Origin of the sequence: Flavobacterium sp. DG2-3 (genome assembly GCF_030730925.1) — a bacterium.
Lineage (GTDB): Bacteria > Bacteroidota > Bacteroidia > Flavobacteriales > Flavobacteriaceae > Flavobacterium.
The window spans coordinates 115,343-172,821 of the sequence record NZ_JAVAMB010000009.1 but is presented as its reverse complement, the minus strand read 5'-3'; the positions used below and the strand labels follow the sequence as shown (position 1 = coordinate 172,821).

The window sequence follows — 57,479 nt, the reverse complement described above, 5'->3', positions numbered from 1 at the left end:
ATTTCTACTGCTAAAAGTCCAACGTGATTGAATTTTTCTGAAACATTCAGCGCAATTGCTCTTGCTTTTTCTGCTACTTTTTCGTCGATTCTTGCTGGGCAGATTACGTATTCTACCTGATTGGCTTCTGGATGGAATTCCATTTCTACAACAGGATACGTTTTAATTTCTCCAGATGGATTTCTGCACACAATCACAGCCAATTCATTTTTGAACGGAACCATAGTTTCGGCAATACATTCTACATTTGGAAGATTATCCAAATCAGAAGTTTGTCGAATTACTTTGACACCATTTCCGTCGTAACCAAATTCGGTGCATTTCCATACAAACGGAATTGTGATTTCGTTATTTCCAACCGATTTTATCAATTGTTCCGGACTGTCGAATCTCAAGAAAGATGCTGTTGGAATATCATTTTCAGCATAAAATTGTTTTTGAACACCTTTATTCTGAATTCCTTTTAAAGTTTTTGGAGATGGATATACTTTTACGCCTTCATTTTCTAATTGGGTTAAAGCTTCAAGATTAACCAATTCGATTTCGAAAGTCAAAACATCAACCTGTTTTCCGAAATTATAAACCGTTTCATAATCCATTAAATCGCCTTTGAAGAATTTGTTGCAGGCGATTTTGCTTGGCGCTTCGTCACTTGGATCGAGAACGTATGTCTGTATGTCAAATTTGCGGGTGTCGAACAAAAGCATTTTGCCCAATTGTCCGCCGCCTAATATTCCTAATTTAAAATCAGAAGAAAAGTAATTCATTGTGTGTTGTTTGAATTTGTGAAATTCACTTAGTTAATTGTTGTTTATTTTGGTTAAAAATTCATCTGGTGTGAATACATTAATTTCAGAAAATTTAAAGTCTTTCAAATCTCTCGTTACAATGCAATCCATATTATGGATTGATTGAGCTGAAATAATCTGAATAGCATCTTCAAAATCTTTATGATTAGATTTTAAACTTTTCTTTATAATCGTCGCGTCAACCGGAATTATTTCTATGTTTTGTATAATCTCGTCTAATGCCATTCTTATCTTTTCTTCAGGAATTAGCCTTTTCAAAAGATAATGCAATGTAATAATAGTGTTTGAAGTTGAAAAAAGCTGAATTTTTTTGTCAACTCCTAAAGTGTAAATTTTTAAAGAATTATGGACAAAAGGTTGTCTGTTTGCAAAAATATCCATTAAAATATTTGTATCTATAAATACGTTTTTCATAGACCATATTTTTCTCTATAATGCTCCTCTTTTACTTTTTCTTCATCAAAATCATCTGGCAAAGTAACAATTCCAATAAGTTTTTTTACTTTAGGATGAATGTCATCGTATGTTTGTTCTTTTTCAGTTAGATTCTTAAAATAACTTTCGACAAGTTCAGATAAACTTCTGCCAGTTTTTTTTGCATACGATTTTGCCTGTTCGATAACTTCTTTTTCTAGCGATAATGTGAGTTTAGTATTCATGATACGTAAAGTTTTTACAAATGTACGTAATATTTTTTTTTCTGCCACGAATTACACGAATTGCTCGAATTTTTTTCAGCCAAGGATTAAAAAGATTTTTAGGATTTTTTCTACCAGAATAAATTAGTGTACTTGGTGAAATTGCTTCGCCTGTTCGCTATCGCTCGGGTCGTGGCAAACTAAAAAAATCATTTTAATTCATTTAATCTGTGGCTAAAAACTTATTTCATTTTCTTCAAAACTTCTTTGGCAACGGCTTTATAGGCGGCTGAATGATCTCCAAAATCTTTATCAATAATAACTTTTAGTTCGGGATGAATCCAATCGTAATGATTGCCTAAAATATATAGAGTTCGAATAGAGTATGCTTTTGTAGCCACTTTAACATCTGTAATTAACCAGTCAAAAGAAGCTTCAATACAATCCTGCAGGTTTTCTTCTGAAAGTTTAATGCAGTTTTCACCTTTTTTATAGTGTGATTTTACCAGAAGCTGAACGACTTTTGCAACTGGACGTAGTGAACTTTCGTCTTTTAAAACTTTCAAATTGGAACAGAAAAAATCAAGATGTGGTTGTAGCCAAAGCAATTCTTCATAAGAGACAAATTCTAGAATCCAGCATGCTTTATGATTGTTTTTGTCTTCTGGTGAAAAACATATTGAAATGAGTTCGCTAAAAAGCAGAGGATTTTCTAAAATATCCTGCGCTACTTTTAGACGGTTTTCTCTGTAAGCATTGACATAATCTAGTTTTTTTTGTAATTCAGAAAGCATTCTTATGATGTTTAATACACTGCTAAAATAAGTAATTTAATGAGATAATTCCGTAATAATTTATAGGTAGTCCAGGATAATAAAATCTAGGCTGTGCATTTCCAACTGCTGTTGCATTGGTAAGAATCATAGAAGCATATTTTTCGTTTGTGACATTATTTATTCCTGCGTCAAAATGAGCTTTTAGTCCAGACAAAATTTCAAATTGATAGCCAGTTTTTAAATTCAATAAAGAATAAGAATCTGAAAAATTAGCGTTTGAGTCATTCATCGGAATTTTGTCTGTGAATTGAAAATCGGCAGCCAAATAAAATCCTGAATTGGTATTCAAATTAAAACCTGCACTTGCGGTATTGGCAGGAACTCCAGTCAATTTATTTCCCGAATAATTATTTCCGTTGTCATCAAATTCTTTAAATTCATAATTTCCGACGGAAGCGCCAACATAAGAGTTCAAATTAAAAGTTCTACTAATTGTCCAATTGTGTTTTAATGAAACTTCAATTCCTTCATGAAAAGTTTTTCCAGCATTTACACCTTCATATTGATCATCTCCAATTCTTTTGGCAACCAATAAATCTTTTATTTCCATTCTGAAAACAGCAATTTCGGTGTATAGTTTTTTATTAAAAAAATGAAGCTTGCCGCCCAATTCAAAATTATAACCGGTTTCTGGTTTTATGTCCTGATTAATATTTCCTGTGCTGGTTAAAGTTTCTTCAGTCGCGGGAAGAGAAAAACCTCGGCTTACAGAAATGTATAAAGTTCGGACTTCGCTAGGTTTGTATAGAAAAGAAAGCTGTGGCGAAAAAATGCCGTCATAACTATAAGTTTCCTTTGGATCATTCGCGGAAGCGGGAAAATCATTCTGCAATTCAAATTTGGTTTTGTTGTAATTTAATCCTGCTTGAATTTCAAATTGATCAGAAAGTAAAGTTCTAATCTGAGAAAAAATATTGTAAAAATGCCTTTTCTGATCGGTTGCTGAAAGTTGATCGCCTTGTAAACTTCCATTTCCATTATTTTGCTGATAGAGATTTTCGAAAGTGTTGCCGCTGTAATTATCCCTGAAATATTCTAATCCGGCAATAAATTGATTTTTAATTTTTCCGATTTCAAAATCACCCGAAAACTGTGTTCGCACACCCGATGCAAAAGTGTATTGACGCAATACATCGAAAGGACGTGGTTCGTTGCTATCTTTATAATTGATAAAAATAGAAGTCGAATTATTCAAATGATCGTTAATTTCAAAATCATAAGCCAAGCCTGCCAAAGTCGATTTGTATTCTTTAAATCCTTGTGAAGCGACCCAAGTCGGTGCGCCAGCCTGCGGATTATTTTCGAAAGTTGTTTTGTTGATCGAACTCGGAATGTTAGCTTTTAAATAAGTGTAGTTAGAAAAGTAAGTCAGTTTGCTTTTTTCTTTTCGAAACAATTCTCCCGAAAGCGTAATTCCTTCGCGATTGTAAGCACTGTTCTCGCGCCAGCCGTCGGTTTTTAAATTGTGATAGCTTAGGTTTAAGGAGGAATTTTTTTCATTGAAATCAAAACTCACTCTGTTTTTCAATAATCCGAAAGAGCCAAAAACAGAACTGATTTCCGTTTGATAATTTCCTTTCTTTAAAGATTGAGGCGAAATTAAAATTGCACCGCCCAATCCAGCGCCGTAAACACTCGAAAGCGGTCCTTTTATAATTTCAATTTGATTGATGTTTTGAAGATCAATATCGTCAATGACGGTTTCACTGTTTCCAGAAGTTAGCGGAATACTGCCGTAAAAAGCTCTGATTTTATTGGTTCCGTACGGAGTTCTCGCACCAATGCCTCGAATCGAAATTCGAGTTGTCGTAATGTTGGATGACTGCATAAAAACACCAGGAATGGTATTGATAACATTACTAATGTCAGTCGTATTATTTTGAAGTAATTCTTTTTGGGATAAAATTCCAATCGAAGCTGGACTATTTTGCAAATCCCGATTGATATGAAGCGGACTGATTAAAACTTCTTGGAGTTTTTGCGTTTTGGTGGAGTCAATATTTTGGGTTTCTTTTTCTTGTGCAAAAATGTTTAGAGAGACAATGATTGCAAAAAGAGGCAGGTAATTTTTTTTTAAAATCATAAAAAGGTTTGTGTTTAAACACAACTATTGATATAGAATTTAAACATAGCCCACGGTTTCAACCGTGGGAACTCGGTTTGTGATATGCGTTGCGCTCCCACGGTTGAAACCGTGGGCTATGTTGTGAAAATCTATGTGTTTAAATTTTTATCTCAATTCTTGGAATTTGGAATTTTATCTAGGCGAATGAAAATTGAAATTTATTTTTTAACAAATAGAGACACAGCATTTCATTGAGGCAAAAAAGGCGTTTTACTTATAAAAGTCACATAGCAATCTATGTGTGAAAACAGAGTTTTCTTTTATCAACTTCTTTTTAAATAAAATCTATGTCTCTATGTGTTTAAAATATTTAATTTGAAAGTTTTTTAACCGCAAATTACACAAATTCACACAAATTAATTTTGCGAAAATTTGTGTAATTTGTGGTTAAACCAAATTTGATTATTTATTCGCAGTAACTTTCCAAATCGTATTACTGCTATCATCATTTACCAAAAGCGATCCGTCATTCATAACAGTTACAGCAACAGGGCGTCCGTAAACTTCGGCTTTATTTTGATCGGAGATAAAGCCAGTTAAAAAATCTTCTGGTTTTCCTGAAGGTTTTCCATCTTTAAAAGGGACGAAAAGCACTTTATAGCCAGAAATTTTAGAACGGTTCCAAGATCCATGCTGACCTACGAAAGCACCGTTTTTATATTTCGCCGGAAACTTATCTTTCGTATAAAAAGCCAATCCCAAAGAAGCGGTGTGAGCGCCAACTGGAACATCGGGAACAATTGCTTTTTCTACCAAATCTTTTCTTTCGCCTTTCATTCTTGGGTCAGGAATGCTTCCAAAATAAGAATACGGCCAACCGTAGAAACCATCTCTTTTTACGCTCGTAATATAGTCGGGAACCAAATCGTCTCCCAAATCATCACGTTCATTAACAGCAGTCCATAATTCTTTGTTTACAGGATTCCAGTCCATTCCCACAGGGTTTCTAAGTCCCGAAGCATAGGTTTTTTCACCCGTTCCGTCAGGATTAATTTCTAAAATTGCAGCGCGACGAACTTCTTTGTCAATTCCGTGTTCTGCATTATTGCTTCCAGAACCAACAGAAACATAAATTTTGCTTCCGTCTTGGCTAGCCAATAAATTTCTTGTCCAGTGATTGTTGTAACCGCCCGCAGGAAGTTCAAGAATTTTTTCTCCTTTAGTTTCCAATTTCAAAGGATTGTTTTTATAAGGATAACGGTATAATCCGTCGGTGTTGGCAATGTAGAAAAAGTCTTTTAAAACCAGCATTCCAAAAGGTTTGTTTAAGCCAGAAATAAAAACTTCGCGTGTTTCAAATTTTCCGTCTTTGTCTTTATCTCGTAAAACTGTAATCTGGTTTTTACTAGTTCTTGTGCCACTTTCTACAACAAAAATATCTTGGTTTGGTGCAATATACGTCCAGCGCGGATTTTCGAATCCATCTGCAAATTTGGTAACCGTAAAACCTTCAGGCGCTTTTGGAGTTTTGCCTGCAGGCCATCCAATAACTTTGCTATTATTGGTTTTCGATTCTGTCGCATAAGGCGGAGGCAGTGTAATGTCTCCTATTGCTGTCTTTACTACGTTGTCTGGCTGTTTGGCTAGAGCTTCTTTCTCTTCTTTTTTTACCTGTCCGTTGCAGGCTGTCATTAAGGCTAGTAAGGGTATTGAAAGTAGGGTTAAGGATTTTTTCATCGGTTTTTTGGAGTTAAATATTTACATAACAACAATTTACTCAAAAATCAAATAGCGTCAAAAAATAATTTGTAAACATTAACTGATATTTAACATTCAGAAAAAATATCTCGATACAGTTTATTTTGATAGAAGCTGTTAAGTTCTAATTCTTTATCTTTGTCCATTATTTTAAAAAGAAAAATAATGATACAACTTCACGATAAACAATTTGTTCCGTTTATTTCGGCTAAAGAAATTGATTTTGCTTTGACCAAAATGGTTGCTCAAGTAGAAGATGATTTTGGAGATGAAACACCAATTTTTATTGGAGTTTTGAATGGTGCTTTTATGGTGGTGTCGGATTTTTTGAAAAAATATAAAAAACCATGCGAGGTTTCGTTTATCAAAATGGCATCGTATGAAGGAACAGAATCGACAGAATCGGTAAAACAATTAATCGGAATCAATCAAGATTTGACCGATAGAACGGTTGTAATTATTGAAGATATTATTGACACCGGAAATACAATTGAAGAATTGAAGCACTTGTTTAAAGCACAAAATGTAAAGCATTTTAAAATTGCAACTTTGTTCTTTAAGCCAGAAGCATATAAAAAAGACATTAAAATAGACTATGTCGGAATTCGTATTCCGAACAAATTTATTGTAGGTTATGGTTTGGACTACGATGGTTTAGGAAGAAACTTAACTGAAGTGTATAAATTAGCAGAATAACAAAACACAACTAAATATTCATTTAAAGACTTCTGAAAGACAGAAGTAACAACACTCATTTCAATTATGATTAACATCGTTTTATTTGGAAAGCCTGGTGCAGGAAAAGGAACTCAGGCAGAATTTTTAAAAGAGAAATACAATTTAACACACCTTTCAACAGGAGATATTTTTCGTTTCAATTTAAAAAATGATACTGAACTAGGAAAAAAAGCAAGAGTTTTTATGGACAATGGAGAATTGGTTCCTTGCGAAGTAACGACTGCAATGTTAATTGATGAGGTAAAAAAACATCCAGATACTGCAGGATTCTTGTTCGACGGTTACCCAAGAACAATAAATCAGGCTGAGGCTTTAGATCAGTTTTTACCAACAATCGGCTCAAGTGTAACAGCAACAATTGCTTTAGAAGCTGATGATGAGATTTTGGTAAAACGTTTATTGGAAAGAGGAAAAACAAGCGGAAGAGCTGATGATCAAGACGAAGAAAAAATTCGCGTGAGATACCAAGAATACAACGAGAAAACAGCTCCTCTTATTGGATATTATAAAGAACAAAACAAGTTTCACGCCGTAGATGGTATCGGAACTATTGAACAAATTACAGAGCGATTAACGTCAGTTATAGATAATTTGTAGAAGCTTATTCCAGCTGCCGTTTTAAGGTCCTGACTAAAAAAACTATTTTTTGTGCGAAGCAGTCGTAACATTGATTGTTTCATGAAAATTAGTTTTTTTGGTTGTGGACTTTTTACTTCCATCAGGAATATTTAAATTTAGAATGCAAATTATAATAACGAGACTATTTTATAACGAATCCCCTATCAATTGGAAATACTAATTATATTTTTTCTAATTCTATTAAACGGAGTTTTCTCCATGTCTGAAATCGCCCTGATTTCGGCCCGTAAAAACAGGCTAGAAACAGCTGCGAAAAAAGGCAATAAAAGCGCTAAAACGGCACTCGATTTAGCCAACTCGCCAAATAAGTTTTTATCTACAGTGCAAATCGGAATTACCTTAATCGGAATTTTGACGGGTATATATTCTGGAGATAAAATTACGGCCGATGTTGAGCTTTTTGTAGCTGGATTTACAGCTTTAAAACCTTACGCACATTCTATTGCAGTAGGAATTGTAGTGGTGGTTTTAACTTTTTTCTCATTGGTTTTAGGAGAATTGCTTCCAAAACGAATTGGATTAAATTATCCAGAAGCAATTGCAAAAATGGTAGCGATGCCAATGAAAGTAATTTCGATTATTACGGCTCCATTTATTTGGTTACTGACTTCTTCAACAGATTTTTTATTGAATGTTCTTCAAATAAAACCAACTGCTGACGGAAAAGTGACTGAGGAAGAAATTAAAGCGATTATCAAAGAAGGAACAGAAGTAGGCGAAGTTCAAGAAATTGAGCAAGATATCGTGGAGCGTGTTTTCCATATTGGAGACCGAAAAGTAAATTCTTTAATGACGCACCGCAAGTCGGTTGACATGTTGCCATTAAAAGAAGATAAAGAAAAAATTAAAGAATTGGTTGTTCAGGATCTTCATGCCGTTTATCCTGTTTATAATGATAATTACGATGATATTGTTGGGGTGGTAACACTAAAAAATATCTTCGCCAATATCGAAAAAGATAATTTCGATTTATCGTCAATATTGTCAGACGCGCCTTATTTAATGGAACAAACTACAGCTTACAAAGCTTTAGAAAATTTCAAAAAAACAGGTGTTCACTATGCTTTAGTTTCAGATGAATATGGTGTTTTTCAGGGTATGATTACGTTGAATGATATTTTAGAAGCTTTAGTAGGTGATGCCGCAGAATTCTATAAAGACGAATTTCAATTAATCGAAAGAGAAGATGGTTCGTGGCTAGTTGATGGACATTATTCGTTACACGACTTTTTAACTTATTTCGAATTGGACGAATTGACAAACGATTACGAAGTAAACACCGTAAGCGGAATGATCATGACGGAGCTTTCGCATATTCCTAAAGAAGGCGAAAAACTGATCTGGCAGAAATTTGTTCTAGAAGTAGTTGACATGGACGGAGTTAAAATTGACAAAGTGCTTGTAAAAGCATTAAAAGAGTAGAGAGAATTTTGTTTCATGTTTGATGTTTCAAATTTCAAGTTCGCAGGACTTAAACTAACGAGAAACTTTAAACGTGAAACTATACATAAACAAAAACAATGACAGAAGGAAATTTTGTAGATTACGTTAAGATATATGTTTCTTCCGGAAAAGGAGGAAAAGGATCTACGCATTTACATAGAGAGAAATTTATTGAAAAAGGAGGTCCAGACGGTGGAGACGGTGGCCGTGGAGGACATGTGTATTTAGTTGGAAATAAAGGACTCTGGACATTATTTCATTTAAAGTTTGCGCGTCACATTAAAGCTGGTCACGGTGGAGATGGAGGTTCTGACAGAAGTACCGGAGCAGACGGTGAAGATAAAATCATTGAAGTGCCACTAGGGACTGTTGTAAAAGACAAAGAAACTGGAGAGACACTTTTTGAAGTTACGGAACACGGAGAAAAAAGAATTCTGGCAAAAGGAGGAAAGGGAGGTTTAGGAAACTGGCATTTTAGAAGTTCGACAAACCAAACGCCTCGTTACGCACAGCCAGGTTTGCCAGGTTTAGAAATGGATGTAATTTTGGAACTTAAAGTTTTGGCAGACGTTGGTTTGGTAGGTTTTCCCAATGCAGGAAAATCCACTTTGCTTTCTGTTTTAACTTCGGCAAAACCAAAAATTGCAGATTATCCGTTTACGACTTTAAAGCCAAATTTAGGAATCGTGGCATACAGAGATTTTCAGTCTTTCGTAATTGCCGATATTCCTGGAATTATTGAAGGTGCTGCAGAAGGAAAAGGTTTAGGACATTATTTCTTGCGCCATATTGAGCGTAACTCAACATTATTGTTTTTGATTCCTGTTGATACAGCAGATATTAAAGCAGAATATGATATTTTAGTTAACGAGCTGACTAAATATAATCCTGAAATGCTAGACAAAGAACGTCTTGTTGTTATTTCAAAATGCGATATGCTGGATGATGAATTGAAGGCAGAATTGAAAGCAGAATTAGATGTTTCTTTTAAAGGTGTTCCTTATATGTTTATTTCGTCTGTTGCCCAGCAAGGTCTGACAGATTTGAAAGACAGGCTTTGGAAAATGCTTAATGAGTAAATTATTTAAATAAGATAAAAACCCGACAATGTATAATTGCCGGGTTTTTCCTTTTGTAACAAAAAAATAAGGGCCCTTTATAAAATTTTAAGTAAGAATTACAAACCAAAGTTTTTAGAAACACCAATTTTGAAGGTTTTTCCAAAATCGAAACCAAGGCGTTCTTGTCTCGGATCATTTTTTCCATCTAGGTTATCATAATTAATTCCTCCAATAGAAAAATTCAATCCAAATCCGTTTTTCATATTAATGAATAAAGCTGGAGTTAAATTGGCGTACATTCCTTTGGCGTCGTTTAAAGAGGTGCTTTGGTAGCCAGCTCCTAAATCTGCATAGATAGAAAACAAGTCCGAAAGTGGCGTAGAATAACGTAAAAAGCCACCAATTTTGTATTTTTCTGTAGAGTCTTCTCCAGGCTTTTTAACATTCATAACAGAACCTTCAACTCCCAACGTCCATTTTTCTGCAAATTGATATCCGACTTTCGGAGAGAATTCAAAATTCTCTAATTTAGAATCCCCAATCTTTTCTGAAGAAAAACCAACATTCCCACCTAATAAAATGGAGCCTTTTTGTGCACTTGCAATTGTTGTAGCAAAAAGTAATGCAAATAATAATTTTTTCATTTTCATTTATGTTTAAATACAATTACAAATTTAGAAGAATAATATTTGTAAGAAATATTTTAAATTATTATTTTTACTTTGAAGCTTAATTTTTACAAATAATGATTGCGTTTAATGAATCTTTTATAATTTATGCTGATTTTTAATCTTTAATTTACACTTTTACTCTAAAAATTAAGTTAAATTGTTGACTTGCAAAAATTGTGAATTTCGTAAAATTGGAAACAAATAGCCTTAATAAATTTTGTTTTGAACCTTTAAATTTATTTTTATTGTGAAAATGGCTTATATTCGCATCACTTAAACAAAATAACATGAAAAAAGTAATTTTATTCTTGACCATGTGCCTTATGGCTTTCCCAATGAGAGCTGATGAAGGAATGTGGTTTTTGATGTTTATCGAAAGATTGAACCATAGAGATATGGAGAAAATGGGCTTGCAGTTGACAGCCGAAGAAATTTACAGTATTAATCATCACAGTTTGAAAGATGCAATTGTACAATTCAACGGTGGCTGTACTGCAGAAATCGTTTCTAACAGCGGTTTGGTTTTAACAAATCACCACTGTGGTTATAATGCAATTGCTGAACTTTCGTCTGCAGAACAAAACTATTTAAAAGATGGTTTTTGGGCAAAAGATAAAAGTGCCGAAATGAAACCAAAATCTTTATACGTTCGTTTCTTTGTGCGTATGGATGATGTTTCGAAAAGAATCTTGTCTAAAGTAAACGATACTATGACTGAAACTGAAAGAAACAAAATCATTCAGCAAGAAATCGCTTTGATTGAAAAAGAAAATAGCGAAAACGGAAAATATACAGTTTCTGTTCGTCCTTTCTTTCAAGGAAATGAATATTACTATTTTGTTTACCAAGATTACACAGATGTTCGTTTAGTTGGAACACCGCCAGAAAGTGTTGGTAAATTTGGTGGAGATACAGACAACTGGGAGTGGCCTCGTCAAACAGGAGATTTCTCTATGTTTAGAGTTTATGCTGACAAAGACGGAAATCCTGCAACTTATTCTAAAGACAACGTGCCTTTAAAACCAAAACACTATTTACCTGTAAGTTTAAAAGGAGTTAAAGAAAATGATTTTGCTATGATCTTAGGTTATCCAGGAAGAACAAACCGTTGGATGCCAGCTGGAGGAATTGAGCAAAATATTAAATATGCTTATCCTGCATGGGTTGAAGGTGCAAAAACAGGAATGGATGTAATGAAAAAGTATATGGATAAAGATGCAACTGTTCGTTTACAGTACGCTTCTAAATATGCTTCGACTGCAAACTACTGGAAAAACCGTCAAGGAATGATCGATGCTTTAACAAAAGCAGGAACTGTTGATACTAAAGCAGAACAAGAAGATAAATTCTACGAGTGGGCAAGCAAACCTGCAAACAAAGAGAAATATGAAAATGTAATTCCGACAATTAACGATTATTATAGAGAAACAAACTTAAAAGCACGCCACGATAATTATTTGATGCAGCTTTTACGTACTTCTAGTTATGCAACTGGACCGGCTAATTTAGGAAATGCATTAATTGCTTACTACAAAGAAAATGATGCTAAGAAAGCAGAAATGCTTCCTAAAATCAATGCGATGGTTGAAAGCATTTATGGTGAATTTTATGCTCCATTAGAAAAAGATATTTTAGCGGCGCAATTAAATTTATACGCTTCTAAAGGTGCTGAGTACGGACTTGCTCCAGAAATCGCAAAAATGAAAACAGCTAATAATGGTGATTTTACTGCAGATGTAGCAAAAGCAACGGAGATTAGTTATTTTACAAATAAAGAAAAAGTATTAGCATTCTTAGCAGATCCAAAACCATTGGCAATTGTACACGATCCGTTGTATATTATTTCTAATGATTTATTGACAAAATACCGCGCTAAAACAGATGACCAAGCAAAAGCTGATGATGGTTTTGCAACTGCTTACCGCAAATTGGTTGAAGGCTTAAGAGAATCGAAACTAAACGCAATTAAATATCCAGATGCAAACTCTACGTTGAGGTTGACTTACGGAAAAGTTCGCGCTTTACCTGCAGATCCTCGTAACGATGCAAAAATCAACAACTATACTACAATGGAGAGTATGGTGAAAAAATACAAAGCAGGTGATGCTGAGTTTGATTTACCATCTCGTTTGTTAGAATTGAACAAGAAAAAAGATTACGGTCAGTATGCTGACAAAGCAGGCTATATGCCAGTAAACTTCTTGACTGATAATGATATTACAGGAGGAAACTCTGGTTCACCAGTTTTGAACGGAAAAGGAGAATTAATCGGTATTGCTTTTGACGGAAACATCGAAGCAATGGCCGGAGACGTAATTTTCGATTCTAATTTACAAAGAACAATCAACGTAGATATTCGTTATGTACTTTGGATTATCGACAAATACGCTGGTGCTAAAAACATTATCGACGAATTGACGATTACAAAATAATATCTACCGCCGAAGCATTCCTACGGAATGAATAACGGTCGTTAGCTTTTATATACAAACCCGACAGGTTTTAAACCTGTCGGGTTTTTTGCGTTTTAAAACGTATCACAGTGTGAGCGATTTTATATTCCGTAGGAATATCTCATCGGTAGAAAAAGAATATTATTGGATGTTTTGTGCCTGTAGGGACACCTGTTTTACGGAAATGAAATGCAATTAATCAAACGTTCCTACGGAACGTAAAATCACAATTCAAATTTTGTTCAACCGATGAGACATTCCTACGGAATGAATAATGGTCGTTAGCTTATATATACAAGCCCGACAGGTTTTTAAAGCCTGTCGGGCTTTTTACGTTTTAAAGCGTATGTCAGGCTGAGCGGAGTCGAAGCCCATTACGCTGAGGCTTCGACTCCGCTCAGCCTGACAAAAAAACAGATCTATTCCTATTTGGAATTTGGAGTTTTTGGTTTGGAATTTATTATCAATTTACCTTCACTCGAATTCCTTTTGTGTGACTTGTAAATTCAGGCGCATACATACTTTCAATTGTTGTAACTCCGTTAGAAAATTCGCCACTGTTATTTACTCTTATATCATATTCTAAAACATAAGTCCCTTTGTTAATTTGATCAAAGAAGAAATGTGTCGCGGCATCTTTTGTGCTTATATAATATCCTAAACGATCTTTGTATTGATATTCAGAAAGTACATTTACAGGTTCAAAACAAGAAGCTCGCATATCTTTTAAATGAATATATTCTACATCTTCTTTAGAAGAAATAACCAATCTCACGGTTACTAAATCTCCAGTTTTTAATGGGTTTTTAGATGTTATTCTTTCTAATTCATTTCCTTTTAAAGAGTTTTTCTTCAGATACAATTCTTTCGAAACAGATAAAACAGCTCCTTTGTTCGTTTTAATTTTATCTAAATCTTCAAAATACTGCCAATAAATGCCTCCAAAGCCTGGAACTTTCGATTTGTTTTGAACGCTTATTGAAGCCATTTCTTTTTTTACTTCATCAGCTTTCCAGTTAAGTTTGATGTAACCTGTTTCGGCTTCTTTTTCGTTTTCGGCTAGTTTTTTGGTGATGATTTTTTCGTCCCCCAATTTTATAACCGTATTGTCTTTTACCGAAAGCCAATCAGTTCCTTGCATCAATAAAGCATAAATAGCTTCGGTTGTAGATTTGGTTGTTGGCCAATTTTTGGTTTGTTTGTTTTTTAATAGCCAGACTTTCATTGCGTCAACAGATTTTTTGTCATTGCTTATTTCGGCGAAAGCCTCAATTAATAAAGCCTGAGTTTCTATCGGCGCCTGATACCAATACCAACCCGATTTGTTGGCAATCCAATACATTCCCCAATCTTCATTATTGGATGAAGTTTCTTTTAAACTTTCGATGATTTTTTTAGCGCTTTCTTTTTCTCCAAAACGATTCAAGGTCAAAGCCGCTAGACCTTTTTCATAAATCGAATAATTCAGCCAATCTTTTTTAGCGATTTCCAAATATACTTTTGTAGCTTTTTTCAAAGTATCAGACAACGGATATTTATTTAAATAAAAACTTCTGGTATACAAATAATGCAAATCAGAATACGGATTAATCCAAATTAATTTATCGGCTGTTTTTAAGTTTTTTGTTCTTGTTTTATGATATTCTAAAAATTTGTCATCTAAGAACGGAATTCCAGTTTTGGCAATTTCGTCGATTTTTGCCGTGTTGGTTTTACTTAGTTTTTCTAAATGACCTAAACCTGCTAAAATATGTCTTGTGATATACTCACTTTCATAATCTCCGCCAAACCACGTAAATCCGCCAGAGGCTTTTTGCTTTTGTTTTAATTTTTCGAAAGCTGCTTCCTGAGAAGTTTTCATTTTATCTAAATCAAATAATAGTTCTAGATTCTTTTTCTTTTCGTCTTCGCTTTGAGCATCTTTTAACCAAGGCGTTTCGGCAAGAATCAATGATTTTAATTCTTCATTTTCTTCCAGTTTAGAAATTGGTTTTCCATTTTTTCTCCAATTTTCAAAAACAGTTGCAATCTTCGGATTACTTGAAATGATTTCAGAAGCCACCGCATTGGCGTAATAACGAGCAAAAGTTTGTTCGGCACATTCGTGTTCGTATTCCATTAAATACGGCAACGACTGAATCGTAATCCAAGTTGGATTTGAAGTATATTCTAATGTAAACTGATGGGTTCTTAAAGTTGTCGAATTATTGTTTTTTAAATTCTCAAACGTATATTCTTTCGTTGAATTCTCACGAACCCAAATCGGAATGCTTTCAGTAACTAGCATATTATTGGTTAAAACTGGAAGAATGCTTTCTTCTCCATCTGAGAAATTACCAGCTTTGGCGACTATTTTATATTGAATGCCTTGCAATCCTTCCGGAATTGCAATTTTCCAATTTGCAGTTGTATTCCCGTAAGCTGAGATCGTAAAGTTTTTAATGTTTTTTGCGTTAAGCATTTTCGCATCAATTGGTTGCATTGTTACAGCATCAAAAAACTGTAGACTTGCAATTCCGGTTTTCGCTTCAGCGGTTACATTTGAGATTTTAGCACTAATTACAATCGTATCTTTTTCTCTAAAGAAACGAGGGAGATTTGGCAAAACCATCAATTCTTTTTGAGTCACAACCCTTTTCTCCAAATAACCCGAAACAGCATCTTTGTTATGCGCCAACAAACGAAGTTTCCAAGCCGTTAAAGCTTCTGGAGAAGTAAAATTGAAACTTATTTTTCCTTTAGAATCTGTTTTTAAATTTGGATAAAAGAAAGCTGTTTCAGAAAGGTTTTTTCTAGCTTTTACTTGTGTTAAAGCTTCAAGAGATTTTTTTGTGGTAATAATAATTACTCCGTTTGAAGCTTTTGCTCCGTAAAGAGCAGTTGCTTTAGCATCTTTTAAAACATCAACCGAAAGAATATCTGCTGGATTTATAGCGTTTACTGCACTTTCTGATGAAATTTCTCCATCGACGACATACAACAACATAGATGTCCCGCCAACGGTTGAGCTTAAGCCTCTAATGACTGGTTTAACAAATTTTACTGAATTAGCTTTTTTATCACTAGATGAATAATTGTAAACAGCGTTGTCTTCCTGAACTTCTTCATTTGGAGCTCCAGCTGGTGGAGGTGCGCTAGCAGCCATGACCGCATGAGCCTCTCCTTTTATCATTTCACTGCCCACTTTTTTATCTTTTAGATCCATTATTGTTACAGCAGCATAGCCATATGTGCTATTAGTAAAATCAAATCCGAACCAGTTTAATTTTGTTTCTTCGTCTCGAAATTTAATTTCTGGCTGTATTTTATTTAAGTTTTTTATGGAAGTATAACTTTTTTCAAAGCCTATTCCAGATCTAAAATTTGCAGTATTGTAACGGTATCTGTCTATAATTAAGTTTTGCCAGTCTTTTTGAGTAAATTGATCTAAAGAGCTGTCGTACATCGACGCCAATACTTCTGCTTCAGCTTTTGCATTAGTGTTTTTTAGTTTAAATGACCATTTTTCATTGCTTCCAGGTTCAATTTTATTTCTAAAACTTTCTACCAATAATTCTAGTTTAGATTCGTCAGATTTTAAAGTGCTTTCTATTTCGTCTACAAAAATTTCATTTTCAAAAACACTTTCAAAGCCTAAACGAACCGATTTTTCAAAATCTTTCTGTAACGGAATTTTGATTGTTATCTGGTTATTTTCTAAATGATACGTGTTTTCAAAGTACCTTTTGTTTTCGTAATTACCGTTTGCCATAATATAAAGCTCTGGAATTACAGAAGATAATTGCACTTCTATAAAACCATCTTTTTTAGGATCGGCATTGATTTGTGTTGCAGTAAATAATTTTCCAGGATCAAATTTGTCTTTACTTTGTTTAATTTGAAAAACGGAAACTGATTCTATCGCATTATCGAATGAATCTTTTGAAGAAAAAACAATTTTATAGTTTCCTGATTTGTAATTTGAAATAAAGTCAAGTGCTAGAGTTTTTTCTTTTTCAGTATCAACTTTTTTAGAAAAGACTAGTACTTCATTTGTTTTTTCTGCAAACTCATTTTGCCTTTGTTCATAAGGAAATAGTCGTTCAAATTCAGATGCTGAAATTGTTTCGATTTCTGGTTTTTCAAAGATTGGATTTTTGAATTTATTCTTAAAAGGGTTCATAAAATACAATTTAATTTCTCCTTTTTTCGCAACAAATTCGCCGTTCAAATTGGTACTCGTAAGCGTGATTTTGTTTTTATTTTTTGTATTAATGCTATTGGGTACAGCAGCATTAAGAATCAAATCATGATAGCCTACTTTTATTATAGTTTCAGAAGAATGTGTTTCGCCGTTAATGTCAGTAATATTTGCATTAATTCTATAATTAAAAACAGGCAATTGTTCTTTTACTGCATTTTTTGAAGGCTGTGCAATAAAATCAATTACAAATTTTCCAGAAGCATCAGTAGTGGTTTCTCCTGTGGCAATAATTTCATTTTGTTCCTGACCGTAATAATTTCTAAAATAACTTAAATAACGAGTAACCGTATACGTAACTTTAGCATCAGAAATGTTGCTTCCTGCAAATGCTTTGGCTGTTCCTTTTATTTTGACAGATTGATTTACTTGATAATTTTCTTTTTTAGCATCAAAATCTACTTTAAATTTTGGACGTTTGTATTCTTCAACGCTAAAATTTGTTATTGAGTTTTCCATTGTTACATTATCCCAAAAAAACGAGTTTCCTTTGGTTATATTTTCGGGTTGCTCAGCTTCAATTTCAAAATAGCCGGTTAAGCCATTTTTTGGTAAAGTAAATTCGCCAGAAAAGGAACCAAATTCATTTGTAGTAACATCAAATTCTTTGATTTTTTGATAATTAGAATCTCTAACGGTAATTTTGAAAGAAGTTTGAGCAACGATACTTGTTTTGTTATTTTGTTTTTGAAAGGCAATACCTTTATAATAAACCGTTTGACCCGGACGATAAATGGCGCGATCCAGATAGAATTCAACTTTTCCGTTTAAAGTTTTATCCTCGTCTTTTTTGTATTGTTCGGCATATCTAACATAATTTTCTTCTGGAATGATGGTGTCATTTTGTAATGAAAATTCGGTTTTATCGCTATATCTGTAATTGTTAGTACCAAAGTAAGTAGCTAAACCGTTTGAATCTGTTTTTAAAGTATAATTTTTTGTTTTTATACTAACATTTTCTAAAGGTTTTCCTGTTTTTCGATCCAGAACCTGAAAGTTTTGTTTGCCATTTTCCTGAAAAGCCAATACACTGAGATTTGAAACCGTAATAGTTTCAAAAGCAAATGCCTTTTGTCCGTCTACTTCAGAATCACTTTCAAAATAAGCTAAGTAGATTCCAGTTTCTAATTTTGGTAAAAGAACCTCGGTAGTATATTCAAAAAAGTCATTTTTGTTTTGAAACTCATATTCTTTTGACGCGATTTTAGTTTTACTTTTTATAAATGCAGTTGATAGACTGTCCGCTTTATATCTTGCGCTTCTTATTTCGTTTAATTTTTTAGAATCTATTTTGTAAAAAGAAATGTTTAGGCGATTTAAGTTTTTATAAGTAATAAAAGCTCTGGTGTTTTCATTACTATAAGTATATTTTTCCATCTGAACCTGCATCGTTTTCCATACAACTTCGCTTTTTGCTTGCTGCGCTTTTTTGGCTGTGTTCGATTGATTGTCCAGTTTTTCAATTTGGTCTAATATTTTTAAAGCATCAATGTTATAAGTCGGATGTAATTCTTTTGAAGCCTGTTCGTGTAAGATTGTCGCTTTTTTGAATAAGATTTTTTGAGTTAATAGTGTATCGTTAGATTTTTGTTCCAATTCATTTAGCACATTCATTAAATCGTCTTTTGAATCAGTCAAAAAGCCACTGATGTAATCAATGCGATTAAAACGATTTTCTAATGATGGATTATTTAATTCTGCTTTTTGGTAAAGTGCCAAAACCTTTCTGAAATTTTCTTCGGCTATAAAGCTCAAATCCAGCTTTAAAAACGCATCGGTGCTTCCTAATAATGTACTCGCTTGCTTGTCAATTTGGCTATTGTCGATTTCCCATCTATGTATTTTTGAGGTAAAAAAGTCAATATTTTCCTTTAGTAAATAGTCATACAAGTTTTCGTTTTTGATTTTTTCCAAAGTCAGAAACTCGAAAATATCCTGATAATTGGTTAAAGGTGTCGTTTTAAGAATGGCTTCATTTTCTAGTGTTTTATTCAAAACAGCGATCACTTCTTTTTCTGAAGTAAATTCAATACTTGCTTCTGCATCTTCAGACGTATCAACTACAACAGTTGTCGTGTCAACAACAGCAATCCCGTCAACAGCTGCAGTGTCTATTGTGGCGGCTGCACTATCGACCATTGCAGCGGCGCTATCTACAGTAATATAAGCTTCTTCGTAGTTAGAATAATGATCGAGACATTTCGCATAAATCAGATTTAAGATGGCTTGTGACGGAATCGAAACGCGGGAAATATCTTTTTTTAGATTCGCTATAATTTTAGTTTTCGAATTTTCGTCAAGAACTTGAAGATATTTTGATTGATAAAAAAAAGATTTTATCATTTGTACTTCGTCTTTTTTTGAAACTGCTTTTTTATAAATCTTAGCAACAGCTTCGTTTGCCGATTTTATTTTGCCTTCACTTTCAAGAGCATTTACTTTTTTCCATTTTTTGTCATTTTGCTGTGCAAAAAGTGCTGTAGAGAATAGCAACAGTACAAATAATATATTTTTCATAAAATAAGTTTTAATCTAAAGATGTTTAAATTTCAAAAAAGGTTGGGAACTGGGTGAAATATTTGCAACTAATTTTCGTACAAAGTACTAATTTATCTCCAAAACCAAATGGGAGATATTATATTTCCTTATTTTTGAAGAATAAAACACAGAATCTACAAAACATAAATAATCAAATGCCAAATTCAAGTTGGAATTTGGGATTTTTAATTTTTTGGAATTTTAAATGAAAACACATTTCATCGCCATTGGCGGAAGCGCTATGCACAACCTAGCATTAGCCTTACACAATAAAGGATATCAAGTTACAGGAAGTGACGATGCTATTTTTGAACCTTCAAAATCAAGATTGGAGAAAAAAGGAATTCTTCCTGCCGAAATGGGATGGTTTCCAGAAAAAATAACTGCCGATATTGATGCAATTATTTTAGGAATGCATGCAAAAGCAGATAATCCGGAATTGTTGAAAGCACAAGAATTGGGACTTAAAATATATTCGTATCCTGAATTTCTATACGAACAGTCTAAAAATAAAACTCGTGTTGTAATTGGTGGTTCGCATGGTAAAACAACGATTACTTCTATGATTCTTCATGTAATGCATTATCATAATATTGCAGTCGATTATATGGTTGGAGCGCAATTGGAAGGTTTTGATACTATGGTGCATTTGACTGAAGAAAATGATTTTATGGTTTTGGAAGGTGATGAATATTTGTCGTCACCAATTGACAGACGTCCTAAATTTCATTTGTATAAGCCAAACATTGCATTGATTTCTGGAATTGCTTGGGATCATATTAATGTTTTTCCAACGTATGAAAATTATGTGGAGCAGTTTGAGATTTTCATCGAAAAAATTACAAATGGAGGTATTTTAGTTTACAACGAAAATGATCCAGAAGTAAAACGTGTTGCTGAAGCAGCAACAAATCCGATTAGAAAAATTGCGTATTCGACTCCAGAATATTCGGTAAATGATGGTGTGACTTTATTAAAAACTCCAGAAGGCGATATGCCGATTGAAGTTTTTGGAGCACACAATTTAAATAATTTGGCTGGGGCCAAATGGATCTGCCAAAATATGGGCGTTGACGAAGAAGATTTCTACGAGGCAATTGCAAGTTTTAAAGGTGCATCTAAACGTTTAGAAAAAATCGCTGAGGGAAAAGGAAAAGTTGCGTATAAAGATTTTGCACATTCTCCAAGTAAAGTTGCTGCAACGACAAAAGCCGTAAAAGAACAATATCCTAATAGAACTTTAGTAGCTTGTTTAGAATTGCATACTTACAGTAGTTTAAATGCAGCATTTTTAAAAGAATACGAAGGTGCTTTAGAATATGCCGATGTTGCGGTTGTATTCTATTCGCCAGATGCGGTAAAAATCAAACAATTGGAAGAAGTGACTTACGATCAGATTGCTACAGCATTCAATAGAAAAGATTTAATTATTTATACAAATCCAACTGAGTTTAAAGAATATTTGTTCAATTTAAATCTTGATAATTCAGCACTTTTATTAATGAGTTCTGGAAATTACGGAGGTTTGAATTTTGATGATGTGAAAGGGTTGGTTAATTAGATAATTAGTCCATTTGAAAATTAGATAATGTGCCAATTGTTATGCAATTGGCATTTTTATTTATAGGTGTTGGCAATTATCTAATTGATAAATTTTCTAATTACTTAATTATTAATTGAAAGATTTTTCTTAATTTTTATATCTTCGCTCTCGAAAATTTATTAAGTATGGAAAAATCTCATTTCGCTATAAAAGACTGGTCAGAAGATGATAAGCCTCGCGAAAAATTAATGCATAAAGGAAAAGATGCCTTAAGCGATGCCGAATTATTAGCGATTTTAATTGGTTCCGGAAGCCGTAATGAATCTGCGGTTGCATTGAGCCAACGGATTTTAGCTAATGTTGGAGGACTTAATTCTTTATCGAAATTGTCAACAGGGCAATTGATGAAATTTAAGGGAATAGGAGAGGCAAAGGCCGTTACAATTGTCGCCGCTCTTGAATTGTCGATTAGAAGAAGATCGGGAAAAATGGAGGAAACAGTGAAAATAACTTCCAGTAAAATGGTTTTTAAAGTTATGCAACCTTTAATTGGTGAATTATCTCACGAAGAATTTTGGGTGCTTTTTCTTAATAATTCTAATAATGTAATTTCTAAGGCACAATTGAGTAAAGGTGGAATTGCAGGTACAACTGTTGATATCAGGTTGATTTTTAAATTGGCATTTGAGAAATGTGCTACTGGCTTGATTTTGTGCCATAATCATCCTTCCGGAAGTTTGATTCCAAGTGATGCTGATAAACAGATTACCAAAAAGATTCGTGAAGCAGGAGAGAAGTTAGATGTTAAAGTTTTAGACCATTTGATTATTACTGAATCAAAATATTATAGTTTTGTAGATGAAGGAAACTTTTAATCCATGAATACCAATATTACCGACATCTTTTTTGATTTAGATCATACGCTTTGGGATTTTGATAAAAATTCAGAAATGGCTTTTGATCGTATTTTTAAAAGTAAATACCAAGAAATCATTACCCAAGATTTTATTAAAGAATATATTCCGATCAATCAAGAATGCTGGAGATTGTATCAGAATGACAAAATTACACATCAAGAATTGCGTTATAATCGTTTGAGGTATTCTTTTGATGCTTTGAATTATGTAATTTCGGAAGAAAGTATTTTGGAAATTGCCAATGATTATATCGAATTTCTAACCGACAATAATTATCTTTTTGACGGAGCGATTGAAGTCCTGGAATATTTAAAGCCAAAATATAATCTTCACATTATAACAAACGGATTTGCTCATGTGCAGGATAAGAAAATTAATAACGCTTCGCTTGGAGGTTATTTCAGCACAATCACAAATTCAGAATTAGCTGGGGTTAAAAAACCAAATAGTATTATATTTGATTATGCATTAAAGCTGGCCAATACTTCAAAAGAGTATAGTATCATGATTGGAGACGATTTTGAAGCTGATGTAAACGGAGCTTTAAATGCGGGACTAGATGCAATCTTTTTTAATGAGAAAAAATTAGATGTTTCTGGAGATTATAAACAAATTAACCATTTATTAGAACTAAAAAAATATTTATAGAGATGAGAATTAAACTTTTACTTACTGCCATTTTATGTTCAGTTGCTGGATTCGCACAGTCTGTTAATGATTACAAAGCTGTAATTGTACCTTTGAGATATGATTTTATAAAAACAGACAATCAATATCGTTTGTCGACATTAACAAAGTCAAATTTATTAAAAGCGGGTTTTGAAGCTTATTACACCAATGAACAATTGCCAGACGCACTTACAGATCGTTGCCACGTTTTATACGCAGATGTAAAAAAAGACAATGCATTTTTGGTAACTAAACTTTTTGTAGAATTAAAAGATTGTTATGGACAACTTGTTTATACATCTGAAATAGGTAAAAGTAGAGAAAAAGATTATGATGTTGCCTATAGAGAAGCTTTAGATGATGCTTTTAAATCAATTTATGCATTGCATTATAAATACAGTGGTACACCTGCAACATCGGCTAAAGCACCAGTTGCACAAAAGCGTACTGCTGAAACTTTAGCAGCGGCTAGTTCTGTTGCTCCTGCTGCAGCGGCAATAAAAGTTGCGCCAGCAAATACAGTATCTGCTCCTGCAATAGATTTAAAAGACCCAAATTTATTGTATGCTCAGCCAACAGAATCTGGCTATCAATTGATTGATAAAACTCCAAAAGTAGTTATGAAGCTTTTCAAAACTTCACAAGCAAATGTTTACATCGCTACCAAAGATAATGTTCAAGGTTCTTTAATCTTAAAAGAAGATGGACAGTGGTATTTTGAATCTATTCAAAATGATAAATTGGTTTCAGAAAAAGTTGTAGTTAAATTTTAAATATAAAATACGGTTTAATAACCGTATTTATCTTTCCAGCGGTTCTTTAAAAATTCGCGGGTACTGTTCTCTCTAGAATTGTTTCCGGGATTGTAAAGAACCGTTTTTTTTATGGCATCTGGCAAGAACTCTTGTTCGGCAAAATTATTGGCATAATCGTGCGAATATTTGTATTCGTCTCCATAACCTAATTCCTTCATTAATTTGGTAGGCGCATTTCGCAAATGAAGGGGAACAGGCAAATCGCCCGTTTGTTTAACCAATTGCTGTGCAGTTCCAATTGCCATGTATGACGCATTACTCTTTGGAGAAGTCGCTAAATAAATTGCACATTGGCTCAATATAATCCGACTTTCTGGATATCCGATAGTGGTAACAGCCTGAAATGTGTTATTGGCCATTATAAGTGCTGTTGGGTTGGCATTGCCAATATCTTCGCTTGCGAGGATAAGCATTCTTCGAGCAATAAATTTTACATCTTCGCCACCTTCGATCATTCTGGCCAGCCAGTAAACGGCTCCGTTAGGATCACTGCCTCGAATAGATTTGATAAATGCAGAAACAATATCATAATGCTGTTCGCCAGTTTTGTCATAAAGAACAGTATTCTGCTGTACCAATTCTAAAACGCGATCATTAGTTATAGTAATGTCATCTCCTGCAGAAGCATTAATAACAAGTTCAAATACATTTAAGAGTTTTCTTCCGTCACCTCCTGAAATACGCAATAAAGCTTCTGTTTCTTTTAAATTTATTTTTTTTGTCAATAAATAGGTGTCAGTTTTCATTGCGCGCTCTAATAGAGCTTCTAGATCGGCTTTTGTAAAAGCATTTAGTATGTAAACCTGGCAACGTGACAATAATGCAGGAATCACCTCAAAACTTGGGTTTTCGGTTGTGGCTCCCACTAAAGTTATCCAACCTTTTTCGACTGCAGCCAAAAGTGAATCTTGCTGTGATTTACTAAACCTGTGAATCTCATCAATAAATAGAATAGGATTTTTAGCAGTAAAAAGTCCGCCGCTTTGTTTTGCTTTTTCAATAACATCGCGAATATCTTTTACGCCAGAATTTATGGCACTCAAAATATAAAAAGGTCTTTTTGATTCTTGCGCAATAATTTGTGCCAATGTAGTTTTTCCTGTACCAGGAGGCCCCCAGAAAATTAGAGAAGGAATTATTCCTTTTGAAATTTGCTGTGTTAAAGAACCAGTTGGTCCAACCAAATGGTGCTGGCTTATATAATCTTCTAATTTCTGCGGACGAATACGCTCTGCTAAAGGTGCTTCCATAATTACAAAATTACTATTTTAAGATTTAAATTTCATTCATTCAAAAGTTAAAACACTTCAAAGAGAGAAGGATTGTTCCAATTTGAGACAATTTTTTATTCTCTGATATGACAAATTATCAGTAAAATATTTTTGGATAGTTTTTTGAGTTCAATTAAATGTTATTTTCGAAAAATATGAGCGATACTAATTTTAAGTTTTCAAATTCGGTAATTGGACTGCCGTTATTTTTTGTCCTTTTTTTATGGATAATATATTGGATTCAGATTCGCTTTGATTTTGATTTTTATCGATACGGGATTTATCCTAGAGATTTTGTAGGATTGCAAGGTGTTTTGTTCAGCCCATTTATTCATGAGAATTTAGATCATTTATACAACAATAGTATTCCGCTTTTAATATTATTGGCGGCTATGCAGTTTTTTTATCCAAAACAGACTTTTGGCGTTATTGGTTACGGCATTATATTTTCAGGATTAATTACGTGGGTGGTCGGAAGAGAGAATTTTCATATTGGTGCCAGCGGATTAATTTATGTTCTGGTGAGTTTTATTTTTTTTAAAGGAATTCAAACTAAATATTACAGACTAGTAGCTTTATCTTTAACTGTAATTTTGCTTTATGGCGGAATGATTTGGTATGTTTTTCCAGATGTAGATCAATCTATTTCTTGGGAAGGGCATTTAGCGGGACTCATTACAGGTTTTGTTTTGACTTTATTTTATAAAGCTCCCGAATATGCAAAACCCATTGTTTACGATTGGCAACGACCAGATTTTCATGCTAGCAATGATCCTTTTATGAAGCATTTTGACGAGAATGGAAATTTTGTTCCTATTTCATATGAAGATGAAGAGGAGCAGATTGAGTATTTTTCAGCAAGTCATCCCGTAAATTATATCTTAGTCAAAAAAGCAGATTCAAGTGAAGAAACGGATCAAGAATTGCCTTTAAAATAAAAAGAGTAAATTTGTTATACTAACAATTTAATTTTGAGCATTATGAAAATGAAGTTTTTAATTTTATTCTTTTGTTTTGTTTATAATTCAAAAGGCATTGCTCAATGTGAAATAAAAAATAGAGTGCAGGCAGACGGAAGTATGATGTACTATTTTGAACCTGCAGTTTTTTATTCTACAAAATCAAAATCGTTGAAAATTAATATTGTTACCGACAAAGAACATTATTTTGTTGCTTTACAGCCCACACCGTTTCCAGAAAAGAAAGAAGGAAAAAAAATTAAAGATGATTTAGTTATTCATCTCGCAGATAATAATACTTATAAACTGGCTCATTACGATACACAATATCAGCGTAACGATTCTATAATGCAGGTTCTTTATCTAATTGATGTTAAAGACATCGATGCCTTTTCTAATTATGAAGCTGTCAGCGCAGAAATCAATATGCAAGGCACTGAATTTGTGAGGAGCTATAACTTTAAGCTTTATAAAAAAGCCATTTTAGAACAGCTCAAGTGTTTTTTAAAGAAAGACGAAAATTAATTTACTCTTCGTCTTTTGCTTCGGGATGTTTTTTGTCTTGGATTTTCTTTTGAAGATTTCGAAAAAGATTATTGAAAGATATGGTAAGCGAAGCTGCATTTGTGGTTTGATTCCCACTGTTTCTCGGAAGATATTCATTGCAATAAGTTAATTCAACTTGAAAGTCATCTGTAAACAAATAACCAGCGCCAACATTTAACCGATTTCTATCAAAGAAACTCTCACCCGTAACTTTTGCTCCAGACTTGAAATAAAGCTCGTCAGATGCAATTGCATATACAACACCGGCTCTTAAAAATTTACTGTTAATTGGCTGTATATATTTAATCTGCTGACGATATCTAAAGACATTTTCAAATTCATCATCTCCATTTTTAATATGACGAAATTCAGTACGCATTCTTGTACTCAAAGTATAGCCTGTTTTATGAAAGTAATAAGTGCCTTGAAGAGCAAAACGCCATTCGGGAGATTCGAACTGGCCAATTTCGGGAACATCTTTGTTATTGTAATAGGCGGCAAAAGCTGAAAATTTCCATCTTGGAGAAAAGTAATAATGCCCCCAAGCTCTTAAAGATCTCTGAGTAGTATTTTCGAATAAATTTGGTGAAGATTCTTTACTGCTGTAAGCTGTTGCGACATCTATTTCAGTTGCCCATTTTTTATTTATGCTTTGGTTAAACTGAAATTCATTCCAAAACTGATTATACGTAGTGTTTTGTCCGTAGCTGTTTGTAATTAGTAAAACTACAAACAGGCAACGGAATAATGTAATTTTTAGATTTGAATTAGATTTTGAAAGCATTAATTAAAGGTATTTAATTATTTCATTCGCATCTTAATCTCAATGTGTTTTTTAGGATCTTTGTCGAACAGCTTCGTATAAAAAGGCGCCACAGGCAACCGATACATTTAAAGATCCAATTGAACCAAACATCGGCAGTTTTGCTTTTTCGTCTACTATTTTTAAAACTGACGGATTGATTCCTCGATCTTCAGATCCCATAATAATAGCTAAAGGTTCTGATAATGATATATCGTATATGTTTTGATCTGTTTTTTCAGTTGCAGCTACTGTTTTAATTCCAGAACCTTGCAAGTAAAAAATAGCATCTTTGATATGCTCAACTTTGCAAATAGGCACATTGAATACCGCACCGGCAGAAGTTTTAACAGTATCTCCATTTACAGGAGCAGAACCAGCTTTTTGAACAATTATTCCATTTACGCCAGTACATTCAGCTGTTCTAATAATAGCACCAAAGTTCCTAGCATCTGATATCTGGTCTAAGATAAGAAAAAGAGGTTTTTTACCCGACTCAACTGTAGATTCAACCAAATGTTCTAAATCCATAAAACCAATAGGAGAGATGGTTGCTACTGCACCTTGGTGATTGTTTGGTGTAAGTCGGTTTAGTTTTTCTACAGGAACATACGAGAAGTTAACGTTTGCACGTTTCATCACTTTCATTAAATCTTTCATAAGTTCACCAGAAATATCTTTCTGTATGAAGACTTTATCTACTTCTTTTCCTGCCTGAATTGCTTCTATAATGGCTCTAATGCCAAATATTTGATGTTCTTTTTCCATTGGACAAATATAGGTAATATGTTTCTATAAAAAAACCGCCCTGTTAATACAGGGCGGTCTTAATATTACTATACTTAAATTAAGTATTAGTGTTCGTCTTCTAGGAAACCAGTTCTTTTGTAACCTCTTATTTCATAGACAGTTCCAGCGTCTGTGTCATCTGAGAATACAGCTTTAAAAGAGATTCCGTCCGTAGTATTGCCTCCAGAAGTTTTAGTGTCGTTTTTAGTGATTTTTCCTTCTGTGATGGTTACATTAACATCATAAGTTTCAATCTCTGGTGTTGAAGCAACATCGTGTACAATACTACTAGGTAAATTATTTCCTGCAAATGATAGTGTACCAATAGTTACTGGTGTTTTAACTTTAAAATCCCAAACGTGACCATGGTCATCAATCCAGAATTCTTTTCCGTCGTTTGCTGCTGTATTGTATGTAGAAATAAGAGCATAATCAGCTACTACTTTTCCGTCAACCAATGTTTGAACATACCAGTCTCCTGCCATTGATTCAGTTGATGTTCCTCCTGGATCAGTATCTCCTACCTCGTCACAAGATGCAAATGAAGTAAGTACAAATACTGCTGCAAGTAAACGTGTTATATTTTGTTTTAATTTTTTCATTTTAATATTTTTTAATTAACGTTTAAATATTCTCTCAGCCGTACCAAATACTGATGAGGCATAGATAACCCATTTCCAGTTGTTTTTATCTGTGATGGTTCCAATGTTGCTTTCTGCAGAAATTCCTGATTTAGAAGCATTTTCAGTATAAGGAGCGTAGATTTGTTTGTCGTCTATGTTATAGAATTCCATGGTAAGATTGTCATTTGCAACGTTATAACCTGTTGCATTATCACAAACATACTTTCTGTCGGCTAATTTTGTAACGTTATTGACATTCGCACCTCTAACAAATGAACCTTCTAAATTGATTGTACTTGGTTTGTTGCTTAACACTACAACTGTACGTGTTACAGTAGCAGGAAATCCATCACTGTTTATAGCAGAGTAGTTAAGTTTGTAAACAGTTGGTTTACTCGTGTCTACTGAACCACTAATTTTTACCTCTAGAGGTTGACCATTTGCTTCAGCATCAACACCTTCTTCAGTGTAAGTTTCTCCTTGTGTTAATACAACAAGTGCATCTCCATGCATTGTTAAATTTGCATAGTAAGTAACTTCCGAAACATTCGCTGTTGAATCACCATCACAAGCAGTAAATAATAATCCCGAAACAAGGACTACCATTAATTGTATAAATATTTTTTTCATGATCTAATTTTTATTAGTTAACGTCCCACCAAACTTTGTCAGTGATTAGTTTTGCAGCTGGCGCATTAGGGTTTCTTGTTGATACAGTGTTTGGTAAAACAATTCTTCGAGGGAACACATTACCAGTTTTAGTTTCAACTGCAATTGCCAATTGTCCAGGAATATATGCTTCGCTTGATTGTTTAACAGCAGATTCTCTTGGGAACCCTGTTCTGTTTTGCTCTAAGAAAGATTCGTAACCATTTCCAGGGAAACTTGCAATCCATTTTTGAGTAATGATAGCTTCAATTTGAGCATCAACTCCTGTAGCAGGGAATGCGTATGCACCACTTAAGAAAGCTGCGGCCGTTGCTTCAGTTTGTCCAAATCTTACTAAAGCAGCAGTTACACCAGCATCATACTTAGCTTTTGCACCAGCACCGCCGTAATATCTTGTAAGAGCCTCAGCTTGTAAAAAGTTGCTTTCTTCTTTGCTAATAAAGAATACAGGTGTTAATGGGCTTAATTGAACTAAAGATAAGTTTGGAACTGTAGTGTTGTTCCAGTCACCTTGATTGTTAGGGTTTCCAGGTTGTGCATAATATTTAGCTAAACGTGGATCTGCGTTAAGAGATAAGTAAGAAAACATAGTTTTACTAGCTCTTAAGTTCAAAGTAGTGTTCAATTGTCTTCTGTCAGACTCATAAAGAGGGTTACTTCTATCAGCAGCATCTTCAAATTGAGTCATTGCAGCATCTACGTCTAAAAATTCTGCACCAGAATTAATTAAAGTAGTGATTCCAGACTGAGCAAGAGTAGGATTAACTGCAGTTAATCTCATGTGTAATTTTAATAATAAAGTATTTCCAAATTTAGTCCATTTTGACATGTCACCGTTGAAAATAAAGTCATCTTTACCTGGTTTATCACCTACAGATGAACTTTGATCTTTAGATAAAGCTAATTTCAGATCAGCAATCATTAAGTCGTAAGTTTCTTTTCCTGTATTAAATTTAGGCTGTAAAATATTTACATTGTTAGCCTCTGTATAAGGAATATCATCATATAAGTCAGTTAAAACTTGAGAGCCTTCAACCTCAAGAACAGTAGCTATTAAGTAATAGTTCCAGTTTCCTTCTTTTTCAGCTTGAGCTTTTACAGTTCTAATATCGTTTAAAGCATCGTACATTGCAGTATACGCTGCAGCGTAATTGTTTGCTCCAATACTGTAGCTATCAATATCTCGGTACTGGTTAGAAGTTGGGTTTTGTGTCCAAAATTGAGACCAGAAACCACCAATTATAGCATAGTATGATCCTTGTGCACCTGCAAGACCTGCTATACCAGCAGGAAGTATTGTGCTATTTGCTTGTCCAGGAGGCAATGCATCCGGGTCTCTATTAATGTCAAATGTTTCATCACATGACACTAGTAAGAAAAGAGCTGTTATTAATGTTGCTATCTTTTTCATTTTATTATATTTTTTTTTAGAATGATAATTTTAAAACTCCACCTACTGATCTTTGAGATGGGTTAGCTCCAAACTCTCCTAATTCTGATAGTACACCAGTACCGAAAGTACTTACCTCTGGGTCAACATAAGGGTTGTCACCTGGAGTCCACATAAATAAGTTTCTTCCGTAGATACCCACTGTAATTTTGTTTAACCCCATGTTTTTACTAAGTGAAGATGGGAAATCATAGTTTAAATTTATCTCTCTTAATCTTACAAAACTTTTATCTACAATATGTGTATTTTCAATTGCTAAGTTACTTTGAGTGTTGTAGTAGTTAGCAACATTTTCAAATGATACTGCTGTAGTGTTTTCTACATATGATACAGATCCATCAGGCGCAACAATTTCGTTAACAGAATTTGGTACGATAAAAGGAGCTCTGTCGTTGTAAGCTGTTTCAATACCATTCCCTACGAAATGAGCCAATCTTTTTGTGTATGAATACATTTCTCCACCTTGTTTCCAGTCTAAAGATACACCTAAGTTGAAGTTTTTGTATTTAAATGTGTTTTGTAATCCCATAACGAAATCACGTTGTGCATTTCCAATTCTTTGAACTTGTGTTGTGTTAACATCGATACCAGTTGTAGCGCTTACAATTGGCTGTCCAGTTGGAGTAGTTTTTGTTACTAATGAATAGTATGAACCGATTGGCTGTCCTTTTTCTGCTGAGAAAGTAACACCGTATGCTGTTGCTAAATCAATTCTATCAAAACCGTCAGCTAATTTAGTAACTTCGTTAAGGTTTTTAGTGAATGTGTAAGTTAAGCTCCAAGTAAAATCTTGGTTTTTAATTGGACTTGCAGTAACAGAAAGCTCAATACCTTTGTTTACAATATCTCCAGCGTTGATTGATTTTTGTGTAAAACCAGTAGATGGATCTAATGGTAAGTTAACGATTAAGTCAGATGTTGTTTTGTGGTACAAAGCGATATCATAACTAATTCTGTTTTTGAAGAATGATCCTTCAGCACCAACTTCATACTCTACAGTACTTTCTGGTTTTAATTCAGAGTTCCCTAATCTTCCAGAAGCTTCATAGAAACTAACTCCTCCAATTGGAGATGCGATAATTCCAAAGTTAGCAGCAGCAGATCCTGAAACGTATGAGTTTTCAGTAGCATATGGGTTAGTGTCATTTGCAATTTTAGAAGCAGCACCTCTTAATTTTAAGAAAGTGTTTCCGTTGTCGATTACAATAGCACCTAAAGATAATGCTGGGTAGAAATATGCATTGTTACCAATTGGTAATGTAGATGTAACATCTTCTCTACCTGTAATTGTAGCAAAATATCTGTTTTTGAAAGCAAATTCCGCAGATGCGTAAACAGCACCAGTTTTTCTCAAAGTATTAGTTTGAGTAAGAACAGGTCTAACAGCAGAGTTAGATAACTCGTAGTATCCTGGTATTCCTAAGTTAGTGATTGAAGCGATCAATCTGTCACTTTCTCTTCTGTTGTAGTTAAATCCTCCTAAAAGGTTTAATGTCCAGTCTTCACCTAAATTTGTGTTGTAGTTTAAGTTGAAGAAAGTATCAAATTCAGAAAATTCAGATCTTGATTCTGTAACACCACCAACAGTTAAGCTTCCAGCAATATCTTGTGGACTTCCTGGTAAGTAGTTTACGATAGCTCCATGACTTTTTAATCTTTCAGTTCTAAAGTTACCTCCAACTTGCCATGAAGCAGTTAATTTGTCAGTAATTTTATAGCTTAAGTTAGCATTTCCAAAAATGTTATTTCCGTAAATTTTAGTGCTATTTTCGTTAACAGTAAAATATGGATTTGAAGCGTAAGGAGTGAAATAGTAAGAAGGAGAGTTGAATGGATTATTTTTATAATCTTTCAAGTCTACAATACTAATGTCAGTAGGGATTTGTAATAAATCTTGCTGTAATGTAGAACCTTCTCCAGCGTCATCACCTTGACCTGTGTTTACAACACTTTGATCTTTGTAGATATAGTTTAAAGATGTTCTTAAAGTAAATCTTTTACCTTTTAAACCTCCATTGAATCCAATAGATTGTTTTTTGTATAAATCTGCATCAGTTGGAACAACTCCATCACTGTTTACATTAGAGAAGATTAAAGAGAAATCTGAAGTATCTCCACCACCACTAAGGTTTACAGATTGTGTAGATAAAATACCAGTATTGTAGAAATCTCTAACGTTATCTTTTAAACCTACATAAGGTTTAATTTGTTGGCTGTTTTCGTAAACAGTTCCCCATGGTCTAACTTGTCCGTTGAAGGCAGGTCCCCAAGAACCATTTTCGTTACTCGGTCCGTTTCCTGTATATCCAGCTCCATTCCATCCTTGACCAAATTGGTTTTGTAAATGAGGAACTCTTGCAACTTCACTTAATTCAGTTGAAGCTAACATGTCTACTTTAATACCTGAGTTTGCTTTTCCTTTTTTAGTTGTAATGATGATTACACCACCTCCAGCTCTTGAACCGTATAACGCAGAAGCAGCAGCTCCTTTAAGTACAGTCATGCTTTCGATGTTGTTTGGATCAAGATCACTAATACCATTACCTGAATCATATGATCTAGTTGAAGTAGCAACTCCACTATTACCTGTACCAGTCGAAGTGTTGTTGATTGGAGATCCATCAACAATGTAAAGAGGTCCTGAGTTACCTGTAATTGTATTCAAACCACGAATGATCACTTTTGTAGCAGCTCCTGGTTGTGATGGTGCAGTGATGTCCACCCCAGCAATTTTACCAGAAAGAGTTTCAAAAGGGTTAGTGTTAACTACCTGAGTTATAGCGTCTGATTTTAAAGTTGTAGTTGCGTAACCAAGAGATTTTTTCTCTCTTTTAATACCAAAGGCAGTTACAACTACACCTTCAAGTTCTTGTGCTCCTGCATCTGCCATTTTTACATTTACAGTAGAAGAACTTGCTGCTACTTCCTGAGTTTTCATCCCAATGTAGCTAAATACCAAAATTTGGCTTGGTGATACTTTGATCGAAAATTTACCATCAAAGTCAGTTTGTGTTCCTGTTTTAGTTCCTTTAACTAATACACTAACACCCGGTAAAGGCATTCCTGCATTGTCAGAAACTGTTCCAGAAACAGCTCTTTCTTGCGCAAATGATAGTTGCGCAACTAGTACTAATAAAAGCACTAAGAATCCATTGAACTTTAGTTTCATTTTTAAATATTTTGAATTAGTATCGCAAAACTCTTAATAATTTGTTAACTTTCCTAATATATAAAGCTTTTTTTTTAGTTAAATTATGATTTTACAATAGGATATTGTTTTTTTATAGTTAAATAAACCGTTCAGATTTAATATTCTCAGTTTATTGCTCTAATTATGATAATAATGAAATATATTCTATTTAAGATAAATGTTAAATTTTATAGTGAATGCTAGAAAATTGCCTTTTTTTATAACTTTTATACAGAAAAAGCCACCCAAAATTGAGTGGCTTATTTGTTAAAAAGTTGTTTTCTTAAAATTTATCCCAAAATAATTTAGTTTCAACAGCATCTCCACCAATTGCTTGACTGGCTTCTGTATAACTACTTTTGTTTAACGATTGTTCAATAATAGGATAAGTATATCGTTGCGGAACATCAGAAACTGCATCTGCTGGCGCTACCAAAACTGGATAGTCTAATCTCCTATAGGTTGACCATCCTTCAAACGGATTGTTATAGTATGCGATCCAAGCTTGATGCCCAATTTTTTCTCTCCAATTTCCTGTCGCTGTTGCATATGCGACCTCTGAAGTTGCAAGATAGGTAGTTGCATCTGCTTGTGTGCCGCCCCAGTCCAATATAGAAGCGGTGATGGCAGCATTATAATGTGTCTCCGCGTCTGCAGGTGTTCCATATAATGATCTTTCCGCAGCTTCAGCTAGTAAAAATTCTGCTCCTGCATAATCTAGTATTGTTCCAGGATAATCTGGAACTTGAATTGTTGGAGTGATATGAGTATAATTTGAAAATGTATTACTTGCTCCATATGTTCCTCCAACGTATTCTACTTCTGGAGTAGAAGGGTCATCTAAGTTATTGTCAAAATATTTAGCTCTTCTAGGATCGTTCAATTCATTCATTTTGTCAACCAATGTATTGGCAGGTACAAAATCTGAACGTCCACTTGCAACAAGATCAACATAAAGCGGATTTGTATTTGGTGTTGCGGTTAAATACTTTAAATCTGCATTATCAAGATTAGAAGTAAAAACATTTGGCGCGGCACTAGCTACAGTTGCTTGTGCTAAAGCAGCTTCTGAAGGAATATCAGAAATAGTAATTCCTAATCGTAATTTTAAAGTATTTGCAAATTTTATCCATTTTGATACATCACCATTGTAAATACGATCATTGTCTCCAAAACTTGCTCCAGCAGGATTAAGATTTGCGATTGCTTTATTTAATCTCGAAATTAAATCTTTATAAATAGTTAAACCGTCATCGTATTTTGGAGTTTTATATTGCAGATTTAATGCTTGAGAATATGGAACGTTTCCAAAAGTCTCCACTAATATTGCATAGGTGTAAACATTTAAAACTTCAATGATAGCAAGTTTATTAGGTTTGTTTAAAGGATTTTCTGTAACAGGTACCGGAGTATTATTGATGTTTATGGCACTTTGATCTAAATCCTTCAACACGTCTTTATATAAATATTGCCAGTGTTGTTCAGGAATAGTTCTTGTAACTAAATCATAATTGCTTTCGTCTGTATACACTGTTTCTGTCCAATATTGATTTAATAATCTAAATACATTGTCATTAACATTTGTGCTCATCATTTGATCTACTAAACTTTTTTGAGCACTTGTAAATAAAGCTTCGCCAGGAACGACTGACGGATCTTTTACGTTTGTGTTTAAATTTTCTATGTCATCAGAGCATGAGATCAACAGAGCTGTGGTGAATAGAAGTAAGAATATTTTTTTCATGATTTCTTGTTTTAGAATTGGATTTTGACGTTGAAACTTACATCTCTTGTAGATGGTAATGATCCTGTTGAGTATCCTTGTAAATTACCTGCTCCTAGTCCTGATTCTGGATCTGCATCTGGTAAGTTTTTATGTATTATCCATAGATTTGTTCCAACAAGGCTAAATGTAACTCCGTTCATAAAAGTGTTTTTTAAAACCCTTTCGCTAAGAGAGTATGAAATTGAAGTTTGTCTTAGTTTGATATAACTAGCATCATAAACAAATGCTTCGTCTGGTAAACCTCTTCTATATCCTTGTGCTCCAAAACGGCTGGCTTCAATTCTCGTTGTATTTGTACTTCCGTCAGGATTTACTCCCGGATTTATAAAACCACCACTGTCACTTCCAGAAGTTAAAGGATCTCTTATAGGATTTCCTAGTTCGTTTATAAAAGCGGTGTCATCAGGCAAACCTGTTGCTAGTCCATAATAACGGTCTAGTGAAAAGATTTGTCCGCCTTTTTGCATATCAATCAAAAATTCAAAAGAGAAGTTTTTGTATGTAAATTTGTTATTTAAACCTCCTGTCCACTCAGGGTTTGCATTTCCAATAACATTATCAGAAGTCGAAGTTTTAATGTATTGACCATTATCAGGATCAACAACTCTTTGACCATTTAGATAGGTGTATTGAGTTCCGTAGATAACTCCATATGGTTGGCCAACCTGAGCATTAATAGTAACTCCTCCCTGGAAAGAACCTAATTGAAGATTGTCAATTCCATCCAAAAGTTCTACTACTTTATTTCTGTTTCTTGCCCAGTTTAAATTGATATCCCATGAAAAATTTTCCGTTTTAACAGGAGTTCCGTTCAATGAAACCTCGACTCCTTGATTTTGGATTTCTCCAGCATTAATTAATTCATATAAATAACCAGTTGAAGAAGTTAATCTTAAAGGTATGATTTGGTCTATTGAATTAGATTTGTAATAAGAAACGTCAAGTCCTAATCTCTTTTTGAAAAATGATAACTCTACACCCGCTTCATAACTCTTAGTACGCTCTGGTTTTAAGTTTGGATTGTTTTTAGTGTCTTTTACAGATGCAGATGAAGCTCCAAAAGCTGTATTTACTGCATAGGTATCCAAGATTCTGTCAAAACCTGGGCTATTTCCAACTTCTGCATAATTAAGTCTTACTTTACCAAAAGAAAGCCAATCAGCTTTTACAAATTTGGAAAACACAAAACTGGTTGAAACAGAAGGGTAGTAGTAAGAGCTGTTAGCTTCAGGTAGCGTAGAAGAATGATCTCTTCTTATTGTCCCTTCAAGGAATAAGTAATCGTCATATCCGAAAGAGGCACTTGCATAAAGACCGTCAACACCGATTGATTCGTCTCTTTCTATTGGAGCTAGCATTGGAGCAGCCGTATTTTGTAAGGAATATAAACCTGCAATTGCAAGTCCTCCATTTGTTGCGGCCCATATAGAGTTGTAGTAGCTTCTTCTTATGTTTACACCGGCAACTCCTTTTAAGTTAAGTTTTGTTGTTAAATCTACATTATAGTTTAACATGAAGTCATAATTGTATTCGCTAAATCCAATATTTTTTCTAGAATATCCTGATGGAGCAGGACTTCTATTTGTACTTCCGTCACCACCGCCAGTTCCGATTCCGAAATTTGAAGGTACACTTCCTACAGCTCTTCTTTCTTCTTGTAGTTCATCATAAGTATCAACAGACATTCTGCCGTAAGCATCTAACCAGTCTGTAATTTTGTAATTTAAAGAGACATTACCAATAAATCTGTTTCTGCTGTCAGATTCGTAATTTTCATAACGCTGGAAATATGGATTGTCCCAGAAAATCGGAGTAGGATTTGTAGTTGAATTTGGATTCCAAGATACATTTCTTCCTGTTAGTTCGTAAGCTTGTCTAAGTCCTTTTATGTCAACGTTAGTTTGCCACCATTGTCTAAAATTCCCAGCAATATTATCATTATAACCTGTGTTATTTCTACCAATAGTACTTGTTCTGGTAAAGTTTCCGTAACCTGCAACAGTCAGTCTGTCGTTGATTAATGTTGAAGCGTTTAACGTTATTGTATTTCTTTTTAATGTACTATTTGGTAAAAGACCTTGCTGGTCAAGATTGTTTATTCCCAATCTTAAATATCCATTTTCAAGACCTTTATCTATAGAGATAGCATTTGTTAGCGCTACTGGTTTCTCAAAAAAGGTAATAGGTCCGTTTTTTGCTGCCGTCCAAGGTGTGGCTTTCATGTAGTTTGGAGATTCTGGGTAAAATGCATCCCATTGATAGACCATTAAACTAGGATCAAATCTTGCTCCATAAGAGGCGTCCTCTGTTAGTGGAGTAACATAATCAAGAACACCGTCGCCATTAATGTCTTGACGATCTAGATAAGAATCTTCGTCTGGTCCATAATAAGGACCATAACCACCGCCATATTGGTTTTGATATTTTATAAATGTGCTTTTGTCAACTGAACCGGTAGTAATACCTGAGTTAACGGTAATAGAAAAGCCTTTCGCTTTTTTGTTTCCTTTTTTGGTTGTAATTACTACAACACCATTTGCGGCTCTTGAGCCATACAAGGCACTTGCGGCGGATCCTTTAAGTACGTTTATAGACTCGATGTCTTCTGGATTTATATCAGAAGCTGCACTTCCATAATCGTAACCAGATCCAGATTGCTCCTGATCTCTTGAGTTCGAATTATTGTTGCTTACCGGAACTCCATCAATAACAAACAAGGCTTGGTTGTTTCCTGTTAACGATGAATTTCCTCTAATTACAATATTTGTCGAACCCCCAAAATTTGTAGTTCTTTTGACTTGTACACCAGAAACTTTTCCTGAGATTGCATTTACGAAGTTGTCACTTTTAACAGCTGCTAAATTTTCTCCTTTTACTTCTTGCGTTGCGTATCCTAGAGATTTTTTTTCTCTCGAAAGTCCAAGAGCTGTTACTACAACACCTTCCAGTTGCATTGTGTCTCCTGAAAGTTTAGTATTGATTTGAGTTGAACTTGCAGTTACCTCTTGAGATCTCATTCCGATGTAGCTGAACACTAATACCTGATTTGGTGAAGCCTTAAGGGAATATTTTCCATCAAAATCTGTTTGAGCACTGTTTTTAGTTCCCTTGACTAATACACTTACGCCAGGTAGTGGCATTCCTGCATCGTCGGTCACAGTTCCCGAGACAGTTCGTTCTTGCGCAAAGGTTAGTTGCGCGATTAGTACTATAAAAAGCACTAAAAATCCGTTAAACTTTGGTTTCATAATTAATAATTATTTTGAATTAGTATTACTAATCTCATAATTATTTGTTAATATTCCAACTTTTTATTTAAGGTTTTTTTAACTAAGCTTAAAATTTAACATTATAACAAATGTTTAAAATACTGTTATAAAATTTGATTTCCCCTTTGTTTGCAGAGCCATTCGCAAGTTGAATTTTTAATAATCCACCCTTAGTAAGTAATCCTAATCCTACGCCAAAAGATAATACATTTCTTACTTTTTTATTAAAGGTCTGATCTTGATAAATGCCATAATCTAAAATTGAATGAACATAAAAATTAGAAGTGGGTAAGTATCGATATTCTGTAAGAAGTAGATTGGCATAATTTGCCTGTAAACTATTTTCTGAGAAGCCTCTAATTGAGTTCATTCCTCCAAATCGAAATAATTCGTTGGTGATGTAATTCTTGCTTTGTAAATAGTAGTTTTGCGAATTTAAATAAACATAATTCTTTTTGTTTAACTCAAAATTGTAGGCCACATTTAACAATGCTAATAATTGTTTGCTAGATCCTGCTGTTTCTGCATCATTAGGAGTTTCTCTTTTGCCATATCCTATTGTAGCATTAATTGTAGCTTTTGTTGAAAAAAGATTTTCACTTTCCAGTATTTTATAATCATAGCTAGAAGTGAGGTAAGAGTTGTTGAAGTCGCTTAAACTGCTGTTGTTAGTGTTTTGGATATCACTTGACTCTGTTGATTGATAGCCTAAGTAAAGTTTTGAATTGTAGTTTAAATAATACCCAAGGTTGATGTCTGTTTTAGTGTTTTGAAAAGTGCTGTCTTGCTTGAAGATATTTAATTGTGCTTTTATTCCAAGAGAAGATTGAAATAAATATGGAATTTCTATTTTGGTATTAAAAGTTTTTTGGTCATTTCCATCACTTTTCCAGTATAATGAAAACTTTTCACCAGCTCTTAATGTATTTACGAGGGTAATGTCTAAGTAGCCATTTAGCTTTAATTTTTTGTTTTCATCATTAGAAAATCCAATGTAGCCATCAAAAGTATTCGCTTTTCTTTTTTCCAAGTACGTATATATTTTTGTTGAATCTTGGGTAAATAAAATTTCGGGATATTTGGGTTGTGCGATAAATTCAAAACTTCCAATATCATTATATAGTTTTTGAGTTATTTCCTGATTAAAGGTTTTGTTTATATATTTCTTATTTAGCTGTTTAAGAGCTCCTTTTGGGAAATAGTCTTTAGTGTCTGGATTTGTGTAATTTATAATAATCGAACTTATCGTTCTTTTCTTTTCAGTGTTTAAATTTAAGTTGGCATAAATTATAGAATTTTTACGTCTGATATTTTCGAGTTTTATTTTTGTAAAAGCAAATCCTTTTTTTTCATTGTTTAATACTTTTTGATTTAAGAAATTTTCGAGTTCTGAATAAGGAATTACGATGCTGTCATTTGCAGATATCTTAGAATCAAAACTATCGATATTTCTTCCTATATATATATGTATATATTTTATTTGCTTTTTTAAATCGAATAGTGCATTGTAAGTCGAGTCATTTGTTTTTTTTATTTCTAAAGTTTGCAAATCCAAGTAGCCTAAATTGGATATTTTTTTTTCAGTGTTTTTTATTTCTTTAAGTAATGATGTTACGTCTTTATGCTTGGGGCTGTAATTTACAGAATCGATAATTTGAGTCTGAGTTTTGTTTGTTCCCTGTATTTTTAAATAAAAAGTTTGTGCAAAACCAGAATAACTTGCGAAACAGAGTAATATGTAAAAAAGATGTTTCAAAGTAGAATATTTCATTCGTTAAATGTAAAGCAAATATCTGTTGTTTGATTGAAAAATGAAAAGGCTAAATAATGATATTGAAAATTAATGATTTAACGTTTGTATACTGAAAAATATTTTATACATTTGCAACCCCGTAAAAAGCGGGAATTTAATAAACATAATAATTTTTAGTATTAATTATGCCAACAATTCAACAATTAGTAAGAACAGGAAGAACTCAGATCACTAAGAAGAGTAAATCGGTTGCTTTAGATTCTTGTCCTCAAAGAAGAGGGGTTTGTACGCGTGTTTACACTACTACACCAAAAAAACCAAACTCTGCAATGCGTAAAGTTGCGCGTGTACGTTTGACAAATGGTAATGAGGTGAATGCTTACATCCCAGGAGAAGGACATAATCTACAAGAGCACTCGATAGTATTAGTGCGAGGTGGAAGGGTAAAAGATTTACCAGGTGTTAGATATCACATCGTTCGTGGAGCGCTTGATACGTCAGGTGTTGCAGGAAGAACGCAAAGAAGATCTAAGTACGGTGCTAAACGCCCAAAAGAAGCAAAAAAGTAATTTAAAAACTTTTAAGAAAAAGACATGAGAAAAAGAGCGGCAAAGAAAAGACCACTTTTACCAGATCCAAGATTTAATGATCAATTGGTAACACGTTTTGTAAACAACTTAATGTGGGACGGTAAGAAGTCTACAGCTTTTAAAGTTTTTTATGATGCTATTGATATCATTGAAACTAAAAAACAAAATGATGAAAAAACTTCATTAGAAATCTGGAAAGATGCTTTAACAAACGTTATGCCTCACGTAGAAGTACGTAGCCGTAGAGTTGGTGGAGCTACATTCCAAATTCCAATGCAGATTCGTCCAGATAGAAAAATTTCTATGGCGATGAAATGGTTGATTCTTTATTCAAGAAGAAGAAACGAAAAATCTATGGCACAACGTTTAGCTTCTGAGTGTTTAGCTGCTGCTAAAGAAGAAGGTGCTGCGGTTAAGAAAAGAATGGATACTCACAAAATGGCAGAAGCTAATAAAGCATTCTCTCACTTTAGATTTTAATTCGTAAAGAAATGGCTAGAGATTTAAAATATACAAGAAATATCGGGATTGCTGCTCACATTGATGCTGGTAAAACAACAACAACTGAGCGTATTCTTTTTTATACTGGAAAATCGCACAAAATTGGTGAGGTTCACGATGGAGCTGCAACAATGGACTGGATGGCACAAGAGCAAGAAAGAGGTATTACAATTACTTCTGCTGCTACAACTTGTACTTGGAACTTTCCAACGGAGCAAGGTAAAGTTCTTCCAGAATCATTACCATACCACTTTAATATTATTGATACTCCTGGGCACGTTGACTTTACTGTAGAGGTAAACCGTTCTTTGCGTGTACTTGATGGTTTAGTTTTCTTGTTTAGTGCTGTTGATGGTGTTGAGCCTCAGTCAGAAACTAACTGGAGACTTGCAGATCAATACAGAGTTCCTCGTATGGGATTCGTAAACAAAATGGACCGTCAGGGTTCAAACTTTTTAGGAGTTTGTGGTCAGGTAAAAGATATGTTGAAATCGAATGCGGTTGCAATTACTTTGCCTATTGGTGATGAGGCTGATTTCAAAGGAATCGTTGACTTAGTGAAAAATCAAGCTATTGTATGGCATGATGAAACTCAAGGAGCTACTTTTGATATTGTTGATATCCCAGCTGATATGGTTGATGATGTTAAGCATTACCGTTCTATTCTTATCGAAGAAATTGCTACTTATGATGAAAATCTTTTAGATAAGTACATGGAAGATGAGAACTCTATTACAGAGGAAGAAATCAATAACGCTTTAAGAGCTGCAACAATCGACATGGCAATCATTCCTATGCTTGCTGGATCTTCTTTCAAAAACAAAGGAGTTCAATTTATGTTAGATGCAGTTTGTAAATATTTACCATCTCCTTTAGATAAAGAAGGTATTGAAGGTATTCATCCTGATGATGCTGATTTATTAGAAGAAGATCAAACTAAAATCTTGCGTAAGCCAGATGTAAAAGAGCCATTCGCTGCTTTAGCATTTAAAATTGCTACAGACCCATTCGTAGGTCGTTTAGCTTTCTTTCGTGCTTACTCTGGTCGTTTAGATGCTGGTTCTTATGTTTTAAATACTCGTTCTGGTAATAAAGAGAGAATTTCTCGTATTTACCAAATGCACGCTAACAAACAAAATCCAATCGAATTTATTGAGGCTGGAGATATTGGGGCTGCAGTAGGATTTAAAGATATCAAAACAGGAGATACTTTATGTGATGAAAAGAATCCAATTATCTTGGAGTCTATGAAATTCCCAGATCCTGTAATTGGTATTGCTATTGAGCCTAAAACTAAAGCTGACGTTGATAAAATGGGTATGGCTTTGGCTAAATTAGCTGAAGAGGATCCAACATTTACAGTTAGAACTGACGAGGCTTCTGGTCAAACTATTATCTCTGGTATGGGTGAGCTTCACTTAGATATCTTAGTTGATCGTATGAAGCGTGAGTTTAAAGTAGAGGTTAATCAAGGTGAGCCACAAGTAGAGTACAAAGAGGCATTTACAAGATCTGCTCAACATAGAGAAACTTACAAAAAACAATCTGGAGGTCGTGGTAAATTCGGTGATATCGTATTTAGAATCGAGCCTGCTGATGAAGTTGATGGAAAAGTTCCTGTTGGATTACAGTTCGTAAATGAAGTAAAAGGAGGTAACGTTCCTAAAGAATATATTCCTGCTGTTGAAAAAGGTTTCCGTGAAGCTATGAAAACTGGACCTTTAGCTGGATATGCTGTGGATAGTTTAAAAGTTACTTTATTGGATGGATCTTTCCACCCTGTGGATTCTGATGCTCTTTCTTTTGAATTAGCTGCTAGAATGGGGTATAAAGAATCTGGAAAAGCTGCTGGAGCTGTTGTCTTGGAGCCAATCATGAAAATCGAAGTTATTACTCCAGAAGAAAATATGGGTGATATCGTAGGTGACTTGAACCGTCGTAGAGGTCAGGTTAATGATATGGGTGATAGAAACGGAGCGAAAACTATTAAGGCAGATGTGCCATTGGCTGAGATGTTTGGATATGTTACTACATTGAGAACATTGTCATCTGGTAGAGCAACGTCTACAATGGAGTTTTCTCACTATGCAGAAACGCCTTCTAATATTTCAGAAGCGGTAATTAAAAAAGCAAAAGGTAACGCTTAATTCTTAAGAAAATGAGTCAAAAAATCAGAATAAAACTAAAATCTTACGATCACATGTTGGTAGATAAATCTGCTGAAAAGATCGTAAAAACAGTAAAAACTACTGGAGCGGTTGTAACAGGTCCTATTCCGTTGCCAACTCACAAAAAACTTTTCACTGTATTACGTTCTCCGCACGTTAACAAAAAAGCGAGAGAGCAATTTGAAGTAATGTCATACAAGAGATTGATTGATATTTATTCATCTTCATCTAAAACTATTGATGCTTTAATGAAACTTGAATTGCCAAGTGGAGTTGAAGTAGAGATTAAAGTATAATTTTTTTTATATTTTTTTTATATAAAAAGCGAGACATTTTTTGTCTCGCTTTTTTTGTTTTTAGAAGTTGTTTTGGTTTGTAAATTTTAACGTGTTTTTATTTTTTTATTTTTTATAAAGTCCTTTGTTTTAAGGTGGTTTGAGTGTTTTTTGTTATGTTTTTATTGTTTAATTGTTAAGGTGAAAAGTGTTGGCGAATTGAAAATTATGCCTTAAATTTTGGTGTGCAGGAGGTGTGTTTTCTTGCTGTTTTGATCGTTGGATTTTGATTATGAGCGATTTAATTTTTGTAACTGTTTGGTATATTCAATTTTAATATCTACTTTTGCACTCCCTGTTTGGAAATTTCTGTTATTTTCAAATTGAAGGGAATTTTAGTAATTAATAATTAATATTTATGTCTGGGTTAATTGGTAAGAAAATCGGCATGACTAGTATTTTCGATGAAAACGGGAAAAACATTCCTTGTACAGTAATCGAAGCTGGACCATGCGTTGTTACCCAAGTCAGAACCAACGAGGTTGACGGGTATGAAGCGTTGCAACTTGGTTTCGATGACAAAAACGAGAAACATTCTACTAAAGCGGCTTTAGGTCACTTTAAAAAAGCTGGAACTGTTGCTAAGAAAAAAGTCGTTGAATTCCAAGATTTTGCAACTGAACAAAAATTAGGAGATCTTATTGATGTTACTATTTTTGAAGAAGGAGAATTTGTAGATGTACAAGGTGTGTCTAAAGGTAAAGGTTTCCAAGGTGTTGTTAAGCGTCACGGTTTTGGTGGTGTTGGACAAGCTACTCATGGTCAGCACAACCGTTTAAGAGCGCCAGGTTCTGTAGGAGCTTCTTCTTATCCATCTAGAGTATTCAAAGGAATGCGTATGGCTGGAAGAATGGGAGGAGAAAATGTAAAAGTTCAAAACCTTAGAGTTTTAAAAGTAGTTGCTGAAAAGAATCTACTTGTTGTTAAAGGATGTGTTCCTGGACACAAAAACTCTTATGTAATCATTCAGAAGTAATGGAAGTAAAAGTATTAGATTTCAACGGAAAAGATACTGGAAGAAAAGTTCAACTTTCTGATTCAGTATTCGCAATTGAGCCAAACAATCACGCTGTATATCTTGATGTTAAGCAATATCTTGCTAATCAAAGACAAGGTACTCATAAAGCTAAAGAAAGAGCTGAAGTAACAGGAAGTACACGTAAGATTAAAAAACAAAAAGGAACTGGTACTGCTCGTGCAGGAAGTGTTAAGAGTCCATTGTTTAAAGGTGGTGGAACAGTTTTCGGACCAAGACCAAGAAGTTATTCATTTAAATTGAATAAAGGATTGAAGAGATTGGCTAGAAAATCAGCTTTCTCAATCAAAGCAAAAGAGTCAAATATCGTAGTTTTAGAAGACTTTAATTTTGAAGCGCCAAACACTAAAAATTTCATTAACGTTTTGAAAGCTTTAGGGTTAGAGAATAAAAAATCTTTATTTGTGTTGGGTGAGTCAAATAAAAACGTATATTTGTCGTCACGTAATTTAAAGGCTTCAAACGTCGTAACTAGCTCAGAATTAAGCACTTACGCAATATTAAACGCTAATAATTTAGTGCTTTTGGAAGGTTCTTTAGAGTTAATTGAAGAAAATTTAAGTAAATAATAGGAATATGAGCATCATTATTAGACCTATAGTAACGGAAAAAGTAACCAAAGAAAGTGAAGTTCTAAACCGCTTCGGATTCGTAGTTAACAAAAAAGCAAACAAAGTTGAGATTAAGAAAGCTGTTGAGGCTGCTTATGGAGTAACTATCGTTTCTGTTAACACAATGAATGTGAGACCAGATAGATCTACTAAATACACTAAAAGTGGTTTAATCAGTGGAAAGACAAATGCATACAAAAAAGCAATTGTTCAAGTACAAGAAGGAGAAACAATTGATTTTTACAACAATATCTAAGATAGAAAAATGTCAGTAAGAAAATTAAAACCTATTACCCCGGGTCAGCGATTTAGAGTTGTGAATGGTTATGACGCTATTACAACTGATAAGCCGGAACGCTCTTTGATAGCGCCGATAAAAAACTCAGGAGGTAGAAATAGTCAAGGAAAGATGACCATGCGTTATACGGGTGGTGGTCACAAGCAGAGATATCGTATTATTGATTTCAAAAGAACTAAAGATGGAATTCCAGCTACAGTGAAATCAATTGAATACGATCCAAATCGTACTGCATTTATCGCTTTATTAGCTTACGCTGATGGAGAGAAAACTTATATTATCGCTCAAAACGGATTGAAAGTTGGTCAGAAATTAGTTTCTGGGCCAGAGTCTCAACCAGAGATTGGTAATACTTTACCTTTAAGCAGAATTCCTCTTGGAACTGTTATATCTTGTATTGAGTTACGTCCAGGACAAGGAGCTGTTATCGCTCGTTCAGCTGGAACTTTTGCTCAGTTAATGGCAAGAGACGGGAAATACGCAACAATTAAAATGCCATCTGGAGAGACAAGATTAATCTTGTTAACATGTTCGGCTACAATTGGAGCTGTTTCTAACTCTGACCACCAATTAGTTGTATCTGGAAAAGCAGGTAGAACAAGATGGTTAGGAAGAAGACCTAGAACTAGACCAGTAGCGATGAACCCAGTTGATCACCCTATGGGAGGTGGTGAAGGACGTTCTTCTGGAGGGCACCCACGTTCAAGAAACGGATTGCCAGCTAAAGGTTACAGAACTCGTTCTAAGAAAAACCCGAGTAACAAGTATATCGTAGAACGTAGAAAGAAATAATAAGATATGGCACGTTCATTAAAAAAAGGACCTTTCGTTCATTATAAATTAGATAAGAAAGTTCAAGAAAACGTAGAGAGTGGTAAAAACGCAGTAGTTAAGACTTGGTCTAGAGCTTCTATGATTACTCCAGATTTCGTTGGACAAACAATCGCAGTTCATAACGGTCGTCAATTTGTACCAGTTTACGTTACAGAAAACATGGTAGGTCACAAATTAGGAGAGTTTTCGCCAACTAGATCTTTTAGAGGTCATGCTGGAGCAAAAAATAAAGGTAAAAAATAAAAGAAGCAATGGGAGTTCGTAAAAGAGAAACAGCAGATGCGAGAAAAGAGGCTAATAAGTCTATCGCTTTCGCAAAATTGAATAACTGCCCTACTTCACCTAGAAAAATGCGCTTAGTAGCGGACTTGGTAAGAGGTCAGAAGGTAGAAAGAGCACTTAACATTTTAAGATTCAGTTCTAAAGAAGCTTCAAGAAAATTAGAAAAACTATTATTATCTGCAATCAACAACTGGGAGCAAAAAAATAGTGAAGGTAATTTAGAAGAAGCTGGATTATTTGTTAAAGAGATCAGAGTAGATGGTGGAATGATGTTAAAAAGACTTCGTCCAGCTCCACAAGGTCGTGCACACAGAATAAGAAAACGTTCTAATCACGTTACAATCGTGCTTGGAGCTATCAATAACACACAAAGCAATTCTTAAGCAGCATGGGACAAAAGACAAATCCAATTGGAAATAGACTTGGTATCATCAGAGGATGGGACTCAAACTGGTATGGTGGAAATGATTACGGCGATAAATTAGCTGAGGATCACAAAATCAGAAAGTATATCCATGCTCGTTTATCAAAAGCTAGTGTATCTAAAGTAATCATCGAGAGAACTTTAAAGCTTGTAACCGTTACTATCACTACTGCTAGACCTGGTATCATTATCGGAAAAGGTGGACAAGAGGTAGACAAGTTAAAAGAGGAACTTAAGAAAGTTACTGATAAAGAGGTTCAAATTAACATCTTTGAAATTAAAAGACCTGAGTTAGATGCTTATCTTGTGGCTACAAGCATCGCTCGTCAAATCGAAAGCCGTATTTCTTACAGACGTGCAATCAAAATGGCTATTGCTGCTTCTATGCGTATGAACGCTGAAGGTATCAAAGTTTTGATTTCTGGTCGTTTGAATGGTGCTGAGATGGCGCGTTCAGAAGGTTTCAAAGAAGGTAGAATTCCTCTATCAACTTTCAGAGCTGATATCGATTATGCTCTTGCTGAAGCTCATACTACTTACGGTAGAATGGGAATTAAAGTATGGATCATGAAAGGTGAAGTTTACGGTAAGAGAGAGCTTTCTCCACTTGCTGGAATGGACAAAAAACAATCTGGTACAGGTGGTGGTAAAGGTGGAGATGCTCCTAGAGGCAAATCTAACTTTAACAAAGGCGGTAAACCAGACGCTCGTAAAAGAAAGTAAATTTTTAAACTAAAGAAAAATGTTACAGCCTAAAAGAACAAAATACCGTAAGGTACAAAAAGGTAGAATGAAAGGTAACTCTCAAAGAGGGCATGAACTTTCAAATGGAATGTTTGGTATTAAATCTGTACATGAAGATGGAATGTTCTTAACATCTCGTCAAATCGAAGCTGCACGTATCGCTGCAACTCGTTACATGAAGAGAGAGGGACAATTATGGATTAAAATTTTCCCAGACAAACCTATTACTAAGAAACCTCTTGAAGTACGTATGGGTAAAGGTAAAGGAGCAGTTGAGTATTGGGCTGCTGTTGTTAAACCAGGAAGAATTATGTTTGAAGTTGGAGGAGTTCCATTGTCAGTTGCAAAAGAGGCTTTACGCCTTGCAGCTCAAAAACTTCCAGTAAAAACTAAGTTCGTCGTTGCTAGAGATTTCGAAGCATAATTTATATTTATTATGAAACAATCAGAAATAAAAGATCTTTCTGCAGCGGAGTTGCAAGAAAAGCTTAGTCAAACTAAGAAAGTATATGCTGACCTAAAAATGGCTCACGCTATTTCTCCAATTGCTAACCCACTTCAAATTAGAAGCGTTAGAAGAACAGTTGCAAGATTAGCTACAGAGTTAACTAAAAGAGAGTTACAATAATTGTATTCTGCTGAAAGATGGAAGAAAAAAGAAATTTAAGAAAAGAAAGAATAGGTGTTGTTACTTCAAATAAGATGGATAAATCTATCGTTATTTCTGAAGTAAGAAAAGTAAAACACCCATTATACGGTAAGTTCGTGTTGAAAACTAAGAAATATGTTGCACACGACGAAACAAACGACTGTAACATTGGAGATACTGTAAGAATTAGCGAAACGCGTCCTTTAAGTAAAACAAAATGTTGGAGATTAGTTGAAATCTTAGAAAGAGCTAAATAATTATGGTACAACAAGAATCAAGACTAAAAGTAGCAGATAACACGGGAGCTAAAGAAGTTTTAACTATTCGTGTTTTAGGAGGTACTAAAAGAAGATATGCCTCTGTTGGTGACAAAATTGTAGTTTCTATCAAAGATGCAACTCCAAACGGAAACGTGAAAAAAGGAGCTGTTTCAACTGCAGTTGTTGTACGTACTAAAAAAGAAGTGAGAAGAGCTGATGGTTCTTATATCCGTTTCGATGACAATGCATGTGTTCTTTTGAATGCTGCAGGGGAAATGAGAGGAACTCGTGTTTTTGGTCCGGTAGCAAGAGAACTTCGTGAAAAACAATTCATGAAAATTGTATCATTAGCACCAGAAGTGCTTTAATTCGTTTTAAGATGATAAAGCTAAAAATAAAATCAGGAGATATCGTAAGAGTTATTGCTGGAGACCATAAAGGTGCTGAAGGTAAAGTTTTACGTGTTTACCGTGAAAAAAACAAAGCGATAGTTGAAGGTGTGAACTTGGTTTCAAAACACACTAAACCAAGTGCTAAAAACCCTCAAGGTGGTATCGTTAAGAAAGAAGCTTCTATTCAAATTTCTAACATTTCTCTAATTGATCCTAAGACTAAGGAAACAACTAGAGTAGGTATTAGAGTAGAAGGAGATAAGAAAGTAAGATTTTCAAAAAAATCTAATCAAGTACTATAGTAATGGCATATACACCTAGACTAAAAGAAGAATATAAGAGTAGAGTGATCTCTGCTCTTAAAGAAGAGTTCGGATATACAAACGTAATGCAAGTTCCAAAACTTGAAAAAATCGTTTTGAGCCGTGGAGTTGGTGCAGCTGTATCTGATAAAAAACTTATTGACTATGCAGTTGATGAGTTGACAAAGATCACTGGACAAAAAGCAGTATCTACAATTTCTAAGAAAGACGTTGCGTCTTTCAAATTAAGAAAAGGGATGCCTATTGGAGCAAAAGTAACTTTACGTGGAGAAAGAATGTATGAGTTTTTAGATAGACTTATTACTTCTGCTTTACCGCGTGTTAGAGACTTTGGTGGTATTAAAGCTACTGGTTTCGACGGAAGAGGTAACTACAATCTTGGAGTTTTAGAGCAAATCATTTTCCCAGAAATTGATATTGACAAAGTAAACAAAATTTCAGGAATGGATATTACTTTTGTTACTACTGCAAAAACAGACAAAGAGGCAAAGTCATTATTGGCTGAATTAGGATTACCTTTTAAAAAGAATTAAGACATGGCTAAAGAATCAATGAAAGCCCGCGAGGTGAAAAGAGAGAAAACGGTAGCTAAGTATGCTGAGAAGAGAAAAGCTTTATTGGAAGCTGGAGACTACGAAGGTTTACAAAGATTACCTAAAAATGCTTCACCAGTTCGTTTACACAATCGTTGTAAATTAACAGGTAGACCTAGAGGTTATATCCGTCAATTCGGTATTTCACGTGTAACTTTCCGTGAAATGGCTAACAATGGATTAATTCCTGGTGTGAAAAAAGCCAGCTGGTAATTTAAAAAGTTTATAAATTGATTAAAGGTTCAGGAGGCAGAGTGCTTCCTGAAAACCATAATCGCAATCAAATACATATGTATACAGATCCTATTGCAGATTATTTGACTAGAGTTCGTAATGCTGTGGCTGCAAACCACAAAGTTGTTGAAATTCCAGCTTCTAATCTTAAAAAAGAAATAACTAAGATCTTATTTGATCAAGGTTATATCTTAAGTTACAAATTTGAGCAGAACACCGTTCAAGGTTCTATCAAAATTGCTTTGAAGTATGATAAAGATACTAAAGAGCCTGTAATTAAAGATATCCAAAGAATTAGTAAACCTGGTTTACGTAAATATGCAGGTGCTGCCAAATTACCAAGAATCCTTAACGGATTAGGAATTGCAATTGTTTCTACATCAAAAGGTCTTATGACTGGAAAACAAGCGAAACAATTAAATGTAGGTGGTGAAGTAATTTGTTACGTATACTAATTTTTAAAGACTAAATAAGATGTCAAGAATAGGTAAAAGTCCAATTGTAATCCCTGCTGGTGTAACTGTTGAAGTTAACGAAGGTGTTATTACAGTAAAAGGAAAGAAAGGTCAGCTTACTCAGGAGTTTTCGGACGTAACTGTAAAAGTTGAAGGTGATCAAATCGTTGTAGAGAGATCGTCTGATTATAAAGACCAAAGAGCAAAACACGGATTATACAGATCTTTAATCAATAACATGATTATTGGTGTATCTGAAGGTTTTACAAAAGAACTTGAATTAGTTGGAGTTGGTTATAGAGCTTCAAACCAAGGACAAAAGTTAGATTTAGCTCTTGGATATTCACACAATATTGTTTTGGAAATTGCTCCAGAAGTAAGCTTAGAAACAATATCTGAAAAAGGAAAGAATCCTATCGTAAAATTAACATCATTTGATAAACAACTTTTAGGTCAGGTTGCTGCGAAAATCAGAGGTTTCCGTAAGCCAGAGCCATATAAAGGAAAAGGTGTTAAATTTGTAGGTGAAGTATTAAGAAGAAAAGCAGGTAAATCAGCTTAAAACATAAGATTATGTCATTAACAAAATCTGAAAGAAGACAGAGAATTAAATTCAGAATTAGAAAATCGGTTAGTGGTTCTGCTGCAAGACCTAGACTTTCTGTATTTAGAAGTAATAAAGAAATTTACGCTCAAATCATTGATGATGTAAATGGAGTTACTATATTAGCTGCATCTTCGAGAGAAAAAGAAATAGGAAAAGGTACTAACGTTGAAATCGCTGCTGCTGTTGGAAAACTAGTTGCTGAGAAAGCGTTAAAAGCTGGGATTGATACCATCACTTTTGATAGAGGTGGATATTTATATCACGGTCGTATTAAATCATTAGCAGAAGGCGCAAGAGCCGCTGGACTTAAATTCTAATATATTATGTCTAAATACAAAAATGTAGAATTGGTAAAACCTAGTGGTCTTGAATTAAAAGATCGTCTAGTTAGTGTTAATCGTGTTACTAAAGTTACAAAAGGTGGTAGAGCTTTCGGTTTTTCTGCTATTGTAGTTGTAGGTGATGAAAATGGAGTAGTTGGTCATGGATTAGGAAAATCTAAAGACGTTTCTGAAGCAATTGCGAAAGCAGTAGAAGATGCTAAGAAAAACTTAGTTAGAATTCCTTTGAACGGACAATCTGTTCCTCACGAACAAAAAGGTAAATTTGGTGGTGCGCGTGTATTCTTAATTCCTGCATCTCATGGTACAGGAGTTATTGCTGGTGGAGCTGTTCGTTCAGTTCTTGAGTCAGTAGGTATCCACGATGTATTGTCTAAATCTCAAGGATCATCAAATCCACATAACGTAGTAAAAGCAACTTTTGATGCTTTATTGCAAATGAGAAGCGCTCATACTGTTGCAAAACAAAGAGGTGTTTCTTTAGAAAAAGTTTTTAAAGGTTAATTAGGAAATTATGGCTAAATTATTAGTAAAACAAGTAAGAAGCAAAATCAACTGCCCTCTTTCTCAAAAGAGAGGTTTAGAAGCTTTAGGTCTACGTAAAATTGGACAAGTTGTGGAGCATGAGTCAAATCCTGCTATCCTTGGGATGATAAACAAAGTTAAACACTTAGTTTCTGTTGAAGAAGCTAAATAACAAATACTGTTATGAATTTAAGTAACTTACAGCCTGCTGAAGGATCTACACACAATCAAAATAAAAGATTAGGTAGAGGAGAAGGCTCTGGAAAAGGTGGTACCGCTGCAAGAGGACACAAAGGAGCTAAATCTCGTTCTGGTTATTCTAAAAAGATTGGTTTCGAAGGAGGGCAAATGCCACTTCAAAGACGTGTACCTAAGTTTGGTTTCAAAAACATCAATCGTAAAGAATACGAAGGTGTTAATTTAGATACTCTTCAATTATTAGTTGACAATGGTGCAATTACTGATTCTGTTTCTATGACAGATTTCGTAGCAAATCGTCTAGCTTCTAAAAATGAAATCGTTAAGATTTTAGGTAGAGGAGAATTGAAAGCAAAATTAAAAGTAACTGCCCACAAATTTACTGCTACTGCAAAAGCTGCTATCGAAGCTGCTGGAGGAGAAGCTGTAACTATATAACTTATCTATTAAGATGAAGAAATTTATTGAATCAATAAGTAATGTTTGGAAAATCGAAGAACTAAAGAATAGAATCTTAATTACTTTAGGATTACTTTTAGTATATCGTTTTGGAGCACACGTTACGCTTCCTGGAATTGACGCAACGCAATTGACTGGTTTAGCGGGACAAACTAAAAATGGTCTAGGATCTATTCTAGACATGTTCACCGGGGGTGCTTTCTCTAAGGCTTCAGTTTTTGCCTTAGGTATCATGCCTTATATTTCTGCGTCTATTGTTGTTCAGTTAATGGGGATTGCGATTCCATATTTACAAAAACTTCAAAATGATGGGGAAAGTGGTAGAAAAAAGATTAATCAAATCACTCGTTGGTTGACAATCGCTATCACATTGGTTCAAGGTCCAACTTATATCTATAATTTATACAGAACATTGCCTAGTAATGCATTTTTGCTAGGCTTTAATTCACCTGAATTTTTGTTCTCGTCAGTTATCATTTTAGTTACTGGTACAATTTTTGCTATGTGGCTTGGTGAGAAAATTACAGATAAAGGTATTGGAAATGGTATTTCATTGTTAATTATGGTTGGTATTTTAGCACGTTTACCGCAAGCTTTTATTCAAGAGTTTACAACACGTGTTACCAATAACAATGGAGGTCCAATGTTATTAGTTATTGAAATTATTGTGTGGCTGTTAGTTATCATTTCTTGTGTATTGCTTACAATGGCAGTACGTAGAATCCCGGTTCAGTATGCTCGTCGTACAACAACTGGAGATTACGAACAAGATTTAGCAGGTGGTAATAGACAATGGATTCCTCTAAAGCTTAATGCATCTGGAGTTATGCCAATCATTTTTGCTCAGGCAATTATGTTTATCCCTGCAGCGGTGGCTGGATTGTCTAAATCAGATACATCACAATCTATTGTTGGTGCATTTAGTAATATGTTTGGTTTCTGGTATAATTTTGTTTTTGCAACTTTAATTATTGTATTTACATTCTTTTATACTGCAATCACCGTTCCTACTAACAAAATGGCTGATGATTTAAAAAGAAGCGGTGGTTTTATTCCAGGCGTTCGTCCGGGAGCAGAAACTTCTGATTTCCTTGATAAAGTGATGTCTTTAATAACTTTCCCAGGATCTTTATTCCTTGCTTTGATTGCTGTGTTCCCAGCTATTGTTGTAAGTATTATGGATGTACAACAATCTTGGGCAATGTTTTTTGGAGGTACCTCTTTAATAATTATGGTTGGTGTTGCAATAGATACTATTCAACAGATCAATTCATACTTGTTAAATAAACATTATGATGGTTTAATGAAGACTGGTAAAAATAGAAAAGCGGTAGCTTAATATATTTATGGCAAAACAATCAGCAATAGAACAAGACGGATCAATTATAGAAGCATTATCTAATGCAATGTTCCGTGTAGAGTTAGAAAATGGACATATTGTAATTGCTCATATTTCTGGTAAAATGCGAATGCATTACATCAAATTATTACCTGGTGATAAAGTGAAACTAGAAATGAGTCCTTACGATTTGTCAAAAGCAAGAATTACTTATCGATATTAAAGGATATTCACTATGAAAGTTAGAGCATCAGTAAAAAAGAGAAGTGCCGAGTGCATTATCGTGCGTAGAAAAGGGAGACTGTACGTAATAAACAAAAAGAATCCTAGATTTAAACAAAGACAAGGATAATTATGGCAAGAATAGCAGGGGTAGATATCCCAAAAAACAAAAGAGGTGTTATTGCACTTACCTACATCTTCGGATTAGGAAAAAGTAGAGCTATTGAGATTTTAGAAAAAGCTCAAGTAAGCCAAGATAAAAAAGTTCAAGATTGGAATGACGACGAAATCGGAGCAATTCGTGAAGCTGTTTCTTTTTATAAAATTGAAGGAGAATTACGTTCTGAAATTTCTTTAAACATTAAACGTTTAATGGATATCGGTTGTTACAGAGGTATTCGTCACAGATCTGGTCTTCCATTAAGAGGACAAAGAACTAAAAACAACTCAAGAACAAGAAAAGGTAAAAGAAAAACTGTTGCTAACAAGAAAAAAGCAACTAAATAATAAGTAATATGGCTAAAGCAACTGCAAAAAAACGTAAAGTTATCGTTGAATCAACGGGTGAGGCTCATATTTCTGCCACTTTTAATAACATTATTATTTCTTTAACTAATAAGAAAGGTGAAGTTATCTCTTGGTCTTCAGCTGGTAAAATGGGTTTCAGAGGTTCTAAAAAGAATACTCCTTACGCAGCTCAAATGGCAGCAGAAGATTGTGCTAAAGTAGCACTTGAGGCTGGATTGAAAAAAGTGAAAGTTTATGTAAAAGGACCAGGAAACGGACGTGAATCTGCTATCCGTTCTATTCATAACGGTGGAATTGAAGTTACTGAAATTATTGATGTTACTCCAATGCCGCACAACGGATGTCGTCCTCCAAAAAGACGTAGAGTTTAATTTTATTTATTTATAGTATAAACAAGGTAGAGCAAGATTATCGAAGGATTAGACCTGAATTCATAATTTCTACCTTAAATTTTTTTTAAAATGGCAAGATATACTGGTCCTAAAACCAAAATCGCTCGTAAATTTGGCGAGGCAATCTTCGGAGATGATAAATCTTTCGAAAAAAGAAATTACCCACCTGGACAACACGGGATGGCTAAAAAAAGAGGAAAAAAATCTGAGTACGCTGTTCAGTTAATGGAAAAGCAAAAAGCTAAATATTCTTATGGAATTTTAGAAAAACAATTCAGAAATTTATTCGAAAAAGCATCAGCTACTAAAGGAGTTACTGGTGAAGTTTTATTACAATTATGCGAAGCAAGATTGGATAATGTTGTTTTTAGAATGGGAATTGCTCCATCTAGAAGAGGTGCGCGTCAAATCGTTTCTCACAGACACATTACTGTAAATGGAGAGGTTGTTAATATTCCTTCTTACCACCTTAAGCCTGGTGATAAAGTTGCAGTTCGTGAAAAATCTAAATCTTTAGAAGCTATCGAACGTTCTTTATCAAATTCAAGTCATGTTTATGAATGGATTACTTGGAACAATGATCTTAAAGAAGGAACTTTCGTTTCTGTACCTGCAAGACTTCAGATTCCAGAAAACATTAAAGAACAATTAATCGTAGAGTTGTACAACAAATAATAATTGACTTAGTCGAAATTTATGGCAATATTTAATTTTCAAAAGCCCGATAAAGTTATCATGATCGATTCAACCGATTTTGAAGGTAAATTTGAGTTTAGACCTTTAGAACCTGGTTACGGATTGACAGTTGGTAATGCACTTAGAAGAGTTTTGCTTTCAGCGTTAGAAGGTTATGCAATTACATCTGTTCGTATCGAAGGTGTAGATCATGAGTTTTCTACTATTTCAGGTGTTGTTGAGGACGTTACAGAAATTATCCTTAATCTTAAACAAGTACGTTTCAAACGTCAGATTGAAGATATCGATAATGAATCAGTTACTATTTCTGTTTCAGGTAAAGACCAATTGACAGCAGGTGATTTCCAGAAATTTATTTCAGGTTTCCAAGTTTTGAATCCAGACCTTGTTATCTGTAATTTAGATTCTAAAATCAAATTGAACTTCGATTTAACAATCGAAAAAGGTAGAGGATACGTTCCTGCTGAAGAGAACAAAAAACAGAATGCTGCAATTGGAACGAT

The 57,479-nt window shown here is 34.2% G+C and carries 60 protein-coding genes (2 of these 60 running past the window's edge); 42 read left to right on the top strand and 18 right to left on the bottom strand.

Annotation, left to right across the window (positions count from 1 at the left end; translation table 11 throughout):
- The 6 genes from Q9Q97_RS14480 to Q9Q97_RS14455 form a co-directional block, all read right to left on the bottom strand.
- Window positions 1-767, bottom strand: partial view of a 5-(carboxyamino)imidazole ribonucleotide synthase gene (locus Q9Q97_RS14480; RefSeq protein ID WP_306158302.1) — the 5' portion only. It extends 391 nt beyond the left edge of the window; only the first 767 of its 1,158 coding nucleotides appear in the window; the start codon lies at window positions 765-767; the stop codon falls past the left edge of the window.
- Window positions 768-800: 33 nt separating this feature from the next.
- The gene (locus tag Q9Q97_RS14475) at window positions 801-1,223 is read right to left on the bottom strand and encodes a PIN domain-containing protein (RefSeq protein ID WP_306158300.1); all 423 of its coding nucleotides are present in this window, start codon (window positions 1,221-1,223) and stop codon (window positions 801-803) included.
- Window positions 1,220-1,468, bottom strand: a complete 249-nt coding sequence (locus Q9Q97_RS14470) for a DUF6364 family protein (protein WP_306158298.1) — start codon at window positions 1,466-1,468, stop codon at window positions 1,220-1,222. Before Q9Q97_RS14470 ends, Q9Q97_RS14475 begins: the two co-directional genes overlap by 4 nt.
- Before the next feature lie 221 nt (window positions 1,469-1,689).
- Complete coding sequence (locus Q9Q97_RS14465; protein ID WP_306158296.1) at window positions 1,690-2,241, bottom strand: hypothetical protein; 552 nt, start codon at window positions 2,239-2,241, stop codon at window positions 1,690-1,692.
- 22 nt (window positions 2,242-2,263) lie between these two features.
- Complete coding sequence (locus tag Q9Q97_RS14460; protein WP_306158295.1) at window positions 2,264-4,366, bottom strand: TonB-dependent receptor; 2,103 nt, start codon at window positions 4,364-4,366, stop codon at window positions 2,264-2,266.
- A gap of 444 nt (window positions 4,367-4,810) precedes the next feature.
- Window positions 4,811-6,085, bottom strand: coding sequence for a sorbosone dehydrogenase family protein (locus Q9Q97_RS14455; protein ID WP_306158293.1), 1,275 nt, complete (start codon window positions 6,083-6,085; stop codon window positions 4,811-4,813).
- Window positions 6,086-6,271: 186 nt separating this feature from the next.
- Here Q9Q97_RS14455 and hpt point away from each other — a divergent pair, with 186 nt between their 5' ends.
- The 4 genes from hpt to obgE all read left to right on the top strand — a co-directional run bounded on the left by hpt (window position 6,272) and on the right by obgE (window position 10,005).
- Window positions 6,272-6,802: a hypoxanthine phosphoribosyltransferase gene (gene hpt / locus Q9Q97_RS14450; protein ID WP_306158292.1), complete on the top strand. Its 531-nt coding sequence runs from the start codon at window positions 6,272-6,274 to the stop codon at window positions 6,800-6,802.
- Between the two features lie 66 nt (window positions 6,803-6,868).
- On the top strand, window positions 6,869-7,441 hold the full coding sequence (locus tag Q9Q97_RS14445; RefSeq protein ID WP_306158290.1) for an adenylate kinase: 573 nt from the start codon (window positions 6,869-6,871) through the stop codon (window positions 7,439-7,441).
- Between the two features lie 189 nt (window positions 7,442-7,630).
- The gene (locus Q9Q97_RS14440; RefSeq protein ID WP_306158288.1) at window positions 7,631-8,905 is read left to right on the top strand and encodes a hemolysin family protein; all 1,275 of its coding nucleotides are present in this window, start codon (window positions 7,631-7,633) and stop codon (window positions 8,903-8,905) included.
- Window positions 8,906-9,003: 98 nt separating this feature from the next.
- Window positions 9,004-10,005, top strand: coding sequence for a GTPase ObgE (obgE, locus tag Q9Q97_RS14435; RefSeq protein ID WP_306158286.1), 1,002 nt, complete (start codon window positions 9,004-9,006; stop codon window positions 10,003-10,005).
- A gap of 98 nt (window positions 10,006-10,103) precedes the next feature.
- On the opposite strand, the gene Q9Q97_RS14430 is transcribed toward obgE, so the two are convergent.
- Window positions 10,104-10,631 (bottom strand): outer membrane beta-barrel protein, encoded by a 528-nt coding sequence (locus tag Q9Q97_RS14430; RefSeq protein WP_306158284.1) that lies wholly within the window; start codon window positions 10,629-10,631, stop codon window positions 10,104-10,106.
- Window positions 10,632-10,945: 314 nt separating this feature from the next.
- Between Q9Q97_RS14430 and Q9Q97_RS14425 the strand changes: the two genes are divergently transcribed.
- Entirely contained in the window at window positions 10,946-13,090 is a 2,145-nt protein-coding gene (locus tag Q9Q97_RS14425; RefSeq protein ID WP_306158282.1) for a S46 family peptidase, read from the top strand.
- Window positions 13,091-13,574: 484 nt separating this feature from the next.
- On the opposite strand, the gene Q9Q97_RS14420 is transcribed toward Q9Q97_RS14425, so the two are convergent.
- On the bottom strand, window positions 13,575-19,868 hold the full coding sequence (locus Q9Q97_RS14420; protein ID WP_306158280.1) for an MG2 domain-containing protein: 6,294 nt from the start codon (window positions 19,866-19,868) through the stop codon (window positions 13,575-13,577).
- Window positions 19,869-20,094: 226 nt separating this feature from the next.
- Between Q9Q97_RS14420 and murC the strand changes: the two genes are divergently transcribed.
- From murC to Q9Q97_RS14400, 4 genes are all read left to right on the top strand, one after another.
- Window positions 20,095-21,450, top strand: a complete 1,356-nt coding sequence (murC, locus tag Q9Q97_RS14415; protein ID WP_306158278.1) for a UDP-N-acetylmuramate--L-alanine ligase — start codon at window positions 20,095-20,097, stop codon at window positions 21,448-21,450.
- Between the two features lie 167 nt (window positions 21,451-21,617).
- The gene (gene radC, locus Q9Q97_RS14410) at window positions 21,618-22,307 is read left to right on the top strand and encodes a DNA repair protein RadC (protein ID WP_306158276.1); all 690 of its coding nucleotides are present in this window, start codon (window positions 21,618-21,620) and stop codon (window positions 22,305-22,307) included.
- Window positions 22,308-22,310: 3 nt separating this feature from the next.
- Window positions 22,311-22,997, top strand: a complete 687-nt coding sequence (locus Q9Q97_RS14405; protein WP_306158274.1) for a YjjG family noncanonical pyrimidine nucleotidase — start codon at window positions 22,311-22,313, stop codon at window positions 22,995-22,997.
- A 2-nt stretch (window positions 22,998-22,999) separates the two neighbouring features.
- Window positions 23,000-23,791: a hypothetical protein gene (locus Q9Q97_RS14400; protein WP_306158272.1), complete on the top strand. Its 792-nt coding sequence runs from the start codon at window positions 23,000-23,002 to the stop codon at window positions 23,789-23,791.
- 14 nt (window positions 23,792-23,805) lie between these two features.
- On the opposite strand, the gene Q9Q97_RS14395 is transcribed toward Q9Q97_RS14400, so the two are convergent.
- Window positions 23,806-25,083 (bottom strand): replication-associated recombination protein A, encoded by a 1,278-nt coding sequence (locus tag Q9Q97_RS14395; RefSeq protein WP_306158270.1) that lies wholly within the window; start codon window positions 25,081-25,083, stop codon window positions 23,806-23,808.
- A gap of 176 nt (window positions 25,084-25,259) precedes the next feature.
- On the opposite strand from Q9Q97_RS14395, the gene Q9Q97_RS14390 reads away from it, so the two are divergent.
- On the top strand, window positions 25,260-26,042 hold the full coding sequence (locus Q9Q97_RS14390; RefSeq protein WP_306158268.1) for a rhomboid family intramembrane serine protease: 783 nt from the start codon (window positions 25,260-25,262) through the stop codon (window positions 26,040-26,042).
- A 48-nt stretch (window positions 26,043-26,090) separates the two neighbouring features.
- Complete coding sequence (locus tag Q9Q97_RS14385; RefSeq protein ID WP_306158266.1) at window positions 26,091-26,588, top strand: hypothetical protein; 498 nt, start codon at window positions 26,091-26,093, stop codon at window positions 26,586-26,588.
- A gap of 1 nt (window position 26,589) precedes the next feature.
- Here Q9Q97_RS14385 and Q9Q97_RS14380 read toward each other — a convergent pair whose 3' ends face one another.
- The 9 genes from Q9Q97_RS14380 to Q9Q97_RS14340 form a co-directional block, all read right to left on the bottom strand.
- A complete protein-coding gene (locus Q9Q97_RS14380; RefSeq protein ID WP_306158264.1) occupies window positions 26,590-27,393 on the bottom strand; it encodes a DUF2490 domain-containing protein in 804 nt (267 codons plus the stop codon).
- A gap of 51 nt (window positions 27,394-27,444) precedes the next feature.
- Window positions 27,445-28,179: a 23S rRNA (guanosine(2251)-2'-O)-methyltransferase RlmB gene (gene rlmB / locus Q9Q97_RS14375; protein ID WP_306158262.1), complete on the bottom strand. Its 735-nt coding sequence runs from the start codon at window positions 28,177-28,179 to the stop codon at window positions 27,445-27,447.
- A gap of 86 nt (window positions 28,180-28,265) precedes the next feature.
- On the bottom strand, window positions 28,266-28,802 hold the full coding sequence (locus Q9Q97_RS14370) for a lipid-binding protein (protein WP_306158261.1): 537 nt from the start codon (window positions 28,800-28,802) through the stop codon (window positions 28,266-28,268).
- A gap of 15 nt (window positions 28,803-28,817) precedes the next feature.
- Complete coding sequence (locus tag Q9Q97_RS14365) at window positions 28,818-29,429, bottom strand: DUF5011 domain-containing protein (RefSeq protein WP_306158259.1); 612 nt, start codon at window positions 29,427-29,429, stop codon at window positions 28,818-28,820.
- Between the two features lie 37 nt (window positions 29,430-29,466).
- Window positions 29,467-30,903 (bottom strand): SusD/RagB family nutrient-binding outer membrane lipoprotein, encoded by a 1,437-nt coding sequence (locus Q9Q97_RS14360; protein WP_306158258.1) that lies wholly within the window; start codon window positions 30,901-30,903, stop codon window positions 29,467-29,469.
- Window positions 30,904-30,919: 16 nt separating this feature from the next.
- On the bottom strand, window positions 30,920-34,111 hold the full coding sequence (locus Q9Q97_RS14355) for a SusC/RagA family TonB-linked outer membrane protein (RefSeq protein WP_306158256.1): 3,192 nt from the start codon (window positions 34,109-34,111) through the stop codon (window positions 30,920-30,922).
- 304 nt (window positions 34,112-34,415) lie between these two features.
- Complete coding sequence (locus tag Q9Q97_RS14350; protein WP_306158254.1) at window positions 34,416-35,876, bottom strand: SusD/RagB family nutrient-binding outer membrane lipoprotein; 1,461 nt, start codon at window positions 35,874-35,876, stop codon at window positions 34,416-34,418.
- A gap of 11 nt (window positions 35,877-35,887) precedes the next feature.
- Window positions 35,888-39,166, bottom strand: coding sequence for a SusC/RagA family TonB-linked outer membrane protein (locus tag Q9Q97_RS14345; RefSeq protein ID WP_306158252.1), 3,279 nt, complete (start codon window positions 39,164-39,166; stop codon window positions 35,888-35,890).
- 88 nt (window positions 39,167-39,254) lie between these two features.
- Window positions 39,255-40,958, bottom strand: coding sequence for a hypothetical protein (locus Q9Q97_RS14340; protein WP_306158250.1), 1,704 nt, complete (start codon window positions 40,956-40,958; stop codon window positions 39,255-39,257).
- A gap of 167 nt (window positions 40,959-41,125) precedes the next feature.
- Here Q9Q97_RS14340 and rpsL point away from each other — a divergent pair, with 167 nt between their 5' ends.
- From rpsL to Q9Q97_RS14185, 31 genes are all read left to right on the top strand, one after another.
- The gene (gene rpsL, locus Q9Q97_RS14335) at window positions 41,126-41,509 is read left to right on the top strand and encodes a 30S ribosomal protein S12 (RefSeq protein ID WP_007136570.1); all 384 of its coding nucleotides are present in this window, start codon (window positions 41,126-41,128) and stop codon (window positions 41,507-41,509) included.
- Window positions 41,510-41,533: 24 nt separating this feature from the next.
- A complete protein-coding gene (rpsG, locus tag Q9Q97_RS14330; protein WP_026727879.1) occupies window positions 41,534-42,010 on the top strand; it encodes a 30S ribosomal protein S7 in 477 nt (158 codons plus the stop codon).
- An 11-nt stretch (window positions 42,011-42,021) separates the two neighbouring features.
- The gene (gene fusA, locus Q9Q97_RS14325; protein ID WP_306158244.1) at window positions 42,022-44,178 is read left to right on the top strand and encodes an elongation factor G; all 2,157 of its coding nucleotides are present in this window, start codon (window positions 42,022-42,024) and stop codon (window positions 44,176-44,178) included.
- A gap of 11 nt (window positions 44,179-44,189) precedes the next feature.
- Complete coding sequence (gene rpsJ, locus Q9Q97_RS14320) at window positions 44,190-44,495, top strand: 30S ribosomal protein S10 (RefSeq protein ID WP_007803605.1); 306 nt, start codon at window positions 44,190-44,192, stop codon at window positions 44,493-44,495.
- Window positions 44,496-44,892: 397 nt separating this feature from the next.
- A complete protein-coding gene (rplC, locus tag Q9Q97_RS14315; protein WP_008464284.1) occupies window positions 44,893-45,510 on the top strand; it encodes a 50S ribosomal protein L3 in 618 nt (205 codons plus the stop codon).
- Complete coding sequence (gene rplD / locus Q9Q97_RS14310) at window positions 45,510-46,139, top strand: 50S ribosomal protein L4 (RefSeq protein WP_111424376.1); 630 nt, start codon at window positions 45,510-45,512, stop codon at window positions 46,137-46,139. Before rplC ends, rplD begins: the two co-directional genes overlap by 1 nt.
- A 7-nt stretch (window positions 46,140-46,146) precedes the next feature.
- The gene (rplW, locus tag Q9Q97_RS14305) at window positions 46,147-46,437 is read left to right on the top strand and encodes a 50S ribosomal protein L23 (RefSeq protein WP_008464286.1); all 291 of its coding nucleotides are present in this window, start codon (window positions 46,147-46,149) and stop codon (window positions 46,435-46,437) included.
- 9 nt (window positions 46,438-46,446) lie between these two features.
- Window positions 46,447-47,271 (top strand): 50S ribosomal protein L2, encoded by an 825-nt coding sequence (rplB, locus tag Q9Q97_RS14300; protein ID WP_008464287.1) that lies wholly within the window; start codon window positions 46,447-46,449, stop codon window positions 47,269-47,271.
- Window positions 47,272-47,277: 6 nt separating this feature from the next.
- Window positions 47,278-47,556: a 30S ribosomal protein S19 gene (rpsS, locus tag Q9Q97_RS14295; protein ID WP_008464288.1), complete on the top strand. Its 279-nt coding sequence runs from the start codon at window positions 47,278-47,280 to the stop codon at window positions 47,554-47,556.
- An 8-nt stretch (window positions 47,557-47,564) separates the two neighbouring features.
- On the top strand, window positions 47,565-47,978 hold the full coding sequence (gene rplV, locus Q9Q97_RS14290) for a 50S ribosomal protein L22 (RefSeq protein WP_007803631.1): 414 nt from the start codon (window positions 47,565-47,567) through the stop codon (window positions 47,976-47,978).
- Between the two features lie 5 nt (window positions 47,979-47,983).
- On the top strand, window positions 47,984-48,742 hold the full coding sequence (rpsC, locus tag Q9Q97_RS14285; protein WP_008464292.1) for a 30S ribosomal protein S3: 759 nt from the start codon (window positions 47,984-47,986) through the stop codon (window positions 48,740-48,742).
- Window positions 48,743-48,761: 19 nt separating this feature from the next.
- Window positions 48,762-49,187, top strand: coding sequence for a 50S ribosomal protein L16 (gene rplP / locus Q9Q97_RS14280; RefSeq protein WP_008464295.1), 426 nt, complete (start codon window positions 48,762-48,764; stop codon window positions 49,185-49,187).
- A gap of 12 nt (window positions 49,188-49,199) precedes the next feature.
- Entirely contained in the window at window positions 49,200-49,391 is a 192-nt protein-coding gene (rpmC, locus tag Q9Q97_RS14275; protein WP_008464297.1) for a 50S ribosomal protein L29, read from the top strand.
- 17 nt (window positions 49,392-49,408) lie between these two features.
- The gene (gene rpsQ / locus Q9Q97_RS14270) at window positions 49,409-49,669 is read left to right on the top strand and encodes a 30S ribosomal protein S17 (protein ID WP_012022485.1); all 261 of its coding nucleotides are present in this window, start codon (window positions 49,409-49,411) and stop codon (window positions 49,667-49,669) included.
- A gap of 2 nt (window positions 49,670-49,671) precedes the next feature.
- Window positions 49,672-50,040, top strand: coding sequence for a 50S ribosomal protein L14 (gene rplN / locus Q9Q97_RS14265; RefSeq protein WP_007803649.1), 369 nt, complete (start codon window positions 49,672-49,674; stop codon window positions 50,038-50,040).
- An 11-nt stretch (window positions 50,041-50,051) separates the two neighbouring features.
- Window positions 50,052-50,366, top strand: coding sequence for a 50S ribosomal protein L24 (rplX, locus tag Q9Q97_RS14260; RefSeq protein WP_053470828.1), 315 nt, complete (start codon window positions 50,052-50,054; stop codon window positions 50,364-50,366).
- Window positions 50,367-50,368: 2 nt separating this feature from the next.
- The gene (rplE, locus tag Q9Q97_RS14255; RefSeq protein WP_012022484.1) at window positions 50,369-50,920 is read left to right on the top strand and encodes a 50S ribosomal protein L5; all 552 of its coding nucleotides are present in this window, start codon (window positions 50,369-50,371) and stop codon (window positions 50,918-50,920) included.
- Window positions 50,921-50,923: 3 nt separating this feature from the next.
- Entirely contained in the window at window positions 50,924-51,193 is a 270-nt protein-coding gene (gene rpsN, locus Q9Q97_RS14250) for a 30S ribosomal protein S14 (protein WP_008464305.1), read from the top strand.
- 77 nt (window positions 51,194-51,270) lie between these two features.
- Window positions 51,271-51,669 carry a 30S ribosomal protein S8 gene (rpsH, locus tag Q9Q97_RS14245; protein ID WP_008464306.1) on the top strand — a complete coding sequence of 133 codons (399 nt, stop codon included), beginning with the start codon at window positions 51,271-51,273 and terminating at the stop codon, window positions 51,667-51,669.
- A gap of 19 nt (window positions 51,670-51,688) precedes the next feature.
- Window positions 51,689-52,231, top strand: a complete 543-nt coding sequence (gene rplF / locus Q9Q97_RS14240; RefSeq protein WP_306158222.1) for a 50S ribosomal protein L6 — start codon at window positions 51,689-51,691, stop codon at window positions 52,229-52,231.
- Between the two features lie 11 nt (window positions 52,232-52,242).
- Window positions 52,243-52,593: a 50S ribosomal protein L18 gene (gene rplR / locus Q9Q97_RS14235; protein ID WP_109190655.1), complete on the top strand. Its 351-nt coding sequence runs from the start codon at window positions 52,243-52,245 to the stop codon at window positions 52,591-52,593.
- A 3-nt stretch (window positions 52,594-52,596) separates the two neighbouring features.
- Entirely contained in the window at window positions 52,597-53,121 is a 525-nt protein-coding gene (gene rpsE, locus Q9Q97_RS14230) for a 30S ribosomal protein S5 (protein ID WP_085949269.1), read from the top strand.
- Between the two features lie 10 nt (window positions 53,122-53,131).
- Complete coding sequence (gene rpmD / locus Q9Q97_RS14225) at window positions 53,132-53,314, top strand: 50S ribosomal protein L30 (protein ID WP_008464315.1); 183 nt, start codon at window positions 53,132-53,134, stop codon at window positions 53,312-53,314.
- Between the two features lie 11 nt (window positions 53,315-53,325).
- A complete protein-coding gene (gene rplO / locus Q9Q97_RS14220) occupies window positions 53,326-53,778 on the top strand; it encodes a 50S ribosomal protein L15 (RefSeq protein ID WP_306158220.1) in 453 nt (150 codons plus the stop codon).
- A 13-nt stretch (window positions 53,779-53,791) separates the two neighbouring features.
- Window positions 53,792-55,138 (top strand): preprotein translocase subunit SecY, encoded by a 1,347-nt coding sequence (gene secY, locus Q9Q97_RS14215; RefSeq protein WP_007803669.1) that lies wholly within the window; start codon window positions 53,792-53,794, stop codon window positions 55,136-55,138.
- Window positions 55,139-55,145: 7 nt separating this feature from the next.
- A complete protein-coding gene (gene infA / locus Q9Q97_RS14210; RefSeq protein WP_007136545.1) occupies window positions 55,146-55,361 on the top strand; it encodes a translation initiation factor IF-1 in 216 nt (71 codons plus the stop codon).
- Window positions 55,362-55,373: 12 nt separating this feature from the next.
- Window positions 55,374-55,490, top strand: a complete 117-nt coding sequence (gene ykgO, locus Q9Q97_RS14205) for a type B 50S ribosomal protein L36 (RefSeq protein WP_002987490.1) — start codon at window positions 55,374-55,376, stop codon at window positions 55,488-55,490.
- Window positions 55,491-55,492: 2 nt separating this feature from the next.
- Complete coding sequence (gene rpsM, locus Q9Q97_RS14200) at window positions 55,493-55,867, top strand: 30S ribosomal protein S13 (protein ID WP_008464322.1); 375 nt, start codon at window positions 55,493-55,495, stop codon at window positions 55,865-55,867.
- An 8-nt stretch (window positions 55,868-55,875) separates the two neighbouring features.
- Window positions 55,876-56,259 (top strand): 30S ribosomal protein S11, encoded by a 384-nt coding sequence (rpsK, locus tag Q9Q97_RS14195; protein WP_026727866.1) that lies wholly within the window; start codon window positions 55,876-55,878, stop codon window positions 56,257-56,259.
- 90 nt (window positions 56,260-56,349) lie between these two features.
- Entirely contained in the window at window positions 56,350-56,955 is a 606-nt protein-coding gene (gene rpsD / locus Q9Q97_RS14190; RefSeq protein ID WP_008464326.1) for a 30S ribosomal protein S4, read from the top strand.
- A gap of 21 nt (window positions 56,956-56,976) precedes the next feature.
- A protein-coding gene (locus Q9Q97_RS14185; RefSeq protein WP_008464329.1) for a DNA-directed RNA polymerase subunit alpha crosses the window boundary here: on the top strand, window positions 56,977-57,479 show its 5' portion. Its footprint extends 490 nt past the window's final position; the window shows 503 of its 993 coding nt (coding positions 1-503); its start codon is at window positions 56,977-56,979; its stop codon lies beyond the right edge, outside the window.

What these genes read in the sequence shown, in the direction of transcription:
- Q9Q97_RS14475 (WP_306158300.1), bottom strand. Translation starts at nt 1,223, where the DNA reads ATGAAAAACGTATTTATAGATACAAATATTTTAATGGATATTTTTGCA.
- Q9Q97_RS14470 (WP_306158298.1), bottom strand. Translation starts at nt 1,468, where the DNA reads ATGAATACTAAACTCACATTATCGCTAGAAAAAGAAGTTATCGAACAG.
- Q9Q97_RS14465 (WP_306158296.1), bottom strand. Translation starts at nt 2,241, where the DNA reads ATGCTTTCTGAATTACAAAAAAAACTAGATTATGTCAATGCTTACAGA.
- Q9Q97_RS14460 (WP_306158295.1), bottom strand. Translation starts at nt 4,366, where the DNA reads ATGATTTTAAAAAAAAATTACCTGCCTCTTTTTGCAATCATTGTCTCT.
- Q9Q97_RS14455 (WP_306158293.1), bottom strand. Translation starts at nt 6,085, where the DNA reads ATGAAAAAATCCTTAACCCTACTTTCAATACCCTTACTAGCCTTAATG.
- hpt (WP_306158292.1), top strand. Translation starts at nt 6,272, where the DNA reads ATGATACAACTTCACGATAAACAATTTGTTCCGTTTATTTCGGCTAAA.
- Q9Q97_RS14445 (WP_306158290.1), top strand. Translation starts at nt 6,869, where the DNA reads ATGATTAACATCGTTTTATTTGGAAAGCCTGGTGCAGGAAAAGGAACT.
- obgE (WP_306158286.1), top strand. Translation starts at nt 9,004, where the DNA reads ATGACAGAAGGAAATTTTGTAGATTACGTTAAGATATATGTTTCTTCC.
- Q9Q97_RS14430 (WP_306158284.1), bottom strand. Translation starts at nt 10,631, where the DNA reads ATGAAAAAATTATTATTTGCATTACTTTTTGCTACAACAATTGCAAGT.
- Q9Q97_RS14425 (WP_306158282.1), top strand. Translation starts at nt 10,946, where the DNA reads ATGAAAAAAGTAATTTTATTCTTGACCATGTGCCTTATGGCTTTCCCA.
- Q9Q97_RS14420 (WP_306158280.1), bottom strand. Translation starts at nt 19,868, where the DNA reads ATGAAAAATATATTATTTGTACTGTTGCTATTCTCTACAGCACTTTTT.
- murC (WP_306158278.1), top strand. Translation starts at nt 20,095, where the DNA reads ATGAAAACACATTTCATCGCCATTGGCGGAAGCGCTATGCACAACCTA.
- radC (WP_306158276.1), top strand. Translation starts at nt 21,618, where the DNA reads ATGGAAAAATCTCATTTCGCTATAAAAGACTGGTCAGAAGATGATAAG.
- Q9Q97_RS14405 (WP_306158274.1), top strand. Translation starts at nt 22,311, where the DNA reads ATGAATACCAATATTACCGACATCTTTTTTGATTTAGATCATACGCTT.
- Q9Q97_RS14400 (WP_306158272.1), top strand. Translation starts at nt 23,000, where the DNA reads ATGAGAATTAAACTTTTACTTACTGCCATTTTATGTTCAGTTGCTGGA.
- Q9Q97_RS14395 (WP_306158270.1), bottom strand. Translation starts at nt 25,083, where the DNA reads ATGGAAGCACCTTTAGCAGAGCGTATTCGTCCGCAGAAATTAGAAGAT.
- Q9Q97_RS14390 (WP_306158268.1), top strand. Translation starts at nt 25,260, where the DNA reads ATGAGCGATACTAATTTTAAGTTTTCAAATTCGGTAATTGGACTGCCG.
- Q9Q97_RS14385 (WP_306158266.1), top strand. Translation starts at nt 26,091, where the DNA reads ATGAAGTTTTTAATTTTATTCTTTTGTTTTGTTTATAATTCAAAAGGC.
- Q9Q97_RS14380 (WP_306158264.1), bottom strand. Translation starts at nt 27,393, where the DNA reads ATGCTTTCAAAATCTAATTCAAATCTAAAAATTACATTATTCCGTTGC.
- rlmB (WP_306158262.1), bottom strand. Translation starts at nt 28,179, where the DNA reads ATGGAAAAAGAACATCAAATATTTGGCATTAGAGCCATTATAGAAGCA.
- Q9Q97_RS14370 (WP_306158261.1), bottom strand. Translation starts at nt 28,802, where the DNA reads ATGAAAAAATTAAAACAAAATATAACACGTTTACTTGCAGCAGTATTT.
- Q9Q97_RS14365 (WP_306158259.1), bottom strand. Translation starts at nt 29,429, where the DNA reads ATGGTAGTCCTTGTTTCGGGATTATTATTTACTGCTTGTGATGGTGAT.
- Q9Q97_RS14360 (WP_306158258.1), bottom strand. Translation starts at nt 30,903, where the DNA reads ATGAAAAAGATAGCAACATTAATAACAGCTCTTTTCTTACTAGTGTCA.
- Q9Q97_RS14355 (WP_306158256.1), bottom strand. Translation starts at nt 34,111, where the DNA reads ATGAAACTAAAGTTCAATGGATTCTTAGTGCTTTTATTAGTACTAGTT.
- Q9Q97_RS14350 (WP_306158254.1), bottom strand. Translation starts at nt 35,876, where the DNA reads ATGAAAAAAATATTCTTACTTCTATTCACCACAGCTCTGTTGATCTCA.
- Q9Q97_RS14345 (WP_306158252.1), bottom strand. Translation starts at nt 39,166, where the DNA reads ATGAAACCAAAGTTTAACGGATTTTTAGTGCTTTTTATAGTACTAATC.
- Q9Q97_RS14340 (WP_306158250.1), bottom strand. Translation starts at nt 40,958, where the DNA reads ATGAAATATTCTACTTTGAAACATCTTTTTTACATATTACTCTGTTTC.
- rpsL (WP_007136570.1), top strand. Translation starts at nt 41,126, where the DNA reads ATGCCAACAATTCAACAATTAGTAAGAACAGGAAGAACTCAGATCACT.
- rpsG (WP_026727879.1), top strand. Translation starts at nt 41,534, where the DNA reads ATGAGAAAAAGAGCGGCAAAGAAAAGACCACTTTTACCAGATCCAAGA.
- fusA (WP_306158244.1), top strand. Translation starts at nt 42,022, where the DNA reads ATGGCTAGAGATTTAAAATATACAAGAAATATCGGGATTGCTGCTCAC.
- rpsJ (WP_007803605.1), top strand. Translation starts at nt 44,190, where the DNA reads ATGAGTCAAAAAATCAGAATAAAACTAAAATCTTACGATCACATGTTG.
- rplC (WP_008464284.1), top strand. Translation starts at nt 44,893, where the DNA reads ATGTCTGGGTTAATTGGTAAGAAAATCGGCATGACTAGTATTTTCGAT.
- rplD (WP_111424376.1), top strand. Translation starts at nt 45,510, where the DNA reads ATGGAAGTAAAAGTATTAGATTTCAACGGAAAAGATACTGGAAGAAAA.
- rplW (WP_008464286.1), top strand. Translation starts at nt 46,147, where the DNA reads ATGAGCATCATTATTAGACCTATAGTAACGGAAAAAGTAACCAAAGAA.
- rplB (WP_008464287.1), top strand. Translation starts at nt 46,447, where the DNA reads ATGTCAGTAAGAAAATTAAAACCTATTACCCCGGGTCAGCGATTTAGA.
- rpsS (WP_008464288.1), top strand. Translation starts at nt 47,278, where the DNA reads ATGGCACGTTCATTAAAAAAAGGACCTTTCGTTCATTATAAATTAGAT.
- rplV (WP_007803631.1), top strand. Translation starts at nt 47,565, where the DNA reads ATGGGAGTTCGTAAAAGAGAAACAGCAGATGCGAGAAAAGAGGCTAAT.
- rpsC (WP_008464292.1), top strand. Translation starts at nt 47,984, where the DNA reads ATGGGACAAAAGACAAATCCAATTGGAAATAGACTTGGTATCATCAGA.
- rplP (WP_008464295.1), top strand. Translation starts at nt 48,762, where the DNA reads ATGTTACAGCCTAAAAGAACAAAATACCGTAAGGTACAAAAAGGTAGA.
- rpmC (WP_008464297.1), top strand. Translation starts at nt 49,200, where the DNA reads ATGAAACAATCAGAAATAAAAGATCTTTCTGCAGCGGAGTTGCAAGAA.
- rpsQ (WP_012022485.1), top strand. Translation starts at nt 49,409, where the DNA reads ATGGAAGAAAAAAGAAATTTAAGAAAAGAAAGAATAGGTGTTGTTACT.
- rplN (WP_007803649.1), top strand. Translation starts at nt 49,672, where the DNA reads ATGGTACAACAAGAATCAAGACTAAAAGTAGCAGATAACACGGGAGCT.
- rplX (WP_053470828.1), top strand. Translation starts at nt 50,052, where the DNA reads ATGATAAAGCTAAAAATAAAATCAGGAGATATCGTAAGAGTTATTGCT.
- rplE (WP_012022484.1), top strand. Translation starts at nt 50,369, where the DNA reads ATGGCATATACACCTAGACTAAAAGAAGAATATAAGAGTAGAGTGATC.
- rpsN (WP_008464305.1), top strand. Translation starts at nt 50,924, where the DNA reads ATGGCTAAAGAATCAATGAAAGCCCGCGAGGTGAAAAGAGAGAAAACG.
- rpsH (WP_008464306.1), top strand. Translation starts at nt 51,271, where the DNA reads ATGTATACAGATCCTATTGCAGATTATTTGACTAGAGTTCGTAATGCT.
- rplF (WP_306158222.1), top strand. Translation starts at nt 51,689, where the DNA reads ATGTCAAGAATAGGTAAAAGTCCAATTGTAATCCCTGCTGGTGTAACT.
- rplR (WP_109190655.1), top strand. Translation starts at nt 52,243, where the DNA reads ATGTCATTAACAAAATCTGAAAGAAGACAGAGAATTAAATTCAGAATT.
- rpmD (WP_008464315.1), top strand. Translation starts at nt 53,132, where the DNA reads ATGGCTAAATTATTAGTAAAACAAGTAAGAAGCAAAATCAACTGCCCT.
- rplO (WP_306158220.1), top strand. Translation starts at nt 53,326, where the DNA reads ATGAATTTAAGTAACTTACAGCCTGCTGAAGGATCTACACACAATCAA.
- secY (WP_007803669.1), top strand. Translation starts at nt 53,792, where the DNA reads ATGAAGAAATTTATTGAATCAATAAGTAATGTTTGGAAAATCGAAGAA.
- infA (WP_007136545.1), top strand. Translation starts at nt 55,146, where the DNA reads ATGGCAAAACAATCAGCAATAGAACAAGACGGATCAATTATAGAAGCA.
- ykgO (WP_002987490.1), top strand. Translation starts at nt 55,374, where the DNA reads ATGAAAGTTAGAGCATCAGTAAAAAAGAGAAGTGCCGAGTGCATTATC.
- rpsM (WP_008464322.1), top strand. Translation starts at nt 55,493, where the DNA reads ATGGCAAGAATAGCAGGGGTAGATATCCCAAAAAACAAAAGAGGTGTT.
- rpsK (WP_026727866.1), top strand. Translation starts at nt 55,876, where the DNA reads ATGGCTAAAGCAACTGCAAAAAAACGTAAAGTTATCGTTGAATCAACG.
- rpsD (WP_008464326.1), top strand. Translation starts at nt 56,350, where the DNA reads ATGGCAAGATATACTGGTCCTAAAACCAAAATCGCTCGTAAATTTGGC.